This is a genomic window from Vibrio sp. Isolate32 (assembly GCF_022397955.1).
In the GTDB taxonomy this organism is placed as follows: Bacteria; Pseudomonadota; Gammaproteobacteria; order Enterobacterales; family Vibrionaceae; genus Vibrio.
Genome location: NZ_JAKEUQ010000028.1, coordinates 1 through 54,748 on the forward strand (window position 1 = coordinate 1; position 54,748 = coordinate 54,748).

Genomic DNA, 54,748 nt, shown 5'->3' on the forward strand with positions numbered 1-54,748 from the left:
ATACTGACTTCAAAACTAATATTCATTCGAAAATGAACATGTAATTCTAAAGCTATTACCCCTCTCTTCTTAAATAAATAGGAACAGAATGGTAATGAATTGACTGTGCCGATAATAAATTATCGATTGGTCACTCAGTTCATTGAAATCATTTTGATTCCGAAGAATCTGTTTTATCTAACGATAAAACGTTTTGATATTCATCAACGAGTGCCCACACAGATTGATAGGTTTAAATTGTTAAAGAGCGCTAGCGTTTTGTGATTAACATCTCAATCGCTAGGGGTGCGTACTATACTCGCACCGTTTTTAGAGTCAAGGGTTATTTTCAAACTCTTTTTCTCTACCGATTTCGCTGTGTGACTTTCGTCTCACTCCGTGTTAGTGAGGCGGCATTATAGAGAGATTGAGAAGGAGCACAAGGGCTTTTTCAAATAAAAGTTTTGTTCGCCTAAAAAGCCACCAGATCCGCATTTTTCGAATAAAAACTAAACATTTGAGACGTATCACAGCAATACATTGGAAAAATGAAAGGCATGAACGTAAGATTCATGTGTCTATTTTGTTAATGGTAGATGCGTCTATTTCGTTTATTAATATGTAGTATTCCGATATGAACTCAAAAAAATCGATGTTGTTAATTGTCGCACTGGCTGTATTAGGCGGCATTGTTTTCTATCAGGTAGATATATCGCCTGCAATTACCTTTATCCTTGGTGTCTTGGCTTCCGCTTTTGTTGTTAACTTTTCAAGCACCGACTCAAAATCAGATTCAGAACCTAAAGCTTCAACAAAAACGCTTTATGTGGGTAACCTTCCATACAAGGCGAACGAATCGCATGTTCGTGAATTATTCTCAGAACATGGTGAAGTGTTTGCAGTACGCTTAATGAAAGACAAGCGAACTGGTAAAAGAAGAGGCTTCGGATTTGTTGTTATGGCAAGTAATGATGTGAATCATGCAATCTCTGCCCTTAACGACAAAGATTACATGCAACGAACTTTAAAAGTACGTGTTGCGAATGATCCTAAGCATCCTGAAGCGGACGAATCTGAACAGAACTAAACCCTAACTGCTTCAACATACTATTTAGTGCACTTTCTTTCTTGGGAAGTGCACTACAAAAAACCTCTCTTACTCCCCCTTCTTCATGAGCACCTTCTAAACCCAACAAATCTTGGACTCGTTTCGCTATCGCTTTACCCGAATCCACCAATGCCACGCTTTCGCCTAATACTTGCTGAATCTCAGACTTTATCAGTGGGAAATGGGTACAGCCTAAAACAGCAACATCAATGGTATTAATCATCGGCTGAAGGATTTGCTTGAGCTCTTCTAAGTTGATTGACTCTCCTCTGAGCTTATCTTCGGCCATATCCACCAGCCTCGTCGAGCCAAGAAGTTCAACCCTCTTATTAATTGAGAAGTTTTTGATCAGTTCGTGCGTGTATTCACGGGTAATGGTCGCCGGAGTAGCAATCAGCCCCACCGCTTTATTTGCTAGCAAAGAAGCCGGCTTGATTGCCGGAACAACACCGACAATAGGGATAAGGTTATTAGCTCTGAGTGTAGGCAAGACAATCGTGCTCGCTGTATTACAAGCTATCACTACGATATCGATCGCGTGACTAGCCACAAAACTGGCGACTATGCTCTGAACTCTTCTAATAAGAACCTGCTGATCGAGCTCACCATATGGGTAAGCTTCATTATCGAATACATAGATATAGTTATGATTAGGCAATAGCTGACTTATCTCCTTATAGACAGATAGCCCACCCACCCCTGAATCAAAGACCAATATGTTTTTTTGTAGACTATCCGACACAACGATTACCTATATGTAGTTTCGCAGCAATAATACCCCCTCACTTAGTTTTCGCCAATCTTCACGCTATAGAATACAAGCTCGATAACGTTGATGTACAAAACGCTCACCCTGCTCAACATATTTTAGCTCTATATTAAGCTTTCCTTTAAAGCATGGTGCTGACGTGACTAATGTATGGAACTCACCATCTTCGCCACATGGATCGACATGATTTGGCAGACTGTCTATTAGTTCAGATGTGTATTGCTGCCCACAATAGCCACCATCTAATGCATCACTATCGACCGTGACAAGAAAGGTTTCGATTCCTCTGTCTATTATTTCACTCGCAAGTGCCTGACTACTCCCTCCCATTAGGGGAAACACACACTCCCAACCAGCTGGTTCTATATAACTTCTTCGGTAATCGGCAATGCCATTACAGAACATATCTCCAAACGCGACCGCATCGATTGATAAGCCAGAACCTTTAAGTGCCGAGACAATCGTACTTTGGTAAACCTCATTACTTGGGAAGACTTCCGGTAGCTCGATAGTGATAAGCGGCAAACCGATTAATTGCGCCTGCATGGCAACCACATCAATAGGAGTGACTTGGAAAGGGACTTCATCTCCAACATAGGTAGTATAGAGAGCAACAACTTCGTACTCGGTGCTTTCAAGTAGACGCTCTAACGTTAACGTAGAGTCTTTACCTGACGACCAACTTATGACGACTTTCTTTTTCATAGATATGCCCGATAAGAAAAAACCGCCCGGAGGCGGTTTAGGTGTTAGTTAGAATTGGTAAGCAACGCTGACGTAATAATTACGCTCTGGGGTTTTATAACCTTTGGCAGTTTCATACTCTTCGTCGAATAAGTTAGCAACTTTACCCGCAACGGTTACATCATTATCAAAGTGGTAAGACGTTGCAAAATCAAATAACGAGTACGCATCAAGCTCTGTTGTATTACCTAAATCATCATAACGCTTACCTTGATATAGGTAACTCAGATCGAATCTCCAGTTGCTCAACTCATAAGTAGTGTTCCATTTGCCACTATGTTTCGCTCTACGAGCAAGTTCGTTACCTGTAGATTTGTCTTCGGTATCAAGATAGTCGTACGATACTGAGTGATATAACGGTCCAGTATAAAAAGAGCCGACAACTTCGTACCCTTTAATTTCCGCTTCGCCTATATTCACTTGAGTAAGACCATTACTTGTAATCATCTTCTCTACATCACTCTTGTGTGCAGCGACTCGTAATTCAAGAACGTCAAAGCTACCTTCTAGTGCTACTTCTGCTGTTTTTGATTCTTCCGGCTGTAGATTGGGGTTACCTGAGTAACATCCCCATGAGCTACATTCTAAAGGCCAATACAGCTCATTAAATGTCGGAGCTTTAAATGCAGTACCATACATACCCACTAGACGAATAGACTCAGTAACACTGTACCCTGCACCTAATTGATACGTCGTAAAGTTTCCAAATGAACTGTTATCATCCCAACGCAGATTTGCTTCCGCAGACAATTTGCCTATCGATATATCACCACCAGCATAGAGTGCGGTGTTGTCACGACTATCTTTAGTCATTGATGTAGAGTCGTTCTTCACCTTGTCTCGGTACCAATCAACACCACCAATAACCGCTGCACTATCACTTAACTTGTACTGATTATTCCAAGACACAGAATTGCGATTCGTTGTTATAGCGCTCGGTGTTGTCCCTTGCCCTGAAGATTCAGCTTCATCTTGATTGCTTCCAAGGGTTATCACACTATTTAGGGAGTCACGCTTGTAATCTCCCACTAGACCTAACGCATATAGTTCGCTATCAGTTTCGTCAACGCCTCCCCACGGGTTATCAAACTCTACGTCATGCTTTTGATAATAACCATTCGCTTTCAACGTGAAATTTGGTGAGACGTAAAAACCACCATCGATAGTTAGGTATTGAGTGCTGTGACCATCTTTATCAGCATCAAGAGGATTGGTACTCGTAGGTTGGACATTATAACCCTCACTTTGCTGGTGTGTGGCTGCCACATTAATCCAACCACTATCGTTAGCAACTGACCCTGATGCGTTTACATCATATAGTCCAAAACTACCCACGCCCGCTTTAACAGTGGCTGTATTATCAGCACTTCGCGTAGTTATAATATTGACCACACCACTAACAGCATCAGAACCATATACTGCAGCACGAGCACCTCTTAAAACTTCAACTCTCTCCACACCATTCAACGGAATTGAGGCTAGATTAGCGTACCCTAACGTAGCACTACCAATTCGGATGCCATTTACTAAGATGAGAGTGTTTTTAGTAGAGCGACCACGTATATATAACTCTTGCCCCTGCGCAAGGCCGCCTTGATTCGTTACTTGAACCCCTGGCAATCGGCGTAACACTTCAGATAACGAAGTTACTTGTATAGCATCTATTTCTTGTTTTGTTATAACTTCAACTGGAGCAATTGTGTCACTGACTTGCTGCTCAAAACGGTTAGCCGTAACCACCATGGTTTCATCAGCAGATACTTGTTGGGCGTGTAAATTGGAGATAGGTGAAAGCAGCGATGCTACAGCAATCGCTAAAAGGGATTTGTTCATGTTGTGATCCTAAATCGCGTAAAGTCCTACCAAACCACATTTTATAGTTTGGCCGCTGGCAGGTATTCGGACTCAAGAGCACAACCTTATGGTTACCTTATATTCGACTTCCCACAAAAAGCTATTTGCAGTGTCTTATGAATACTCGTTCTCTTTTACCGCTGCGCGTCAGTTCTGGATTCACACCAGATTCCCTCTTCAGCCATCTATACATCTAAATGGCACCAGCTTGCCGAAGATAGTATTGACCTCTGAATCATTTGTCTAGTCTAAGATAGTTATAAGCTATAGTTTTCATGGCCTATTTATACTGATTGGCTCTCAACACTGGACAAGCGCCTGTGATTGAATAAAATCTGCGCTCTTGATTTAAAAGCACGACAGCAAAAGGCATAACAATGGCGAATTTAGATGTAAACCCACAACGCTACCAAGAACAACTGGCAGAAAAGACTGAGCGTCTGACTGAAATGTTCTCAGAATATAATGTGCCTGAGCTGGAAGTGTACGAATCTCCAGAACAACACTACCGCATGCGAGCTGAGTTCCGCGTGTGGCATGAAGGTGACGATATGTATTACGTCATGTTCAATCAAGAAACTAAAGAAAAATACCGCGTAGACCAGTTCCCTGCTGCTAGCCGTCTTATCAATGACTTAATGCCTTTGTTAGTTGATGCCATGAAGGACAACCACTCTCTACGCCACAAGCTATTCCAAGTAGACTTCCTATCTACGCTTAGCGGTGAGATTTTGGTGTCTCTGCTTTACCACCGTCAACTAGGTGAGCAATGGATTCAAGATGCTAAAGCGCTAAAACAACAATTGAACAATGAAGGTTTCAACCTAAACCTGATTGGTCGCGCTCGTAAGATGAAGATCGTACTAGACCGTGATTACGTTATTGAGAAGCTAGACGTAAATGGCGATAGCTACATCTACCAACAAGTAGAGAACAGCTTCACTCAACCAAACGGTAAAGTGGCTGAGAAAATGTTGGAGTGGGCCGTTGACTGTACTCAAGACAGCAAAGGCGATCTACTAGAGCTTTACTGTGGTAACGGTAACTTCTCATTAGCACTGGCACAAAACTTCGAGCGTGTATTAGCTACTGAGCTAGCGAAACCATCAGTTGAATCAGCGCAATACAACATTGCAGCCAACAAGATTGATAACGTTCAGATCATTCGTATGTCTGCGGAAGACTTTACGGTAGCGATGGAAGGTAAACGTGAGTTCCGCCGTCTGCAACAAGCGAACATCGATCTTAAGAGCTACAACTGCAACACTATCTTTGTTGATCCACCGCGCTCAGGTATGGATGTGGATACTTGTAAGATGGTGCAAGGCTACGATCGCATCATGTACATCTCTTGTAACCCAGAAACATTGAAAGAGAACCTAGAGATCCTCAGCGAAACACACGACATTACTCGTTTTGCTCTATTTGACCAGTTCCCTTACACGCACCATATGGAAGCAGGTGTATTCTTGGAGCGTAAAGCATAGAGTTCGTTTTCTAGGCCAAGTCTAAGTAAACAGCAGATACAAAAAACGAGCCCATTGGCTCGTTTTTTATTTGTAGATTGGTTTAAGCGGTTTTACCGATAAAGCCTAACTTCTTACCTACCCACGCTAAAAGCAGCATCGCGACAATAATCGCAAAGAAGTTTGAACCTGCATCAGGGTATTGTGCTTTCACGAAAGCCGAGTGACCAAATGCACCCACGAAGAAACAAGCCAAACCTACTAGTGGAATATCTTCAGATACTGGGTTAGTTAGGTATTCTTGGTAAAGCGCTTGTACCGCCAACACTAAAGCAATTAATGGGAAAATAGAGAAGCCCACTTCGCTCATCGTTACCCAAGATAACAGAGCATCACCACACACACCGGCAATAACAGCAAGTACCAGTGTCTTTCTTTCTGAACCACGGTTTACAGTATTATTTTCATTCGACATTATTCAATCCCACCTTTTAATCGGTTACGTTCACGTTCTTTACGATACCAAAAAGCCCCTTTGGCCATCATTCGCAATTGCATGATCAAGCGTTCAGCTAATTCATCTCGCTGACGTCGATCTAAATCTAATGCTTCTGCCCCCGAGTTGAAGACTAAAATGACCGAGGCTTCAGCTTGAGTGAAAGCTTCGTCCCTTGTCATGCCAGTCGTTATCAAATATTCGGTTAACTCAGCAGAGAAGTGCTGTATCTCACGAGCTACCGCTGCACGAAACTCAAATGAAGTTCCTGAGCGCTCTCGCAATAACAGTCTGAATACGTTAGGGCTGCTTTCAATGAATTCCATAAAGGTTTCAACCGATGTGCGAATCACACTGCCTTCTTTTACTATGCGTTGCCTAGCTTGACGCATTAACTGACGCAACAGTAAGCCACCTTCATCAACCATGGTTAAGCCAAGCTCATCCATGTCTTTGAAGTGACGATAAAAGGAAGTCGGCGCTATTCCTGCCTCACGAGCGACTTCTCTCAAGCTTAGATTGGAAAAACTACGATCGGCACTGAGTTGGCTAAATGCTGCATCGATTAAGCTGCGACGAGTTTTTTCTTTTTGCTGTGCGCGAATGCCCATTGGTTTCATACTTTATCAATTTCTTCTTTTACAGCCTAAACAGGCATGTCTAATACTCTGTTCAATATAACGCGAATCACTTATTTATATAAGATACTCCGGTTATATAAGACACCAAACACGCCTCTTTGTTCACGTACCGCAGTAAATACGTTCGCAGAAAAAATTTCAATATCCACACCGCCATTTGGAGACATACGACATACCAAATATTATTTTTTCGCTAGCACTGCGTGATCCCGCCGACTCTCTGATGTCCTTTTCATGTACGCAAGAACAGAATCAGTTAAAATCCCGCTACAGCAATGTTAATCAAATATAACAAGGAAGATATCTATGCCACACTCCAACCACTTTGATGTAATCGTAATTGGTAGTGGCCCCGGAGGCGAAGGGGCAGCGATGGGATTAACCAAAGCCGGGTTGAACGTTGCAATCATTGAAAAAGAGAGCAGCGTTGGTGGTGGTTGTACCCACTGGGGAACCATTCCTTCGAAAGCTCTGCGTCATGCTGTAAGCCGTATTATCGAATTCAATAATAACCCTCTATTCTGTCAGAACAACAAAAGCATTCACTCAACGTTTTCTAACATTTTAGGGCATGCAAAATCCGTTATCGATAAACAGACTCGACTGCGTCAAGGCTTCTACGATCGTAACCAATGTACACTAGTGTTTGGTACAGCTCGTTTCATTGATACCAAAACTATTTCTGTCATGCAGAGCGATGGTACGGAAGAGCATTACAGTGCCGACAAGTTTGTGATTGCGACAGGTTCTCGCCCTTATCAACCAGAGAACGTCGACTTTCTGCATGAGCGTATCTACGACAGCGACTCGATTCTTTCTCTTAAACATGACCCGCAACACATCATCATCTATGGTGCCGGTGTTATCGGTTGTGAGTACGCGTCTATCTTCCGTGGTTTGGGTGTAAAAACCGACCTTATTAATACTCGAGATCGTCTACTGTCATTCCTAGATAATGAAACCTCTGATGCGCTTTCTTACCACTTCTGGAACAGTGGCGTTGTGATTCGTAACGATGAAACCTTTGAGAAAATCGAAGGGACTGATGATGGCGTGATCATTCACCTAGAGTCAGGCAAAAAGATGCGTGCAGACTGCTTACTGTATGCCAATGGTCGAACTGGTAACACTGATAAACTGAACTTAGGTGCGGTTGGTCTAGAAGCTGACTCTCGTGGCCAGGTATCAGTGAATACCAATTACCAAACCAACGTTGACCATGTATACGCGGTCGGTGATGTAATTGGCTACCCTAGCCTAGCAAGTGCTGCTTATGACCAAGGTCGATTTGTTGCACAAGCGATTGTTAAAGGTGAAGCGGAAGGTCACTTGATTGAAGATATCCCAACGGGAATCTACACCATTCCTGAAATTAGCTCAGTCGGTAAAACCGAGCAAGAGCTGACGGCAGCGAAAGTTCCTTATGAAGTGGGACGCTCTTCATTCAAGCACCTAGCTCGCGCTCAAATTGCTGGTAAAGACATCGGTAGTTTAAAGATTCTGTTCCACCGTGAAACCAAAGAGATTTTAGGTATCCACGTATTTGGTGAGCGTGCCGCAGAAATCATTCATATCGGCCAAGCAATCATGGAGCAAAAAGGAAAAGCGAATACTATCGAGTACTTCGTTAATACCACCTTTAACTACCCTACAATGGCAGAGGCTTATCGTGTTGCCGCTCTTAACGGCCTTAACCGTTTGTTCTAAATAAATAACTAATAGAAGTATTTGACCACCTATAGGCCAAATACATAAACAGCAAGCCGCGAGCTTGCTGTTTTTATTTAAATAATTGAAAGATAAAGCAACTAGAGTAATTAGATCATGGTATTCTAAATGCTCTTTAGTCTGTACATCTTTTATATGTACCCGTTAGAACTAAGCGAGGAATTGTCCCTTCTTCCACTGAGAAACAAATAACACACCAAGACCAATACCACGCATTGCCATAAAGCTCAGCATCGCAAGCCACAGAGCATGATTTTCTAAACTGGACGCTAAGAAGAAAACCGCAAAGAAGCTGCAGGTCGCGACAAACATACTATTACGCATGTCCTTGCCTTTAGTTGCTCCAACAAAAATACCATCGAGTAAGAAGCACCACATTGAAACCAGTGGCATTGCGATCAACCAAGGCAGATACACCTCAGCTTGGCTTTTTACATCTGGGATGGTGGTGATCATATTAATTAGATTAGACCCAGCAATCGCAAACACTATGGTCAGAACCAAACAAATATTGAAGCTCCAGAAGAAGGTACCAATCAACGACTGATTTAATTCATCTTTATCTTTCGCTCCTATCGCCTTACCCACCATGGCTTCCATCGCATAGGCAAAGCCATCCATTCCGTAAGAGATGATCATCAAGAAACTCATCAATACCGCATTGGCTGCCACGACATCATCACCAAAGCTTGCCCCTTGGAAAGTCATGAAAGTGAACGTAGCTTGCAAGCACAAAGAGCGTAGGAAGATATCGCGATTCAGTTTTACGAAGCGACTTAAACCTTGGCTGGTTTTCTTAATCAAAGCCCAGGGTGACGGTAGTTGCCTCTTTAGCCAGATTCGATAAACGCAGATCAGTCCGAAAGTTAAACCTGCATAGTCAGCCAATACCGATGCTAGCGCAGCACCTTCCACCTGCCAACCGAAACCAATCACAAAAACAACGTCCAACACGATATTGGTGATGTTAGTGATAATCACCATCCACATCGGCGCTTTTGCATTCTGAGTTCCAAGTAGCCAACCCAAAATAACGAAATTCGTCAGTGCTGCCGGTGCACTCCATGCTCGAATGGAGAAATACTGTTGTCCATAATGCTTCACTTGATCACTGGCACTACTTAATGAAAAAACCAGGTCAGCCACTAAGCCATGTAACAGTAAGAAGACACCAGCAAACCCGAGAGCCATAGTCGCGCCCTGCACGAAGACCAAACCAAGCTGCTTGCCATCATTTGCACCGTACGATTGTGCGGCAAGGCCAGTTGTCGACATACGCAAGAAGCCAAGCAACCAAAAGGTCACACTGATCATGGTGCCACCTAACGCTACGCCTCCTAGATACCACGAATGATCTAAGTGGCCAATAACAGCAGCATCAACTAAACCCAGTAGTGGAACGGTAATATTAGATAGCACCATCGGGATCGCGAGCAACAGCACTTGTTTGTGCATTGCTTGATTAGATAGCGTTTGGAAAATGGTTTGGGGATTAAATAGCTTCACGATCACCTCTTTGATTAGAGGCGATAGTTTAACCTAGTTAGTGTGCTTTCACTATGTTGTGAAATTTTTGCTTATTACTGATATGGCTTCGAGTATATGTAAATAGTGCTGCTCTAGCGCTACCACTTCACCAGCACCAATTGCGGTGTTAAACGCTTTTTAACCTGGGATATTTTGCACAATAGTCGCTGCCATAGTTTCCAACGATTGCATTGTTGTTCCAATGGCGAAAATGCTTTAACCCACTGCGCCCATGGTAGCCAATTAAGAATACTGTCGACTGGGGAAGATAAGCCGTGTGCATAATCACCAGAACCGAGCTTTTTCCCTAAAGTACTTGAGCTCTTATCTCCCGCTAACACAACACACGCATGCGCATGAGTAAAGTAACGGCTCAGCGATTGAATAAAGTGCGCGGTTTGCTGCTCATTGCAATCCAGCAGTGCATGTTCACACACCACCATTACCGAAGCTTGCTCTGGAATATTGAGTTCATCCAACCATGTTAGGTCATCTACTGAACCACACTCCAAGCGGTAGCGTTCATTTTTGTGGAACAAGCGTTGTCGCCAAAGTAGATTCTCGGTTCCATCCAGCTCTACCCAGTGACAGCGACCATTGTCTAATCGGTAAAAACGGGTGTCGAGCCCTGCTCCTACGTTAATAATCCAAGCATCAGGATTGTGAGATAAAAATTGCTGAACTTGAGAGTCACAAAGTTGAGTCAATGTCGCGTAGAGAAGTTGTTGTTGGTCGAGTTCACCAGTAAGGCACTCAGGTGCTAGTTGGCAACGCTTACAAGCTTGAGCTGCAATAGGGTCATAGACTAGGCCATCATCGGCAAGGCTTTCTCGGCTGCGAAACCAAAGGTGTTGAACGAGGTTTGTCGGAACTTGAAGTTCTTGGTGTGTAGATGCTTGATCAGCGGAAACCTTTTGATCAGAGGAGCGCGGCTTAACTATAAGCGGCTTTATTTGAGGCTTGGTTTGGATTGGCATCATCATCTTCCTTGTATCTCGACAAAGAAGATGATAATGAATATCAATTACAATAACAAGTTATTGAGAATAAATATCAATAAGATATTTATACTGATTACATCCAGTCCGTGTTGCGAATGATACCAACAGCAAGACCTTCAATGGACAAGTGCTGAGATTCTAGATCGACACGGATTGGAGAAAACTCTTCGTTTTCAGCATGTAACAGCACTGTCGAACCTTTGCGTTCTAGGCGTTTTACCGTTACATCATCATCAACACGAGCAACCACAACCTGACCGTCGCGGACGTCTTGTGTTTTGTGAACAGCAAGCAGATCGCCATCCATAATACCGATGTCCTTCATACTTTCGCCATTTACACGAAGTAAGAAGTCAGCTTGAGGTTTGAACATGCCAGGGTCGACTTGGTAATGCATTTCTACATGTTCTTGAGCCAAAATAGGCTCACCTGCGGCAACCTGACCGATCAAAGGCAGACCTTGCTCTTCGTTCGCTGCATCTTCAAGCAAAATACGAATACCACGAGACGCACCCGGGATAATCTCAATCGCTTCTTTACGAGCAAGAGCTTTCAAATGTTCTTCTGCAGCATTTGCAGAACGGAAGCCTAATTCACGGGCAATTTCTGCGCGTGTCGGTGGCATACCGGAATCTTCAATCTTACCTTTGATAAGGTCAAAGACTTGTTGTTGGCGGGGCGTTAACGGCTTCATGATTCACCTGTCTTTTTATACAGTTGACTGTGAGTATATCCAGTAACTGGACAAAAGCAAAGCAATTGGTTGTTTTTAGTTCATTTTTCGCTAATTACAAAACCAAGATCTCGAACCACACATAAGCCGAAAGCGCTAAGCAGATGAAAACGGCTGCCGAACCGACATCTTTCGCCATTCCCGAAAGTTCATGATGTTCACTACCAATACGATCAACAACTGCTTCAATTGCAGTATTGATAAGCTCAACCACCATTACCAGCACGACCGATGACACCATTAAGATTCGCTCGACCTGGCTTACATCTAAGTAAAATGCTAACGGAATAAGAACCGTAGCCATAAAGACTTCTTGTCGAAATGCTGCCTCGTTTTTAAACGAACTTGTGATGCCTTGCCATGAAAAGCCTGCTGCTTTCACGATGCGTTTTAATCCGGTGTTTGATTTTTTGGTCATTTTTAACCCTATACTCAATCAGTCGATGAATGATTTTCCACAAACTTAACGGCAATATGACTATTTCCATTAAAAGGTTAGACCAGTTTCTGGTATTCTTGCATCGATTAAATTTACGCCTAGGCTTATCCCTATTTTACTTGAAGGATTTACCCTTTCTCATCATAGAAATAGAGATACGCTTAAGCACATTGAAATAACTATTGAGGCTGTGAACCTATATGTCTTCTGGACAATCTTTTTCACGTTCATTAATGAAATTACCTTTATCCGTATTGGTAAAAGGCACATCAATCCCTTCGAATCCAGTTGAAGATTTGCAGATTGATTTAGGCAAACCAATTGTATACGCCTTGCCGTTTCGCTCAAGCGTCGACCTGCTTACACTACAAAAGCATGCGCTAGAACTGGGATTACCGGATCCGCTAAGCAAGCTTGAAATAAGTGGTAAGTCACTGCCACGCTACGTTTTTATCTCTTCACGCAAAACTCTGTTGCAAGACGATGATTACGTACCAGCCTCTTCTATTGAAGTCTTCTCTGAGCTACTTGCATTACATGCAGACGACTCAGAGCTGGATGTGCAAGTTATCCCTGCAACCGTATTGTGGGGCCGTAAGCCTGGTAAAGAGAATAACCAGAAGCCTTACCTACAAGCAATGAACGGCCTAGAGAAATCAATCGCTGTTTTAATAGCTGGCCGCGACTGTCTAGTACGATTCAGCCCTGTGGTATCTCTGCGTTACATGGCGAATTCACACGGCACCGACAGCACTATCGCACACAAACTGGCACGCGTAGCTCGTATTCACTTCTCACGCCAAAAACTTGCAGCCTCTGGTCCTAACCTGCCAAGCCGTCAAGCATTGTTCGATCGCTTACTAAAATCAGAAGCGATCAAGAAGGCGATTGAAGACGAAGCGAAGTCAAAGAACATCTCCATCGAGAAAGCGAGCAAAGAAGCTCAAGACATCATGGATGAGATTGCAGCGAACTTCTCTTACTCACTGATCAAACGTGGCGAGAAGATTCTAGGTTGGTTGTGGAACAAGCTTTACCAAGGCCTACATATCAACAACGCTTCTACAGTTCGTAAGCTGGCACAAGATGGTCACGAAATTGTTTATGTCCCTTGTCACCGCAGCCATATGGACTACTTACTGTTGTCTTACGTGCTTTATCATGAAGGAATGGTGCCTCCGCATATCGCGGCGGGTATCAACCTGAACTTCTTCCCTGCCGGTCCTATTTTCCGTCATGGCGGTGCGTTCTTTATTCGTCGTAGCTTCAAAGGCAATAAGCTGTACTCAACGATCTTCCGTGAGTACCTAGCTGAGCTATTCGCTAAGGGTTACTCGGTAGAATACTTTAGTGAAGGTGGCCGTTCTCGTACGGGTCGTCTGCTACAAGCGAAAACCGGTATGCTAGCGATGACGATTCAGGCAATGTTGCGCGGCATGAACCGCCCAGTAACGTTAGTGCCTGTTTACATCGGCTACGAACACGTAATGGAAGTGGCGACTTACGCTAAAGAACTACGTGGTAAGCGTAAAGAGAAAGAAAACGCGAGCCTAGTGATTCGTACTATCCGTAAGCTACGTAACTTTGGTAAAGGCTACGTGAACTTCGGTGAGCCGATTCAGCTTAACCAATACCTGAATGAGCACTCTCCAGAGTGGACTAAAGACATCGATCCTATGGGAACCAGTAAACCACAATGGATGAACCCGGTGGTGAATGACTTGGCGACCAAGATGATGACACACATCAACGACGCGGTAGCGACCAACGCACTGACATTATGTGCAACCGCCCTGCTTGCATCACGTCAGCGTGCATTATCTCGTGATTCTTTGGTTTCTCAGATCAACTGCTACCTATCTCTACTTAACAATGTGCCTTACTCAGACACATTTACGGTACCGAAAGACAGCGCAGAAGAGTTGGTGAAACATGCAGAGTCTCTGAACAAGTTCTTGATTGAGTCAGACTCTATGGGTGACATTATTTCGCTAGACCGTCACCAATCGATTCTAATGACTTACTACCGCAACAACATCATTCACCTGTTTGCGCTGCCATCGTTAATTGCTCAGATGACTATTCGTCAGCACGGCCTAACGATCGATGCGATTCAACAGAATGTCGCGGCAATCTACCCGTTCTTGAAGAAAGAGCTATTCTTGAGCTACGACGAAGATCAGCTTGAAGGTGTGGTCTCGAACATCATCGATGAATTGGTTAGCCAGGGCATGCTAGTTGTGTCTGATAATCAAGTCACCATCAACCAATCGAACAGCCAAGCGCTCATGCTACTAGGTCGTACGATTTCAGAGACACTTCAGCGTTACTCGATTGCTCTAAACCTATTGGCAGAGAATCCGGAACTGGATAAATCTGACCTTGAGCAGAAAAGCCAAGACATTGCACAACGTCTTGGTCGCCTGCAAGGTATCAACGCACCTGAGTTCTTCGATAAAGGTGTATTTGCTTCGATGTTTGCTACGCTCAAACAGCAGCAATACCTGGATAACGACGGTAATTGCGACTTAGAGAAGACTCAGCAGTTCGCTAAGCTTCTTTACTCAATGCTTTACCCAGAAGTTCGCTTGACGATTCAAGAGAGCATCCACCAAGCAGAGTAATTTGTTGGCTCGCTAGCTTTAAGAGCTAAGCTGGAACAATCAAAAAAGGCACCCATTACCCATTGTGGGTGCCTTTTTATTTGTGCTCTTGTTATCAAACCACCTCTTAACAGAAAGTAATGAACAAGCCGATGGTGACGGCCATTCCTACATAGTTGTTATTGAGGAAGGCTTGAAAACATAAATCTCGATCGCGATGACGCATCAAATGTTGTTGATAAACAAACAAGCCGCCTGCTACCAACAGTGACCAGTAGAAAGTATCACCTAGGTGGTAATGCATGCCTAACGCAATCAACATCGCTAAAGTCACTAACTGCAGTGAGCCAACAATCAGCTTGTCGAAACGGCCAAACAAAATCGCGGTCGACTTGATACCAATCTTAAGATCATCGTCTCGGTCAACCATCGCATATTGAGTATCGTAAGCGATTGTCCACAGCGCATTAATCATGAAGATAAACCAAACGATACTTGGTAGCTCATTGGTTTGTGCAGCCCATGCCATTGGAATAGCCCAGCTAAACGCCAAACCAAGGAACAACTGTGGAAGGTGCGTAAAACGCTTCATGAAAGGATAAATAAACGCGAGACCAACCCCAATAAAAGAGAGCTTAATGGTCAGCGGATTCATAGTCAGTACTAGCAAGAATGAAATCACGGCTAGCACTAAAAAAAGGATAACGGCTTCTTTACTCGACACCAAACCAGACGGCAGTGGGCGCTGCTTAGTGCGCTTTACATGACCATCCACCTTACGGTCAGCAAAATCATTAATCACGCAGCCTGCTGAGCGCATTAGTACTACACCTAATACAAATACGACCAAGACATCAAAGTCTGGCATACCTTGTGCGGCGATAATCAACGACCATAAAGTAGGCCAAAGGAGTAACAGGGTACCAATCGGGCGATTCATTCGCGTTAATTGCCAATACGCCTTCGCTTTGGTGGCAAGCATTTACACACTCTCCTTAGAGTAAATGGGGGATGTTGGTAAAAACAGTTCAGCTACAAGCATCGGTTTATGGTTCATCCATAATCGAGAACGACGCGCGAGTAATCGCTCATCGCCTGCGATAACCCAACCGACTTGCAGCGCATCTCGCTCCACGTTCTCAGCACTGAAAACGGTCAATCCAAGCGGGACATTACCTTGTTGAGAAAGGTCAGAGTGTTGATGGTCTTCTAATGTGACTCGGGGGATCAAGGTTCGACCTAATACCCACGGTTCGTCATCACCCTTTAAAATCACTTTACGCAGTAAGCAATCAAACGATGATAAAAGATGTTCCTCGTCCTGTTGTAGCATTGAGCGTTCTACAACTTGATTATGAAGCAACTCAACAGACAGGTGCTGACAGCACTTACCCAACTTGCGGGAAAGAGAGCCTTGCTCCATCAGCCACTCTTTGGTAGTTTCATTAGGAAAATCAAATGTTTCTGTACTTTGCCAATCTACATTCATTAACGAATTAAGATACAGCGATATTGGCTGATTCATACTAGTATTCAATAGGTGACTTTACACGTACAATAAAGCTTCAACTTTCGAACAAAATAAAAGCGTTCTTCGAATTGTAAACGTATTTAGATTTAGACCGCTCATTGTAACAAGACTAATGCGTTTCGAATATCGCGAATAAACTAAAGAAAAGTCACAAATATGCACAAACGCTATGTAGCCCAAATATTTCTTGCGATTACTCTACTCTTTTCAGCATCAAGTTTCGCAGAAGAGGAATCGGAATCCAAACTAGCCTACTTCACGCTAGAACCAGACCTGACCACCAATTTTTACACTAAAGGTAAAAAACTGGGCTACATTCAAGTTCGTCTCGATATCATGGTGGCGAATAGCAAAGATTTAGCAACCATCGAGCATCACCAACCACTGATTCGTGATGCAGTGATTGAATTGCTTGGTAAACAAAACGAAGAAACGATTAAATCTCTGTCTGGCCGTGAAGATTTGAGAAAGACTTTGGTTGAACACCTCAACAAGATTCTGCTGCCTGAGACGGGCAAAACCCTAATCGCTGACTTACTGTTTACCAAATATCTTTATCAGTAATGATGTAAAAACGAATCCCAATAAAAAAGCGGCTCATCTGGCCGCTTTTTTGTATCTATCGATTCTCAGTGACTAACGCGCTAGCTTGTTGCCGATTTCGGCGCTTTCATTGAATCTACAAAGCCGATAATCACACCTGTAACCAAACCTGCTAAGTGAGCGGTATTAGCGATAGCCATAAACGGCTGCATATATCCAAGTACCAACCACACCAACATAAAGCCTACGATCTGTCTTGGAATACCCAAACCAAGTTGCGGTGCTTTTGCGCCAACCACCCATAGGTAACCGACCAAGGCATACACAACTCCAGACAGTCCACCGAAGTTCGCACCTTCAACCCAATACTGACCCGCGCCAGAAAGCGCAGAAGAGACAGCAAAGATCTGCAGTAACTTAAGACCACCTAACTTTTTCTCAATATCTCCGCCTAGTTGCCACCACCATAATATGTTGAATGCGATGTGCATAACTGAGAAATGTAAAACAGCATGACTGAGCCAGCGCCACAATTGCCATTGCTGCCCATCAACCGCTGGGAAATGTAAGGCGTTAAAAATCGCCTGCCCGAAACCTATCTGCTGTAGTGCAAAAATCACCACACACACCAACATGATGCTGAGTGTCACAGGGCCAGCCTTGGCTTTTATCATCCCCATGAAGCTCGGCGTGTGATAATGGAAGTGACTCTTTCTTGTCTCAGCCATATCCCAAGAGGCCGCTTGGTAGCGCTTATGATTGGGTTCCGACAAGAAGCGATTGAGCTCCGCTTCAGTTTCAACTTGAAACTGGCCATCAAGCAGCCAAAGAGCAAAGCGCCCTTCTCCCTCAGGTGACATCTGAATAGGGATCTGGCGAGAGGCCATGTAATCAATAAATGCTTGAGCAAGACGTGGATTGTCTAACACCATCAGTCTAATCATTGTTATTTCCTATTCATGCTATGAGAGATGTTTAAGCGATAAAGGTCATTAGCCAGCAATCACAGGAAGTTCAGCACGATGCCATGCTTCGAAGCCACCTTCAACACTATATACCTCTTCAAAGCCTTGGTTCACTAAATATTGTGCCGCACCTTGGCTACTAATGCCGTGGTAACACATTACCAAGATAGGTTGTTCAAACTCCACCTCATCCATAAACGAGACCATAGTGTCGTTTGTTAGGTGATAAGCGGTTTTTGAGTGAGCAACCGCGAAAGATTGCGGGTCGCGGATATCAACAAGTCGAGCTTGGCCTTGTTCAATAAGGGCCTGAGCACCTTGCACGTCGATATGTTTAAACTGGTCCATGACTTTCTCTTTTTATACTGATTTACTTTGCTGCCATTGTAACCTATCCCAAGGCTAACAATCACATCCACTTAATAAGGTTATCCACCAGCGATCACTTTTACACCATTTGTGGATAAATCTGTGAATTACGTGAATAAAGTGCCTTTGGGAAAATAGATCCACAACATGTAGTGATGATCCTGATCTAACTGTGGGTTAACTAAAACATATCCCCACTAAAAAAACACGCTCAAAGCCTTACTACACCCTGCTTTTAGACAGCTGACGAATAAACTTGTCACAGAGTTATCCACAAAATCATTTTGCAAATTACGATCGCAAAAGTTGAGAATTCGATCCAAAACAAAAGGCCGAGATCTCTCGATCTCGGCCTTTTCAAAATTCAGCTTTTATTTAGATACTGTTAGAAATCGCCAACGGCTTGTTTCAATTTCTTCATCGCATTCTTTTCTAACTGGCGAACACGTTCTGCAGAGATACTGTAAGTATCCGCTAAGTCTTGCAGTGTCGCTTTATTGTCATCTAACCAACGTGAGCGAACAATGTGTTGACTACGCTCATCTAGGCTTGCTAGTGCTAGGCCTAAACGATTATTGGTGTGAGACTCCCAGTTAGATGCTTCAACCGTTTCAGCAACGTCTGACGCTTTATCTTCTAGGTAGTAAACCGGAGCTGTGTAAGCAGAGCCGCCGTCATCGTCATCCATTGGTGCTTCAAACGTTGCGTCTTGCGCTGCCAAGCGAGATTCCATCTCACGAACTTCAGAAGGCTCAACGCCCAGTTCTCGAGCGACTGTCTCAACTTCACCGTTGTTAAACCAACCTAAACGCTTTTTAGATTTACGAAGGTTAAAGAACAGTTTGCGCTGTGCCTTAGTGGTCGCAATCTTAACGATACGCCAGTTACGCAGAACGTACTCATGAATCTCAGCTTTGATCCAGTGAACCGCGAAAGAAACCAATCGAACGCCAACCTCTGGGTTGAAGCGCTTAACGGCTTTCATTAGACCGATGTTACCTTCTTGAACGAGATCAGCCATAGGCAGCCCATAGCCAGAGTAACCTCTTGCAACGTGCACCACGAATCGTAGGTGTGAAAGGATCAAGCCTTTCGCAGCGTCGATCTCACCTTTGTAATGTAATCGATCTGCAAGTCGACGTTCCTCTTCAGGCGTCAGCATTGGGTAGCTGTTCGCTGAGCGGATATAGCTGTCTAAACTATCTTGTGTGACTAAAGCCATTTGATACGCTTGGTTTGCCATTCGGTTCCTCATCAATCTCTGATCTGGAGTAGTACATCTATTAAAACCCGACAATCTTGAACCTAAAATGAACAGGTTTCAAGAAGGGGGGAGTAATTATGCATAATCAATTCGTCTATACAAGGCAAAAACTGGTTAAGAAGTGCCTATTTTTCGTCTAAATATGACTCTATTCACCTAAACTGGTTCAATTTCTTTTAGGTGACGCTGTGCAGAAAGCTTCGCAGCCACACTACCCAGCAGGGTTCCAACGATCAAAAGCAGTAAAGATTCATCCCAGCTTAGGCCAATTAAACGGAAGTGGCTGTCGTAAAGCTGAGCCAAGTCATCCACCGCACTGTTCAGTAATACGGTAATTAATGCCGTCATTACCCACGCGCTAACCGAACCTAATACACCGAACCACATACCAGAATATAGATATGGTCGAAGAATGTAGCTATCGGTAGCACCAATCAGCTTCATGGTTTGAATCTCTTCTTTATGCGCCAACACATTAAATCGTAACGTGTTGCCGATAATCAAAAACACAGCGCCTAGCATCAATACCGTTAAGGTAATCACGATGACGGCGGCTAGCGCTTTAATCGCGTCTAATCTTGCTAACCAATCTTCGTCCAAACGAACATCAGTCACTAATTCTTGTTTTTTAACTTGGCCTGCCAGCTCTTTGATTTGAGCATCACTTTGTACGCTTGGTGTTATCACCAACACACCTGGCAGTGAATAGTCGTCGAGAATCGTTAGGGCATCATCAAAACCAGAATACTGGCTGAGGTCGGCAAGCCCTTGCTGCGGAGAGATGTACTCCACCAGGTCGACTTGATCCCAACTTTCGATTTCATCCTTAAGCACCATTACTCGTGGCTCAGGAATACCATCCTCTACATAAGCACTTATTTGTGACGGGCTAGTGACATCTTGCGCCACTTCACCCACATTTTTACCCAATAGGTACAAACAAGCTGGCATCGCCAACGCCATAGAGATCACTGCAAGGGTCAGTAAGTTACCTAACGGGCGCTGCCACATTTGCGAGAACGATGACTTGGCTTGTTTCCAGTGAACAACAAAGAAGCCGTCGCTTGAAACGCGGTTTGCTACTCGATTAGATTGAGGTTTCTTGATGCGCTTATTCGCGGCCATAGTCTTCAACCTCACTCAAAAATCCTTGGTTTAATTCAAGATGGCGGTACTGAGGGCGAGTGTTCACTAATCCGATATCGTGTGTCGCTAGGATGATCGTCACACCTGCGCGGTTGAACTCTTCAAACAATCGCAACACACGGTTAGATAATTCAGGGTCTAGGTTACCGGTGGGCTCATCTGCTAAAAGCAGAGTTGGACGGTTAACTACGGCGCGAGCAATACCTACACGTTGTTGTTCACCACCTGAAAGTTGGCTTGGCAAACAACGGGCCTTGTCTAGTAAACCGGTTTTGTCCAACGCAGCACTGACTCGGCGTTTTATTTCGTTTTCAGAAATAGATTCAATACGCATAGGCAGAGCAACGTTATCGAAGATAGAGCGATCCATCAGCAAGCGATGGTCTTGAAAGACAATCCCAATATTACGACGTAAAAACGGGATGTCCTTTGCTGGGATACGTGTGATGTCGTGATCGTTGAACCAGACACGTCCATCAGTTGGACGCTCTATCGCACAGATCAACTTCAGCAAGGTACTTTTACCAGCTCCAGAGTGCCCACCCAAAAAAGCCATCTCTCCACGTTTCAGGTGAAAGTCCACTTTTTGGAGCGCTTGTCTTCCACCTCGGTAGGCTTTACTCACTTGCTGAAATTTGATCACCGAAAATTCCTCTTACGATCACTAATATCAAATTTAAAAACGGTAGCAGATTAAGGATAAACCACTTTGCTACTCGCGTTACTCTTCGCGGCTAAATAGAGCTTCAATGAAGTCTTTAGACTCAAATGGACGCAGGTCATCAATACCTTCACCCACACCAATGTAACGGATTGGAATCTGGAACTGGTCAGCAATTGAGAAAATTACGCCACCTTTCGCCGTACCATCAAGTTTAGTTAGTGTAATACCCGTTACCGGTGCAACTTCGCTGAATAGTTTCGCTTGGCTGATAGCATTCTGCCCCGTACCTGCATCGAGCGTTAGCATGATTTCGTGTGGTGCAGAGTCATCAATCTTCTTCATTACACGAACAATCTTACGCAGCTCTTCCATCAAGTTGCTCTTGTTCTGCAAACGACCCGCTGTATCGGCAATCACCACATCAACACCACGTGCTTTCGCTGCTTCAATCGCATCGTAGATAACAGACGCACTGTCCGCTCCTGTGTGCTGAGCGATAACAGGCACATCATTACGCTGCCCCCAAACCTGAAGCTGTTCAACGGCAGCAGCACGGAAGGTATCACCCGCCGCTAGCATCACTTTCTTGCCTTCATTTTGGAATTGTTTCGCCAGTTTACCGATAGTAGTCGTCTTACCCACACCGTTCACACCAACCATTAAGATAACGTAAGGCGTTTTGGTGGTATCAACCACTAATGGCTGTTCCACTTGGCTTAGGATATCCGCCATCTCTTCTTTGAGCAGACCATAAAGTGCTTCGCCGTCTTTTAGGTCATTGCGAGATGCTTTTTCTGTCAGGTTTTCAATGATCTTAACGGTGGTATTCATACCCACGTCAGCAATCAGAAGTTGCTCTTCTAGCTCTTCAAACAGATCTTCATCGATTTGCTTGCCTTTGAACAAACCAAAGAAACCCGCACCGATGTTTGATTTAGTGCGGCTTAGGCTGCGCTTAAGGCGAGCAAAGAAGCTTTCTGTTGGCTTTTCTTGTACTTCTTCAACCTTAGCTTGCGGAGCTGCCACTTCTTCCTGCTCTGCTTCTGCTGCGACAGGTTGCTGTTCTTGTTGAGTCTCTTCAAGCACTTGCTCAGGTTCAACTGACTTGGGTTCAGTTGGCTTTGCTTCTTCAGTTTCAGGCGCGACCTGTTCAGCCTCAACTTGTGATTCAACTTCAGTTTGATCTTCAACGTTTTCTACGTTCGCTTCATTCTGAGTTTTTGGGCTTTGTTCTTCTTCACCAAAACCAAGCCACGATAATAATCCGCGCTTCTTTTTTTCCGTCATCAGAGGAGTTTCCTAGATCTACTAATTAGCTGTATTGACTTAATACACGTCGACTCTTTGCTATTGTTATACAATACAAGCTTGTACAAACGAATAGTAAAGAAAAATGACAAAGCAGTGATAAGTTTGCTTTTAGCTTGATACACTTTGTCATTGCAAATTTATTTAATACACGAACCCACTTAAATTGGGCTCGGTATAGTATCACTTTATTAGCGGTCAAAAAATCTATGGTAAGACGTCGCCAGCAAAACACATCACAAAAAAAGCCATCCGGAGGCTTTGTTCGAATTATTAGTGGCTCATGGAGAGGTAGAAAACTGCCCGTTCATGATTTAGAAGGATTACGCCCAACCATTGACCGAGTAAAAGAGACACTCTTTAACTGGGTGGCTCAAGATATCCCACATTCAACTTGCTTGGATGTATTTGCCGGTTCTGGCGGTCTAGGTTTTGAAGCAGCTTCTCGCCAAGCCAAAATGGTGACACTGCTCGAAATGAATCAAAAGGCGGCTAAACAGCTTTCTGATAACGCGAAAGAGCTCAAAGCAGACAACATTAATGTGGTAAATACTGACGCTATCTCTTTCCTTAAGAAACCGGGCACTCCTTACGATATGGTTTTCCTTGATCCACCATTTCGTAAAGGCTTACTGGCAGAAACAGTACAACTGCTTGAGAGTAACGGTTGGCTTGCAGACAATGCCATCATTTACGTCGAGACAGAGAAAGAACTGAAACTCGAAGCTATGCCAGAGAACTGGGAATTGCATCGCGACAAGACCACCGGACAGTCAAGCTACCGGCTGTTCAATCGAATCACTGAAGAATAGGAGTTATTGAATGAAGTTCTTGCTTCCACTAGCAAAAGCAGCCATCGCCTTTGTTTGGTTTATCTTAATCGTAAATATTTTCTACCCGTTCCCGGGTAATGCTGCGATTGCGCTTTATATCATGACAGCATTCTTGTTCTTCATGCACGGCCTGCAGATGCTGATTTTCATCGGTGCATTCGGTGATAAGATCGAGATGTCACGTTGGGAGAAGTGGTCAATATTGATTTTCGGTGTCTTCGCCTTACTCGATATCCGACGCAAACACATGATGTAATCAAGCTTAAGCTCAGATATAAAACGCTTAGCTACAGAAAACATCATGACAGAAACAGTAGAAACAAAAACGCCGCTTATTTGAGCGGCGTTTTTTTATTTACTGTGGTAACGACATTAAGCCATGTAGCCTTTCACACCATCTAAGAACATTTGCGTCGACAGCATAACCAGCAACAAGCCCATCAAGCGTTCGATGGCTTTAAGGCCCCTCTCACCCAGCACTCGCAGGAAGAAACCATTAAACATCAGAATAAAGAAAGTAGCCCCCCAAGCCAGCATCACCGCGCCTGAAAGCTCTAACATATTGTCAGGGTGCTGAGTCGACAACAGAATCAATGCCGCAATAACTGAAGGGCCAGCAATCATTGGGATCGCCATCGGCACAATAAACGGTTCTTCACCCGCCGCAAGGCCGGTAATACTGCCCGCACTTGGGAAGATCATCTTAATCGCAATGATGAACAGAATAATACCGCCAGAGATACTCAAGGTTTCAGGCTGCACGTGCAGGAAGTTCATGATGCTTTGACCAGCAAACAAGAACAACAGCAAGATAACCAGTGCAAACATCAGCTCACGAATCAGAACAATACGGCGGCGCTTCGGATCAATATGCTTAAGGATAGAGAGCACGATTGGCAGATTGCCAAGCGGGTCCATGATAAGAAACAGCATGGTAGCTGCAGATAAGATTTCCATAAGTTTGTCTCGAAAAGCGAAGGTGCGCGGAGTATAGCAGCCTCAACATTGATTTTCGAACGCAGTCATCAGCAGACTAACTTATGTCATTGCAGCACGTAAACGAGAACAAACAGGAAAGAATAGAAAGAGCGAATACCACAAATACATCCACTCTCAAATCACTCAAGATTAGTGATTACACACACGCTCACGATTAGTGCAAAGCTTGTCATCAATAACTACGACCTTTTCCATCTTCAAGAAAAACTTCAGCAATCCATCTAAATCCAGGCCGTTCAGCTTACAGGTATGAAAGCGCGCTTCTGCGCCATAAGTTTGAGCAAGCTCCTGCGTCAACTCTTCGCGAGTCAGTGGCTTTTCACTCAGTAGGTTTAAAACGTTGTGTGCATGAATTTCGGTAGTCATAACTCTATCTCATGTTTAATGAAGTAGATGTAGAGTACCTACTTTCATCTGAGCTGCCTTGATGTAGCTCAGAGTTAAGCTAGCTCTACCCTAAATGGTAAGGGAAGCAACAATGAGAGCGTGAGCCAGAAAGTAACTGCCCGTCACCCAAAAGTAGGCACCCTTAATTGGGCTACGATAGAAATTTAGCGCGTATGCTAATGCCGAAAGCAGCAACACGGCACAACCAGCAAAGCCCACCGCATGCGACAGTTGAGGATCAAGCAACCAGAGTTCACCAGAAGCCCATGCAAGCTGAATAAGCACAATACCCATGATAACCACAGGAAAGACGAGTTTGTCTAAGCGAGGCAGTAATAAGAAGAAAGCAACGACACAAGCCGCCAACAGCAGCGCGAACAACCACCAGACCATTTCTCCTGATAGCTGTAACCAAAATGCTTTGCTGTAACAGAGCTGAGCCAACAAGAAGCAAACAAAATGCAGAGAACGTTTTTGAGTAACAGTATGCAAGACATCTGCGATCGCAGAAACCGCCAACCCAGCAACGACCCAATAGGTAAAATCAGCAACGACAGATTGAGTTAAAGCAATGGTCGCTAATAATACAAAGGTAAAAACCTTATACGATAAGGCCTGACCGATATGTCCATGTTTCGTTCCTGCTATTGCTCCGATACCAGACAAGGAAACCGCCAACCAACTCCACATACCATTTGCCCTATTGCTTTAAATCGTCGCCAGTCTAGGCACACGAGTGTTGATGTAAAGCCTCAGCGCCTCAAAGTTGGATCTTGATTACGCTTCCACTAAAAAGAGTCTCTTTAGATTGAAGTCGTAACAATTACTACCGTGACAATGGCCATTCGTTTAAAACTAACGCGAATCATCATAAAACCCATTCAAACTGGCATTAGAGTCACCATACTTGAATTTTGGTCAATTCTAACCTATCAAACCCACCAAAACCGACCATATTCCGCCAAAAACCACACTTGAAAAATTAAAATAAGAACATTTAAAGCAAACAATAACAATAACTTAAAGAGATAAACTCAAGTTTAATAGGAAAATAAAAACACCAACCAACCCTAGACTTGTAAAGTAGCCAGTTTTCTTTTTTAAAGCCCAGTTTTGTCAGGTTATTTCAAGCCCCCGGTAAAAACCGCCACAAAAGCCAAGCCGAAAATTTAAAAAACCAACCAAAACAAACCTCACCACCACCAACCCCCATTAATACAGTTTAACAACCTTTAACAATATAAATCACACATAACAACCATTATAAAACAGCAACTTAAAACAAATAAGAACAAACATAAATCACAACGAACAAAATAAGAACACACCAAAACACACAGTTAAACAGAGCCAAACAAGCCAAAAACTAATAGTTTTCCACTACTTTTGGAGCTTTCGAAAGTAATTCTTGATCTAAACCTATAAGTGGGCTATTCTTTAAAATATAGCGAGAGACAACCAAATTTAGGAGTAGTGTTATGATTTCATCTTCGCAAAGACAAGGACTTGTAATGATCGCGGTAGTTGTAGGTCTAATGACACTACCGATGATGTACTAAGCAAGTTACAGATAAAAAAAGGGACGCCATGAGCGTCCCTTTTTTTGTTCAATTTTTTCACTTCGAAAACAGATGCAGTGTTAGCACATCCCAGTTCGCATAATAGAAACCTGCGGCAGCTAAAGTCATTGCTATCATCAGTAAGATCGCAACTCGCCAGATAAAACGACCACTACGTGGAGTCAGCTCCTTCTCACAGTCGTTACACATCATGATGAACTTATGTTGGTCTTCCAACTTAGCCTCATGTTCATTGACTACCTTGTTACGACACGTTGCGATATAACGCAGCTTGCTCACCATATCGTGCGGTAGCCTTTCTTCACAGCTTGTTACAAGCTCATGCAATCCTTCGCCTTCGGCATGATATTGAAGCCTCAATAATTTCTCTATATTGCGAGTTCTTGTCACCACTTTTTCAATATCGGTCATCTTGGCCCTCCCACTCCACACTATAATTCTAGTCGAGCATTTCCTTATTCTTGTACAAAATCACTGTTATTTACGAGAGAAAGAGACAATAAATAACAATGCGTTATCCCAAACTGGCCATTAAATGTGATATCTGCCGAAAAATAATCAGCTTGGCTTACAACAGTTCACGAATAACGGCTTTAAACACATATCCCTATTGCTTGAAAGACTAGAATAACCATCACGACTACATGGAGGTTATATGCCTAATTCACTCTTTTTTGCCATCTTTGCACTCGCAGGCCTTGCGGCCTGGGTATTTCTTGTTTTTTATCGAAAGCACATGCAAGGCGAGAACGCACCAGAAAAGAAAGTGAACGTCACGGTATTAGATAAACAATCCATCGACCTTCCTGATGCAGAGCCAGGTCAAGAAGACCAAGAGTATTGGATTTATGTTCAGCGCGGTGTGGTTGGTCCAAAACGTGAATTCCAAATCGGCATTCACTACTTCCACGCTCTTAACCCGGGTGACAAAGGAACCTTAATGTACCAAGGTGATAAGTTCTTACACTTTGCGTTGAAGCGCTAACCCTAGCGCTTCAACCCTTCCTCATCGACATTCAACAATAAACCAATATCGAAATGCCTTGGCGTATCGCTAAGGCAATAGCCAACGCGTTTTCTCTGACTTAGAAACTATCCAGCTCATCCACAGTGCACCCGCTCCGCTGATCACTATCCATAATGGAATAACCCAAGCAGGGTGACCTTGGTACCAACCAAACTCTTTCATTGGCCATAAGAAGATTGGGTGCAATAGGTAGATACCCAAACTGTGTTTACTGATGAAGCCAACCACTTGATTGCCTCTATCTGACAACCCTTCTCCAAAGTAGCGACACAGCATAAACACCATGCTCGCAGCTAATACAGTATTCAACGTTTTGTAAGACAACCAACGACCAACCGTGTACTCTTCCGCAGCTAAGCTCGCATCAACCACCGTATAAACGGTGGTCAACAGTGCCAACACGCCAAGTCCTGTACTCACGCTAACGGTAAACTTGTTGAGTGGGACCTTCTTATACAGAAGATAACCCAGTGGCAAGTAGCCAGTGTAAAGCCACAGCTCATGGCTCCAAGGACCATCGATTCTGAGTAAGAACAGTAACGACGTAAACAACCACACCGCAGTGAAGCTATAAACCGCCTTATCACCATACTTTCTCACCATGATCTGTAAGAACGGAATCACAAAATAGAGTGGAATGAAGTAGTAGAAGAAACCTAAGTGATAGTAGGTGTAGTGGTGATAGCTATTGAGCAGTAAATCCCAGCTGACATCGGCATCAAAGCCCATTGCCGACCAACCAGACAGGTAGGTATAGAAAAGCGACCAGACAATAAAAGGAATCAACACCTTACCCAAACGGCGCTTTAGATAATACTTGGCATCAAATGGACGCTGATCACTGAGCATCAGGGCGCCAGTTATCAATATAAAGACAGGCACCGCCCAACGGCTGAAACCATTGACTGTAATCGCCGTTAGCCACTCACCAAAAGGAATATTTCCTAGCTCGTTGCGATAAGGTGCCAAAACATGAATCGCGATAACCGCTACGGCCGCGACACATCGTGCTAAATCAAAGAAGAGAATTCGCTGCTTCATGTAAATGCCTGATTAATATTCAATCATTCTACTATAGCAATAAAAAAACTGACCGGAATAAATACCAAGTCAGCTTATTGTTAAAGGAAAAGCATATCGCGATTTATCGAATCCGCCGGAAGCTTATGCCGCTGAGGTTTGTGGCACCTTAGGCAAGCGCAACGAAATCACCGTTGTTATCGCTAGGAACGCGAACGAGACCCACAAACAGGCGGATAAGCCACCCATTTGGAACACCAAGCCAGATAGGATTGTGCCAATCAAGCGGCCCATTGCATTGGCCATGTAGTAGAAACCAACATCAAGCGATACACCATCGCCTTTTGCGTAACTGACAATCAGGTATGAGTGAAGCGATGAGTTGACCGCGAAGATGGCACCAAACACCATCAAGCCACCAATGATCACAAGTTCTGGTTGCCAAGCTATCTGCACCGCATAAGCGATACCCGCCGTTACCACAGCCAATGCGCCCGCCCATAATAGTGCGGCATGTCCATCTGGTACCTTACCTTGCGCTTTACCGGTAATCTTAGGCGCTATGCCTTGTACAAAGCCGTAAGCGATGGTCCAAGCTGCTAAAAAGCCACCAACCCAAGAGTGATCCCAACCAAATACACTGCCAAGATAAATTGGCAGAGCAATCACAAACCACACATCACGAGCACCAAACAAGAACATGCGAGCTGCAGATAGGATGTTGATAGATTCAGACTTAGAGAAGATCTGTTTGAACTTAGGCTTGGTTTTCGCTTTACCCATGTCCGCTTCTAAGCTCAACACACTGCCAACGAAGACCAATGCCAGCACTGCTGCCATCGAGAGCACGGCGTATTGGAAACCAATGGTTGAGAGTAATAAACCACCAATAAAGAAACCTGCTCCTTTAAGCGCATTCTTAGACCCAGTCAGAATCGCAATCCACTTATACAAGGCACCTTGCTGCTCATCTTGTACTAAGGTCTTGATTGAGCTCTTGGCACTCATCTTATTAAGATCTTTAGCAATACCTGACAGCGCCTGCGCCGCCATTACCCAAGGAATAGTCAACATGGCCGATGGCAGTGCCAGCATACCCAAGGCGAAGACTTGCATCCCCAAACCAATGTTCATGGTCTTATTAAGGCCAAGGCGCGCACCCAACCAACCACCGATTAGGTTCGTCACCACACCAAAAAATTCATAGAAAAGGAACAGTGAAGCGATCTCTAACGAGCTGTAGCCGAGGTCGTAAAAATACAGAACCACCAGCATACGAAGTGCACCATCGGTAATGGTGAAGTTCCAGTAGTTGAACGTCACCAACATGTATTGGCGAACGCTCTTACTTAGATTTGAAAACATAATGCTATCTCTGCAATCAAAACAAAAAGAGCTTTTGGATCACGATAAGCTTAACACTCCAGATACCAAAAGCTCCTTGTCTAACAACGATGGCTGTTAGCTATTCGCTACACCATGAATGTATTCAACTTGGATCGGTTTAGTAAAAGCACCTGGACGCAGTGCTTGAACTTCTTGAACAATCTTATCGAGATTCCAGCCTTTTTCTAACAGCAGGTGAGCCGCGAATAAACCGGTACGACCCGAGCCGCCCATGCAGTGCATTGCCACCTTAGCGCCACTGTCCACAATCTTATGTAGCTCAGAGCTTGCTGCTTGCCACTTCTGCGCAAAGTCAGCACCCGGTGCGCAATCGTCTTCGATTTCAATTTGGAACCACTGCATACCTAATGCACGGGTTTTCTCGCCAAGTGCTGCCACGTCTTTGCTTGCAAGCTCAGCATCATCAAGTGCAGTCACAATAGCTTCAACGCCTTGCTCTTTCAGTTGCGCCAGAGATGCATCAAGATCAGCGTCTTTAGTACCTGGGCATGGAGTCAAAATCAGCGCGCCTTGCTCAAGGTCTAGTTGCCACGTTGGATGTGTCATAGTGTAATCTCCAGATTCTACTATTTCTTAAATACGCAGGCTTATGCTAAACCAACGGTACGCACTAACTCAGCCGTACGTGTCGCGTAACCCATTTCGTTATCGTACCAAGCGTAGATCTTAACCATACGCTTACCTACCAGCATAGTTGATAGTGCATCTACGATTGTTGAACGTTGGTCTCCTTTGTAATCAATAGAAACCAATGGACGCTCTTCAAAGCCAAGAATGCCTTTTAATTCATTCTCAGACGCTTCTTTGAGCATTGCGTTAACTTCTTCTGCTGTGGTGTCTTGCTTCACTTCGAGGATGATGTCTGTAAGAGAAGCGTTCGCTAGTGGAACACGAACCGCGTGGCCGTTAATACGGTTTTCCAGCTCAGGGAAGATCTCAACAATCGCCTTAGCACTGCCCGTTGTTGTCGGGATAAGGCTCATGCCACATGCACGCGCACGGCGTAAGTCTTTATGGGGTGCATCAAGAATCGTTTGCGTGTTGGTTAGATCATGAATAGTGGTAAAAGCTGCATTCTCGATACCAAGCTTCTCGTTAATCACTTTAACCACTGGCGCGAGACAGTTAGTAGTACAAGACGCTGCGGTTACGACTTTGTGTACAGCAGGGTCGAAGATATTGTCGTTCACACCAACAACGATGTTCGCGATGCCTTCTTCTTTAACAGGTGCAGAAACCACAACGCGCTTCGCGCCTTGCTCTAGGTACTTGTTTAGGAAAGAAGTCTTACGGTGAACACCTGTCGCTTCAATCACAACATCACAACCAGACCAATCGATCGCGTCGATGTCGCGCTCTTTGGTGGTTTTGATGCGTTGACCGTTGATGATCATCTCATCACCTTCAACAGCAACTTCGTGGTCCCAACGACCTTGCACTGAATCGAACTCTAGAAGGTGTGCCAGCGTTGCTGTATCACCAGCTACATCGTTAATCTGTACAAACTCTAGCTCTTCCCAATCGAAAGCTGCGCGAAGTGCTAGACGGCCGATACGGCCAAAACCATTAATACCTACTTTAACTGTCATTTTAATGTCTCTCAGTTAGTGGTGAATCTAAAAAATATTCGATTAAACGCAACATTGAGGGCGTGAAGTCATCGCTTCTAGGCGCTCAATGTCTTGCTGGTATTCAGTTTTCAAACAGTTCGATGCGATAAGGTCATCAATTAACTTTAGCATCCAACCCGGTAAATCTTTGGACAAGCGGTAGAACACCCATTGCCCTTGACGAACATCAGTCAAAATGCGGTTTGAACGCAACTGCGCAAGGTGGCGTGAAACCTTTGGCTGACTTTCTTGTAATGCCTGAGTCAACTCACCTACAGAGAGGCACTCTTGGCGTACAATCATCATTAAGCAACGCACTCGCGTTTCATCAGACAGTAATTTAAAAAATTGGTGAGGAAGCATAGAGATATACTCATATGTGGATGTACACATATATTAGTCGTAAAAAAAAGCACGTCAAGACGTGCGTTTTAATTGTAATAAAAGTTTAACGCAGATAAATCAGAGCTGGTTGGTTACGTTATGACTCCAGCGTCGAGCTTCGGTGAGCTCCGTTTTAACCTGATCCACACTCAATCCTAAATGAGCACAGTGCTCATCCATCTGCTGCCAATCGGCATGTTCAAAGCTTTCTTCAAGGGCAAGCAAGATTCCATATGGCCCTTCTCTACGGAGCAGAGCCACCTTGATACTTTTACACAAAGGCAGTTGCTCGACTAAGTTCTCTAACGACAAATCAAGCAGTGCATCAAGCAACGAGAATAAGCCAATCATAAAGGCTTGATCGGCATGCCCTTCAAATGCCTGATAACGAGACATACGTTGGCAGAACTGAGCTCGCTGAAGCGATAAGCCATAAAGCTCTTTTGGCTTCTTGTCAGAAACATAAGACGCCACCGCCAACGAGACAAACATTTTCAACTTCTCTTGCCCCAGATAAACCAAAGCCTGACGAAACGAAGAGATAGTGACCTCAAGGCGAGGTGACATTGTATTCACAAAACGCAGTAGCTTATATGACAAGGCGACATCTTTCGCGACGATGCTCTCGACACGCTGAAAGTCAACATCCGGCTTGCACACTTCTTGAAACAGCTCCATGGCAATGACTTGCTCAGGGCTAATGTACTTACTCTTAATGACTTCCGGTTTACTGAAGAAGTAGCCTTGGAAAAACTTAAAGCCCGCCTCTTTGGCTTGCTGGAACTCCTGCTCGGTCTCAACACGTTCAGCAAGAAAGCTAAATTTCTTCCCTTGATGCGCCTTAACCAAATCACATGCCTCATCCAAGCCCATCTGCATAATATCGAGCTTAACAATATGCGTGTATTTGAGGAAACGTTCCCATTCAGGGATCGAAGTAAAATCATCTAAGGCGATCATATAGCCTGCTTGGTAAAGGTCCTTAACTGCTTCCAACAGTTCATCTGTCGGCTTACATGTTTCAAGGATCTCTACCACCACTTTATTCTTTGGCAAACTTAAAGGCAGGCGACGAATCAAACTTTGATAAGGGAAATTGATAAAGCAGCGTGACGATGAAATCGAAGGGTTGAGACCAACCGACAAGAAGTTCTCCACAATCAGACGATACGTTGCTCGATTAGACTCAATATGCGCTGGGTACGCATTCTTTTCTCCATCGCGAAATAACAACTCATAGCCGAGTGTATTCCTCTTGCGATTTAAGATAGGTTGTCGAGCAACGTATGTAGCGGTCATTTCTTGATAACTCTGATTGGTTTAAATATAACTCAGTCACTTAATCTAAGCTTTCGCGGCAGCTAGCAAAGCACCACAGCCCATGAACATACCACCAAATATTTTATTTATCTTACCCATTATGCGATCAGAGCGAATAAAACGTCCCATTTGTGACGCTAATGAGGTGTAACCCAACATAACAACGCTATCAATGAATACTGTCGTCACACCTAGCACTAATAACTGTGGTGATTGAGGTTGTGTAGGGTCAATGAACTGAGGAAACAGAGCCACCAAAAACACGATTGATTTCGGGTTAGTTAGGTTGATAAGCACAGCGTCTTTCAGCAGTTTGCCACTCGACAGAGTAGAGATCTCTTCAGATGCCACTAGGCTCGAGCTATCACGCCACTTTTGAATACCTAACCAAACTAAGTAAACCACACCAACCCATTTAATGATGGTGAACGCCAACGCAGACTTAGCAACGAGCGCACCGATACCCGCGCCCACCAGCATAATGTGGAACGCAAGACCAAGCTGTAAACCGACGATTGATGCCAATGACTTTCGAGTGCCATAGCTTAACCCATTACTGATTGAATTTACGGTACCCGAGCCCGGAGCCAAGCTAAACAAAATCGCTGTGACAACATAAGCAAGCCAAACATGAGTATCCATTTGCATTTCCTTACTAGTTCTTTAATCTAACAACATTAATAGCAATAAAGCTCTCACACGCATCAGTTCAGGTAATTTCCCATGGAAAACCACAGCGAAGCCGCCTTCCCTTACACTCAAGAACCTCAGTTCGATCATGCGATTAAACACCCGATCAACGCTCTTTGGCAACAACGAAAAGATGGGTATATAAGATCATCCGGTAAAAAGAAACTGTACTGGTGTAGCCTCACCTCAGAAAAGCACAGCAAGGCTATTGTTATTTCAAATGGCCGCATCGAATGCTGCCAAAAATACCAAGAACTCTTTTATGATTTCTATCAACAAGGCTATGACGTTTATTCATTTGACCATCAAGGTCAAGGCCAGTCTGAACGTATGGTAACAGACTCTGACATTGGTCACATTCATGAGTTTGATGATTATGTATCTGACGTGTCTGACGTCATTGCAAGTTTTGATCTCAGTAAGTATGCCAATCGCTATCTGCTTGCGCATTCTATGGGTAGCACTATAGCCATTCGCTACCTACAAACTCATCCAGAGCACCCGTTTGATAAGGTGACTCTGTGCGCTCCGATGTTTGGTATTAATACCGAATGGTACCTGAAACCCATCGCGATGATCGTTGGCCAAATGCTCACCGCTTTGCATGCCAAGCCTACTTACGCGCCGGGGCAACAAGCGTATTACTCGAAGCCTTTTGAAAACAATTTACTGAGCCACAGCAAGGTTCGTTATCAGTGGTTCCGCCGGCTTTACGAAGAGAACCCGTCACTGCAAGTCGGTGGTGCTAGCACTCGCTGGGTATGGAAAGGGTTAATGGCAGCCAAGCAGTCAATCCAACAGACTCGTCAAATCAAGATCCCTCTATTGCTGATTCAAGCTGGTGAAGAGAAGATTGTGAGTAACGATGCTCAGGTGAAGTTCATCAATAAGCTGAAGAGAACCAACCCAGCTTGCCAATTTAAGGTCATCGAAGGCTCAAGGCATGAAGTGTTGTTTGAGCAAGACAAATACCGCAATCAAACACTGGATGCCATTAATCAGTTCTTTGCTTAGCACTCACATCAACAGCACAAGAAGAAGCGAGCCATAAGATAGCGATTAAAGAGGAAGAGAAGTAAGTGAGCTTTGCCCTCTTTTCTTGCATGATTTTGGCATACAATTTCTGGGTCGAGATATTGTAGTAAAAACAATGCTAGCGTTGGCTAGTGTTGATATTGGTTAAGCACTTTGCAATGAGGGTTAAATGACTATTCCTGCACTTAAAGATTCCGTGAAAATCGTTGCCTCTGATTTAGATGGTACGCTTCTGGCTCCCAACCATCAGTTGAGCGATTTTACCAAGCTAACGCTTAAGAAGTTACACGAGCAAGGTTATACCTTTATCTTCGCAACGGGTCGCCATCACGTCGATGTAGCTGGGATTCGTCAAATCGCAGGGATTCCGGCGTACATGATCACGTCAAACGGTGCTCGCGTGCACGACCAGAATGATCAGCTAATGTATAGCCAAAACGTGCCTCAAGAGCTCGTTCAACCGGTTATTGATATTGTTCGCCAAGATCCAAACATCTTCATTCACATGTACCAAAATGAAGATTGGCTGCTCGATCGTGAAGATGAAATGCTAGCCAAGTTCCACAGTGAGTCTGGCTTCAGCTACAAGCGCTTTGAAGCAGACAGTGCGCCGAGCGACGGCATTGCTAAGGTTTTTTTCACTCACCCAGAACAAGACCACGAACACCTAGTTACGTTTGAGCAAAAGCTAAAAGAAGCATTTGGAGACAAGTTAAACGTTGCCTTCTCAACACCTTGGTGTCTGGAAGTGATGGCCGCTGAAGTATCTAAGGGTCATGCTTTAGACGCTGTCGCGAAATCTCTGAACCTAACGCTAGATAACTGTGTTGCCTTTGGTGATGGTATGAATGATGCTGAGATGCTGGCAATGGCAGGTAAAGGCATAATCATGGGCACATCACACGAGAAAGTGATGCAAGCACTGCCAGACAATGAAGTGATTGGCAGCAACGCTGATGATGCCGTTGCGCACTACTTAGAGAAACACCTACTCTAAACAACCCCATCATACAAAAAGGCAGCCAATGGATGCCTTTTTTGAATCTTACGCTAACGAGAACCGAGCACTTCTTTGCTTAAGATCGCCTGCCACTCTTGTTCCGTTACAGGCATGATCGATAAACGATTGCCGCGCTTCACCAAAGGCATTTCAGATAGTTCAGGCATGGCTTTAAGAGTCGCTAATGGGATCAAGCGTTCAGTCACTCGAACAAACTCGACATCAATCATTATCCAGCGCGGGTTATCGGGTGAAGATTTAGGGTCGTAGTAATCACTCTCGGGATCGAATTGAAAATAGTCTGGGTAGGCTTCTCTGGTTACTTTTGCGATCCCCGCTACGCCCACTTTTTTACATGATGAGTGGTATATCATCACCAGGTCGTCAAGCTTGACCTCATCACGCATCATGTTTCGAGCTTGATAGTTACGAACTCCCTCCCAACAAGAGGTTTTTTGTACTCTCAGCGTCTGAATAGAAAAAGTGTCGGGTTCTGTTTTAAATAACCAATATGCCATAATAAATCCAATTAACGGTTGCTCCGAGGAAGATATAACATGAAGGTAATGAAAAACCCAGTGACATGGCTAGCTGCATTCGCACTACAAGGCTGTGTAACCGCACCAGAAACACCACAACAACCTGAAGTTCCACCAGCAACCTTAGATGAACCTCTGAGCGTTCAGCCACAAAGCTTCATAATGCGTGGTCAAGTTGTCGTAGGCCATGAAAGCCGTACGTTCACCCCTTGTGGTAGCCAACAACAATACTGGCTAGATATGTCTCCGGAGCTAGCACTAGAGGCACAAGGGCTAGCAGCCAGACCTTATCAAGCTCTATATGGCGAACTGATTGGTCACCTTACTGTACCGAGCCAAACCGGCTACAACGCTGATTTCACAGCACGTTTCGTGGTTGATCAAGTCAATATCTTAACGGCAGAAAATCCTGAACGCTGCGACCAACCGCTACGCTCCACACGAGTCTTTGGTAATGAGCCATTCTGGTCAGCCACCTTTGATAAAGATCTGCTGACTTATACCAAGATGGGCGAAGCACCTCAGGTTCTCAACATCGAATCAAGCCGCACCACGCCAAGCAGTCGTGATTACCAACTAGAAGGTAAAGCAACGCAAGGCGAGCTCAATCTGAAAAAAGAGAACTGCAGTGACGGCATGAGTGACTCTATCTACGGCTGGGAAGCGAAACTCAACCTCAATGACAGCAACTACACAGGCTGTGCTACGGTTTCAAATCAAGATCCTACGTTGAGCTGGATCGGTACCTACTTCGCTAGCTCAACTCAGAACTCAGGGTTCTCTATTAACCTTGAGCTCAATGATGATCACAGCGCAGTGACAACCTACTCATACAGCAACGGGGATCCTTCTATTGTTGAGCAAGGCTTCTGGCAGCAACTCAACCAAAACCAGATTCAGGTTGTGATGACTCGCCACCAACAACAATACCTGATATCCGAGCGTATCTTCACACTCGATAGCGGTAAGCTGATCGCAGAGAAAGAAAAGGTCGGCAATATCGTCTACCCGATTGCCAACGGCGGTCTAGTACTATTCGAAGCAAAGCTTGTACAAGCACAAACCAACATGGTTGATCTAACGGCAAAGCAAGTGCACTCCAGTGATCAATTTAATCCAAAAGTAGACCAAGCGATCCGCGAGTATTTTAAGATCAACAATAGCTCGCCTGATGATACTAAATATCGCTGGCTGACCTACGATATCAACGGTGACGGTAAAGAAGAGTTGTTCGCTCAACTCGATTGGTGTGGTTCAGGTGGCTGTACACTGCTGATTTTCGAGAACCATCAGGACAAGTGGCGCTTCAATAGCCGAGTAACACTGGTAAAAGGCGACATACGCGTGGGTAAGTCTCAAAGTCACGGGTGGCACGATCTGATCTTCAATGTCAGCGGCGGTGGCGCAATAGCAGCCAAACACGCACTCTCATATACGGGTGTCAGCTATCCACTCAACCCAAGTGTTGCACCGGTAGCCGATGATGCTGATATCAGCGATGTGGTTTTGTTTGCTAACAACATCTCACCAGTACAAAGCGGAGTTAAGCTATAACCATGAGTGATCAGCAAGCTTGCAGTGGGTGTGGTTTCACTCATCAATGTATTTGTCATCGAATACCGAATACTGAAAGCCAAATCCAGTTAGTGCTACTCACTCACGAGAATGAACTAACACGAGACACCAATACCGGAAAGCTACTGCAACAGTCACTCAAGCAGTGTCAGTCTTTTATTTGGCAGCGCAAGACGCCTCCAGTCGAACTACTGGCTTTGCTTGAAGATGAAACACATCAGCCTTTGCTGTTGTTTCCAAGTAATGAAAGCATTGAATGCCAGCAAGCGGTTTCGGATAGAGCGAGTGAACGAATGCCGTTATTAATCATCTTGGATGGTACGTGGCAAGAAGCGAAAAAGATGCTCAACAAAAGTCCTTGGCTACAAACGATCCCTCAAGTGCACCTCGATGTGACCAATGAATCTTCCTATACCTTACGCCGCAATCAAGTCAGCGGACACCTGTGTACCTGTGAGGTTGGCATCGAGCTACTTAAGGCATTAGATGAAGCTAAAGCAGCAAAGCAAATAGAAGATTACTATCAGCACTATCTAAAAGTGTTCCAAGCTGACAAAAGTGGACACGCTCTCAGATAGAGTAATGCGGAGTGCTTAAGCACTAAAATAAAAAAGGGCGAGCCACTAGCTCACCCTTTTCACATCTCGCTTTGATGCATTGGACAGAATAGTGTTTCACGTGAAACATCAGACATTTGCCACTCATCAGAACAGCCGTTTAGGCTCTCCGAAGTAATAACCTTGCAGGTAGTCGACACCCATGTCTTCTGCAATTCGGCAGATTTGCTCATTATGAACAAATTCAGCGACCGTTTTGGCATTAAACACTTGGCACAAACGCACCAGCTGAGAAGTAATGTTTCTCTGCTTCTGGTCTTTATCGATATTACCAATCAAGCTGCCATCAAGCTTAATTATCTGCGGTTCAAGTTTAATGATCTCATCGATATTGGAGTAACCAGAACCAAAGTCGTCAACGATGATTCTTGCACCTAACGAACGGAAGTGGTCACACACCTCAATCATACGGCCATAATCTCGAATTTGCTCAGACTCAAGCACCTCAAGCCCCAATCGAGTAGGATCGTTCATGCCGCTAATGGCTGTCTCAAGTACCTCTAGAGTCTTATCACTTAAAAGGTCTTGCGGAGAAAGGTTGATCGAGAATGGGCTCTGTTTATCAGCCATATAACCGATAGTGTTCTTAATCATATGGCGACTAAGACGCGTGTAAAGGTGCGTATCAGCAATGATAGGTAAGAACTTTCCTGGTGGCACAATGGTACCGTCCGATTCCATGATTCTAACCAAACACTCTTGGCTAATTATTTCGTGCGTACCCGCCTCCACAATAGGCTGTGAGTAAGTGATGATGTTCTGATCTAAGATCGCACGGCTCACACAACTCAACCAAACGAGTTGCTCTTTGCGGTCCTCTTCGCTCACCTGAATGTCTTTTGCATTGGTGATGTGGGTATTGTTACGCACCCCATAGCGTCGCGCTTCGATTGCTTTCAATAAGATTTCGTCACCGCTGTCGGTTAAAAAATCACAACGACTAGCAAAGCCGCCACACAGAGAAACTGACAAGTAATCGATATCAGCCAAATCATATGGCTCAAAATTAATGTGTTCGATATCATCTGCGAACTCAACGAAACCTTCTTTGATTTTCGCACAACTAACACTGGCATTAAAAATAATCGCCCACTCTCCAACCCCAATACTGAATAGCTCAATCTTCACGCGTGGCTCTTTCACGACACGAATCTGCAATCGCTCAATAAAGTGATTAGACAGATCAAGCAGCAACTGGTCACCCACTTGATAACCATATTTTTCGTTAACTTGATGGAAATTCGTGAGCTTTAACGTGAGTAAGTGTTCACTAAATAGAATCGTATTGAGACGCTCCTTCAGTGCGATACGGTTCGGTAAACCAGTACGTGAATCAATACGATAACTCTCGGTTAAGCGATGCGCTTGTTGATGGAGTTTCTTTTCCATCTGAGTGTTCATGCTATCAAGATCAGCGACTGCATTTCTGACAAGGTTAAGCAATGGCGACACTGTTGATCCACACTGAAAGTCTTCACAATGAAACTCTTTAATCTCGTCAGACTCACGCATAGCGATATAAGTCAGGCTATGATGCAGTATTTCTTGGCGGTCTTCATTGCGGTATAGCTCCCCCATACAGTAGACACCACACGTGTTCACTATCCCTTCAAATGGCTTGAGCTCAAGTTTACTGTCGATAAACTCAAGTCGAGATACACAGTTATAGATGATCACCGATTCAGGCTGATGCATGGCTAGCATCTCGGCACCATGGCGCACCTTTTCAGCAGTCAATGAGGGGTGATTATAGCAAAACTGCGCTTCTTCACCGACATGCCAAGGGCTATCAAACTCGATACTGCCATCATCATTAATACGTAGAGGCGTGGAGATACCCCTCTTTCTGCCAAGTTCTCGATAAAGTGGAAAGCTCATCAGCTGGCTAAAAGGAAGATCTTTGCCATCCGCAAGGTAATGTTTGAAGACTTCAATAGCAGGCTTGTCATTCAACGCGTATAAGCGATGTCCGACTGCGTGTGTGACTCGTAGCTTCATACCAATTGGGTTCCACTCAGAGTACGCGTCCGACCACACCTTCAGTCTTGGGTTAGTCAGAGCCACCGCAACACAGGCGTGCTGGTAGGTTTGCTCGTTATACATAACCCAACGGCCAAATTCATTCTCATGACATAGTCCACCAGCAATCGGCAAGGCGTAAGGCAAATTTTCAAAAGCGCTATAGATAGGATAATCACGCCCTTCAACCTGATCACACAAGCTGATAACCGTTTTGGTGTCTTCGGTAAGGCGCAGTTGAAAAGCGAGATCTTGGCTGTCTTGATTTGGATTGCCAGTAAACGGCTGAACCGCAGAGGTTAGATGGGTTTCGTTAAACTCACTGATGATGACTAAAGTACATGTACTCTCAAGACAGTTGTCACAGATAACATGACGAGCACTCTGACCGATTAGCGTCGCATTGTTTAAGCGATTGAGGGCAACACTCGCGATTTGACGAGCCAGTTCTGAAGATTGAGCTGAGAAGATTTGAATAAGGTACTGTTTGTTGTCACACCATTCTCGCTGATCAAATTGAGCTCTAAATAACGCCTCAGTATTTGCGAGAAATGTAAATGTTTGCATGCCAACCCTTGTTCAAAATCGAGTGAAGTAACAACCCGCAACCACTGCTATGACTGAAATGAATCGCTAAAAAGTAGTCGCCAATTATCCTAACCTAATCAGGCTTTTATAGGCGACTAATGTAACAATTCACTATCATAAATGCGACACAATAAGCCTACCTAGCCATTAAATTAGTCGCATAAGATCGCTAAGTTGGTCTATTTCAACATCAGGAAGCAGGCTCGCCTTCGGGGAGTGGTATAAATTGGAACCAATGTCATTAAACCAGCATGCTTGGAAGCCATTTTGCTTGGCTCCGTAGACATCCGTTTTGAGGTGATCACCAACATGAAGAATATTCTCAGCATTACAATCTAGGTGCTGCTGAGCTTTTTCAAACATATCTGGGTAAGGTTTAGCTCTGCCATCAGGGCCGGCTTTAAGGATTAACTGAAAATACAGCCCTAAGCCAATTTTGTGCGGGTCGACATTGCCATTAGTAATTGCAACTAGAGGAATACGTTGGCTAAGCTCAGTCATCACTCGATGTGTTTCGTCAGGCACATCGACTTGATTACGCAACCACAAGGCATGCTCAATGCCTTCTCGAGCCGCTTGCTCTGCTTGCTGCTGAGAATAACCCAATTGCAGCAAACCACTCTTAATCTGAGTTTCACGCCACACGGTGACATCATGTTTCAATACTGGGTTTTCAGATGCGACTTGCTGCTTAATGCCCTGCCACTCTTCGAGCGATAAAGAAGCCGACACTGGGTGCTTTTGATAAAGCCACTGTGCCATCTCCTTCTCAACCTTCATGATCACAGGCCAGTTGTCATACAGGGTGTCATCTAAATCAAAGGTCATGGCTTTGATGGGCTTTAACCCTCGATAAATTCGCATAGTAAACCCTTTAATCTAATCTTTGTTCTTCTTACGCGCTCTCGGATGAGCCTGATCATAAGCTTGCGCTAAGTGTTGGAAATCCAAGTGAGTGTACACTTGGGTGGTCGAGATGTTTTCATGCCCCAGCAATTCTTGAACAGCGCGTAGGTTTTGGCTCGATTCAAGCATATGCGTCGCAAAGGAGTGGCGCAGTTTGTGCGGGCTGATGTGGCTCGCCACAGATTGCTTCTTGCCCCACTCTTCCATACGTTTTTGCACACTGCGGTGTGAGATGCGCGTTCCCAGCTTGGAAACAAACAGCGCGTCCTCTCCCGGAGAAGCCAATTCACCGCGGACTCGCAGCCACTTATCGACCCACTCTTTCGCTAAACCAGAAAAAGGCGCTTTGCGTTCTTTGTCGCCTTTCCCAATCACTCGGATTTCGCCTTGTCGATCCAACACATCCTTCAGGTTGATGCCGACCAGTTCTGCCAGTCGTAATCCAGCACCATACATTACCTCCATCATCGCTCGGTCACGAATCGACAGTGGATCGTCTTCATTCACATCAAGCAGTTGACCCACTTCATCCACATCGAGGTTTTTCGGCAACGGGCGCTGCTTACGAGGTGCAGAAACCCCTTTTGCAGGATTGGCGGTCATTTCGCCACGCAACACAAGGAAATCAAAGAAGCTGCGCAGTGAAGATAAACGCGTTGCAATACTGCTCGCCTTCATTCCCTCACGCATGCCTTTACTGGCAAGTTGTCTTACCCACGCTGCATCGACTTGTCCCCAGTCTTTCAATCCTAGCGTGACTAAATGACTGGCCATGGTTTCAAGTTGTTGTTTGTAATTACGTTGGGTGTGTAGGCTGAGTCCCTTCTCGCTTCTGAGATACTCATAGAAGCGAGAAAGTGGCTTTTGAAGGCTGTTAGGAAGAGGTATTTTGGGCTCTATGCTCATTATTTATCTGCCAAGGTAAGGTGTCCGCCAAATGAGCGACAACAAGTGCTAAATGGCGTAAAAAGAGCGTATCCATATGGGGTTGGAAATGTCCGCCATCTTCACTAGAAAAGGCGAGTAAACCCAATGGTGACTGCTTAGCAAGCGGTAGTACTACATAAGAGCCTAGCTCTGGAACTGGATAATCACCAAACAAATTGTGTCTGTCGGCTTTTCTCAAGCGCCCAAGATAAGCATCTTTGCCATTGAAATGGTTAAGCGAAAACTTAGAGTAACCCTCAGCACTTAAATGATAAAAACCCGATTGTGATAGAATTCGAACATGAGCCTTAAGCCCAAGGTCTAACGCTTTTTGCTCAACGGCTTTTATCACCTGCATGAAGTCACTGCATTTCAGTACTTGCGCTTGCAGGTCCATGAACTCGTAGAAGGTTTTATCGTTATTCGCTGCCAGAGACATCAAGCCGGTGATCTCTTCTTCTAGCTCTTCAATTCTCTGGCGTTGACGTTTAAGCTGAATCTCGACCAGAGAAACAGCGCCCTGCTCAACGTTATTAATAGCAAGGCGATCCACCAAATCTTTTCGGTCTTGGAAAAAATCTGGGTTATCACGTAAATATTCCGCGACCACTTCTGCGGTGAGTGCGTCGGCTTCAACGTTAGACAAAACCTATCCTTTATTTTTTATGTATCTATCTGTTATGTATCGTTATCAGCAAGAAAGCTGGCCATCAAACACATGCGTCGCTGGGCCCGTCATATACAGAGGTTTCCCCGGGCCTTGCCAGCTAATGTGTAAGTCACCGCCTGGTAGGCTCACCTTCACATTCTCAGCCAGTAAGCCTTGAGTAATACCAACCGCAACAGCGCCACAGGCACCGCTACCACAAGCCTGAGTTTCACCCGCTCCGCGTTCGTAAACACGCAAACGCACTTCTTCACGGTTAACCACCTGCATAAAGCCAGCATTAACGCGCTCAGGGAAACGCTCATGTGATTCAAGCAGCGGGCCTAAGGTATTCACATCTGCCGTATCGACATCATCAACCACGGTCACCACATGTGGATTACCCATACTGACCGCGCCACAGAATAAAGTGTGTGCATCGGTTCTTAGGATGTAGGTCTTTTCAGGTTGTTTAGCTTTAAATGGGATCTTGCTTGGTTCGAACTCTGGAATGCCCATGTTCACGGTGATCAGGTTATTCTCTTCAATCTTGAGAACCATTTTGCCTTTCTTGGTACTGACGTTGATGCTGTACTTATTCGTTAGGCCTTTCATTCGAACGAATCGTGCAAAACAACGAGCACCATTACCACACTGTTCCACTTCACTGCCATCCGCATTAAATATGCGGTAATGGAAATCAGTTTCTGGATCATAGGGAGCCTCAACCACAAGTAGTTGGTCAAAGCCCACACCAGTGTGACGATCCGCCAAACGACGGATCAAATCTGGAGAAAAGAAAATATTTTGAGTAATGCAGTCCACGACCATGAAATCATTGCCCAAACCATGCATTTTAGAAAAGTGGAAGTGCATAACGCTTTAAATTACTCCGGAAGAATGTTTTCAAGTTCCCACAAGCTCGTGAGCTCTTCGCGCTGACGAACTAGATGAGTTTTGTAGCCATCAACCATCACTTCAGCCGCACGCGAACGAGTGTTGTAGTTAGATGACATTACAAAGCCATAAGCACCAGCAGAGCGAACCGCAAGCAAATCGCCCTCTTCAAGCACCAAGTCGCGGTCTTTACCTAAGAAGTCACCTGTTTCACAGATAGGGCCAACCAAATCGTACGTTACCGCTTCGCCTTGGCGAGGGTTGACTGGGACAATATCTTGCCACGCTTGGTAAAGCGCTGGACGCATCAGATCGTTCATTGCTGCATCGATAATGGCAAAGTTCTTGTGCTCTGTTGGCTTGAGGAACTCAACTTTCGTTAATAATACACCAGCGTTAGCAGCAATCGCTCTTCCAGGCTCGAAAATCAGCTCTAGATCAGAATGATTGTCTAGGCGAGCCAATAGCGCTTTCGCGTAATCTGAAGGCTGTGGTGGCAGTTCATCACGATAAACCACGCCCAAACCACCACCAACATCAAGGTGCTTAATGTTAATACCATCAGCACGCAGTTGGTCGATCAGGGCAAGTAAACGGTCAGTCGCATCAATGAAAGGTTCGATGTCAGTCAATTGAGAACCGATGTGGCAATCAATACCGTGGATAGACAAGTGTTCTAGTGTTTGTGCAAAAGCGTAAACAGCAGGAGCACGGTCGAAGGCAATACCAAATTTGTTATCACGCAGACCCGTCGAAATATAAGGGTGAGTATTCGCATCAACATCTGGGTTGATACGCAGTGAAATCGGCGCCTTAACACCAAGCTCACCAGCCACTTTGTTCAGTCGCTCTAGCTCTGGCTCAGACTCTACGTTGAAACACTTAATGTTCAACTCAAGCGCACGTTTCATTTCAGCAGCTGTTTTGCCGACACCAGAGAACACAACTTTCGCTGGATCGCCACCTGCTGCTACTACACGCTCTAGCTCACCACCAGAAACGATATCAAAGCCAGAACCTAATCGTGCCAGAGTATTCAATACGCCAAGGTTCGAGTTCGCTTTAACGGCATAACACACCAAGTGTGGATGCTCACCAACCGATGAATCGAATGCATTCCAGTGGCGTTCTAATGTAGCGCGAGAATATACATACAGCGGCGTACCATATTGCTCCGCGAGTTGTGAAAGTGCGACGTCCTCAGCCCAAAGCTGGCCATCTTCCTGATAATTGAAGTAATCCAAAGTTCTTATCCCTTATAAATAACGATTTCTGCGTGTTTCACTTATTATGATTGTTCAGTCTGCTGAACTTCATCAGGATCGTATAACGGACCCGTTTGACCACAACCAGAAAGTCCAATAACGGACAGCATAAACAGAGCGGTAATTAATTTTTTCATTTTGCATATCGTGATTATTAACTCAATGCCCCCTATAATCGCACCACACTCAGGAAAAGCAATAGGATAGAAAGGATGAACGAGACTGAATTTCATCAACTAGTCGATATACAGATGCAAAACATCGAAGAAGCTATCGACGATTCAGAGGCAGATATTGATTACGAAGTGACTGGTAACGTGATGACGCTAGAGTTTGAGAACCGCAGCCAAATCATTATTAACCGCCAAGAACCAATGAAAGAAATCTGGTTAGCGTCTAAATCTGGAGGCTTTCACTTCAAACTAATCGACGACAAGTGGACATGTTCTAAGACGGGCATGGAGCTATTTGAGATGGTTAAAAAAGAATGCGTGAAGCACGCAGGTGAAGAGATCGATTGGGTCTAATCATTTGTAAGCAAAACTAAAAAGGAGTGAATCAATCACTCCTTTTTTAATATCAATCAGTCTAAATAAACTAGATGTTAACTATCTTTGAGCTCCGAGAAGCTAACGTAGCATCGTTACGATAAGGCACAACATAAGAGTTGCCCTCTTCTGGGTGAACGATTTGGTAGTACTGAGGCAAGTTAAAGTTGATCAATTTAGATGACATCTTCGATTCATCTTTTACCGATGTGTAGAAGGTGTTCACACTTGCGATCATCTCATCTTTTTCACCACTGTACTGGTGATAGGCTTCAACCTGGTTCGACTCGTCCAATACATAAATATTGAAACCTTTGTCGGTATCTTCAAAGAAGAACTGAATTAAGCCCTCACTCGCAAAGCCGTCCACCACTTCTGGCAGTTGATACTCTTGCTCTTTATCGAGCATCAGCAAAGGTGAACCCTTCAACTTATTGGTTGAGATACTACAATAGAAATCGACCGAATTTTCCAACTTCTGTACCGACACACCGCGACGCTCAAAGAACAGACCAAACATTTTATTGGCTAAGCGAATAGCCTTAAAGCGGCGGCGCTTCTCGGGTTCAATTGGTTTCAATCGTAAGTCGATACACTCAGCAAGCAGTTGATACACCATGTTACGCATGACACCACGTAAATTTTTGCTGTAACAGAATACATCGACCGACTCTGGCGGCAACGCATCTTGGTGCATTTTGCCAAGAACCGTCTTAAGTGCGTCTAGCATTGCTGTATCACCTTGGAAATGAAGCGTACGAACCTCATGCCAAGAGTTACGATAAACCAGATCAACACTTCCGACTAAGCTCTTACCTTCTTCACCAAAGCTGAAGATATCTGCATTCTTGAGATCCACTTTTAATGCACGACCACTTAATTCAGAAGTCGGGTCATTTTCAAAGTTGATGAACATCGCCAGCTGGCTAATCTCACATGGGCTAGCCAGGGCCTGCATACTCGGGCGGCGCTTACGCAGAGAGAAGGTATTACGAAGGTCACTCACCATTTGATAGAACTTATCGATATCAATATGGGCATCACGAACCACAGAGTGCAGACGTGTCGACTCAGTAATCAAACCATTAAAGAACGACCAAGCCACCAACTTACTTAAATACTCATGATGCTCAAGCGAACGTTGACCAAGAATACGGTGCGCGATCAACGGCTGCTTGTACAAGTACCAACCCGCTTTATTGGATTGTCCTTGGCAAACTTCAATAAAGCTCAAGTCTGGCTCATGAAGATCGGGAGAAATTTGCGGATTCAGCAGCGTGACTTTACCCGGCAATACCTCAAACGCAGCATAAAGCTTACGTGCCAAGATACTGATATCTTGTGGGCTGATTGCCGAAGTAATGTCGTTACGACGTGCAAATTGAATCAGATTACGATAGCTCAGCATCAAGGCATCAAGTAACGCATGGTGCACCACTTTCACCTGCTCAACCTTCCAGTTACGGCGATTGTCGAGCTCGGCAATGGTTTCTTGCCCCCAATTCCAAGATTTAGTCATCTCAGTTAGGGCTTCACGACGCCACGCAACAGAACCAATGCCAGCTTCACGCGACAATTTCTCGTGGGTCTTAAGGTAGAAACAGCGCCTCACCAAGTCCAAGCGAGTGTGGTCGTTGATACGTTCTAGATAGCGCGTTACCTTCTCTAGCATCAGATAGTAGCTATCCATACCATACAGATCAGGTTCATCCGCGAAGAAGCGACGCTTAGTATCAATACTCAGTAGTTGAGTGTTGGGGTATTCCCATGAATAAGCTTCTAGCAAGATCGCCTTTAACACCGATTTATACGGTGAGTCGATACTTTTGTAGAGCTGCCACAGGTTAGAACCGAAGTACTCTTCAGCAGGGATACGATTTAGCTTGCCGAAATCAATCCACTGCGAACAATCAAGGTAGCCATCTTGGCACAAGCCCTGAACATATTCGTCATAGCACTCTTCCATTTCTGGCGGAATGATCTGCCACAACAGGCGTTGTCCAGCTAAACGAACGGCAGAACGGTAGAACTCATCAAGTAACAGCAAGTGCTGAGAAGAGCCACAGTTATCACCGGTCATCTCTTCAGAATGATTTGAACGGAAACGCTCTTCATCCATTAAAAAGAAGTTAGCTTCAACACCTAAGCTCTCAGCCCAGTCGGTAATCAAAAGACATTTATTGGTTAGGCTATCGCGCGCTGGGCCATCCATATCCGAAGATACACACACCCAGATATCGAGGTCACTTGAAGTACTTTGACCAATAGAAGAGGTACTGCCCATGGTGTACAAACCAAGAATTGCGGGCTCAGCAGCCTCGGTGAGTTTTCCACCCAGCGTTAATTCGGTATCAGAGACAAATTGCTTTTGGAATTCATTAAGTGTGAAGCTACGAATTCCAAAAGGAACTTGTTGGTCATAATAACCAGGCATCATCGGGTGATTGAAATGAAGCAATGCGGGAATAAGATTGAATACTCGTTGACCTTGCACATTCATCAACGCCAACGCACGATCAATGCGCTGCTGATTTAGATTGTCTAATCGTTGAATCAAAGTTTGAGTGTAAGCCTGCAAGGTAAGTCCTTGGTTTGAGGTTAAGTGCAGTTCTGTTTAGTTACCGAACGAAAGCAGCAACAAAACGTGATCAATCTAACACTTTCACCCTTAATGGTAAAGCAAAGGAACCCTTCATACTGGTCAATTCCTTAATGACAGAAAGTTAAACTCACGACGCCGTAGTGTCCTCTTTATTGACTACTTCTAATAATAGCCCATATTTCAAATGAGATACCAATCACACTATTTTAGTGAACTCATGAAAATCCTTCAGCTCTCAAAGTATCGAATGATCAAACAGTAAGAATTTTCGCCTCACAATGGTAGGATTAGACTATTACAGAACCTATATCGGAAACACCATGACAAATTCAGCCCCCATCCGTATCGCGACCAGAAAAAGCCCTCTTGCCCTTTGGCAGGCATACTTTGTAAGGGATGCGCTTCAAGCTACTCACCCTGGTTTAGAGGTTGAGTTGGTAACTATGGTGACCAAAGGTGACATCATCCTAGACACTCCGCTAGCTAAAGTGGGTGGTAAAGGTCTATTCGTTAAGGAACTTGAAGTAGCGATGCTAGAAGGTCGAGCAGACCTAGCTGTTCACTCAATGAAAGATGTACCTGTCAACTTCCCTGAAGGTCTAGGCCTGGTAACTATCTGTGAACGTGAAGATCCTCGTGATGCTTTCGTCTCAAATACTTACAACAATATCAACGAACTACCACAAGGCGCAGTCGTGGGTACATGTAGCCTGCGTCGCCAATGTCAGCTACTGGAATACCGCCCAGACTTAATCATCAAAGAACTGCGCGGCAACGTAGGTACTCGTCTAGGTAAACTCGATGATGGTCAATACGATGCCATCGTCCTAGCGGCAGCTGGCCTTAAGCGACTAAAGCTAGAAGAGCGTATACGTAGCTTCATCGAACCAGAACAGTCTCTACCTGCTGTTGGCCAAGGCGCAGTTGGTATTGAGTGCCGTCTTGATGATGAACGATTGATTAAACTTCTTGAGCCTCTAAACGATGAAGATACTGCTGACCGTGTATTGTGCGAGCGCTCAATGAACCTAACATTAGAAGGTGGTTGTCAGGTACCTATCGGTAGTTACTCTCTATTAGACGGCGACAACATCTGGCTACGTGCATTAGTTGGTGAACCGGACGGCTCTAAAATGGTTCGTGGTGAGATCTCTGGTCCTCGTAAGGAGGCTGAAGCTCTTGGCGTTACTCTGGCAAATGAATTGCTAGATAATGGTGCACGAGAAATCTTAACCAAGCTCTACGCTGACCAAGAATAATTATGACCGTGTTGGTAACTCGTCCCGGTTCAGAGGGACAATCGCTTTGCCAACAACTAGCGGATGAAGGGGTTCAAGCAATCCATCATCCGCTGATTCGTATCGTTGATAATCCAAACTCTGTGGGTTTAAGCACCCAGCTTAATAACAGCGATATCATTATTGCAGTTAGTCACCACGCAGTAATCGCGGCTCAAAACATCCTTTCTAAAACTTCGTCAATTTGGCCTACTTCGCCACTTTATCTTGGCGTTGGTCAAAAAACTGCGCATGTTTTAAGCAAAGCTTGTAAACAAAAAGTAAACTATCCTAAAGTTAGTGATAGTGAACATCTTCTTAAACTTGCTGAACTTAATGGCGTAGAAAATAAATCCATTTTGATACTACGTGGGAATGGTGGGAGAGAGCTAATTAGGGATTCTTTGCTCAACCTTGGTGCACAAGTATCTTATTGTGAGACATACCGTAGAGAATATATTCCCATTAGCGACCACAATACCTATCAAACATGGATAAACAAAAAAACGTCCAAAGTTGTCATAACTAGTCAGGAACAATTGGAGTACCTCTACTCAATTACCCCTGATGAGTATTTGACTTGGCTTTCAAAAAGACACCTATTTGTCCCAAGTCAGCGCATAGTAGAACGAGCACTACAACTCGGCTTCTCGAACGTGACCAATACTCACAGTGCTACGAATCAAATATTACTGGCTGCTCTCCAGCCCTAGCTAGAAACAGGAAATAAGCATGACAAGCAAAAAAAATAATGAGCATATTGAACCTGAACAGAACCAAGATACTCAGCCAGTAGCGACCAAAGACGAAACAGCTGAATTAAAAGAAACAGAACCAAAGCTTAATGCTCCTGCATCGAATAAGACTCACAATGAGCAGCTTCAAGCCGATCACAAAGAACAAATTGAAAAAGCAGAGAAACAAGGCAAGCGCGGTGTGAAATTTGGCGCTATCGCTATCGCAATTTCTATTATTTTCAGCGGCGGTATAGCCTTCCAAATGCAGAAAAAGAGTGCTGAATATTCAGATCAAATCGCAGCACTTCAAGCCCAGCTGCAAAATACTCAATCAGCAGTAAATAAAGACCTACAAGCCATCAAGCAAGAGACTATTCAAGAAGCATCACATGCGGTAGAGAAAACTCAGGTTGTACAATCTCAACAACAAAAGAGCATTCAAAGCCTACAGTTAGCGGTAGCTGATGTGAAAGGTCGTCGTCCGAATGACTGGCTGCTTGCAGAAGCCGATTACCTAGTAAAACTAGCTGGCCGTAAACTATTCCTTGAGCATGATGCTGTTAGCGCAACCAAACTAATGGAAAGTGCCGATCAGCGTATCGCTGCACTCAACGATCCAAGCCTAGTTTCTCTACGTCAGTCTATGACAAATGACATCACTAAGCTTCGTACTATTACTCTGATCGACCGCGATGGCTTAGTCCTGCGCATCACAAGTCTTCAGCAACAAGTCGATAAACTACCTCTGGCGAATGCGATTCTTCCTGAGGCTGAAGTCGTCGAGAAAAAAGCCGTATCTCAAGACATCAATGATTGGCAAAGCAACCTGATGACGTCGATGAAAGACTTCTCCGAAAACTTCATCACTTTCCGTAGCCGAGATGGCGAGGTTACCCCTCTACTATCACCAGAACAGCACTTCTACCTGCGTGAAAACATCAAAGGTAAGCTGGAAACCGCAATTCGTGCAGTCTACAAAGAGCAAGGTGAAGTTTATAGCTCAGCTCTAAAGACAGCTAACGAGTGGTCTAAGTCGTACCTAAACCAAGATGACAATTCAGTTATCGAGTTTGAGAAGGCTATCAAACAGCTAAGCGAACAAAACATCATCGTTAAATACCCTGTGAAACTTGAGTCTCAGAACCAGTTGTCTGATGTGATTCGTGAACGTCTACGCCGTGAGGTGACGGTAATGACCTCGGAGGAGAAATAATGATTCGTTTAGTCTTTCTTTTCCTCGTTCTGGGTGCTGGTCTATTTGTCGGCACTCAGTTTTCAGGTCAACAAGGTTATGTACTCATCTCAATTGCCAATAAGACAATTGAGATGAGTGTGACCACACTGGCGATCTTTGTGATTGCACTTTTAGCGGCACTATTCGGCCTAGAATACCTCTTTAAAAAGCTGATTTACGCAAGTTCAACAACTTGGAATTGGTTCAGTGTTCGTAAACTAAAGCGTTCTCGTCGCTACACCAATGAAGGCATCATCAAACTTCTTGAAGGTGATTGGAAAGGTGCAGAGAAGAAAGTCACACGTTGGGCTAACCACCACGACATGCCTCTGCTTTGTTACCTAGTGGCTTCTCAAGCAGCGCATGAGCAAGGTAACAATGCTGAACGCGATAAATACATCGAACTGGCTAGCCAACAAGATGATTCGCTGCTAGCAGTAGAGCTAACAAAAGCGAAACAGCAAATCAGTGAGTCAAACTATGAAGCTGCTTTCGATACGCTTTCTAGCTTAAAAGGTTCACATCCAAACAACACTGCGGTCCTAGGCTTACTAAAAGCGACCTACATGCAGCTTAAGTTGTGGCAACCATTGCTGGAACTAACGCCAAAGCTCGCTAAGAACAAGCTTCTAACTGCTGAGGAACAAAGTGAATTAGAACAGAAGGCACAATGTGGTTTGCTTCACGATGTAGCACAACAACAAGGCAGCGAAGGCTTAATCAGCCACTGGAACAAGCTTCCAAGAAAACAAAAGCAAAGCCCACACCTTGTCTCTTGTTTCGTAAAACAACTGATCGCACGCAAAGCCGATGCAGAAGCTTTCACTGTTATCAAAGAGAACATTGCTAAAATGGGTTCGAACGAGCTCTACATGCTACTTCCAGAGCTAAACCTTGCTGATCACCATCCAGTGGTTGTTATGCTAGAGCGCGCTATCAGTAAAGATAGCAATAATGCAGAAGCACACAGTGCATTGGCTCAGTTCTATCTGAGAGAACAGAAGTGGGCAGAAGCACAAAATCACTTCGAGAAGGCTCTGGCACTTCGCTCAAATGTATCAGATTACGGATACCTATCAGATGCACTAGAGAAGCAGAACTTAACCAAAGCAGCCCACGAGGTTTCTCGTAAGGCACTCGCTCTGGTTCAACCAGCTTAAATCTCTCTGTATAAATAAGAAGCCGATGCCCAGCATCGGCTTTTTTGTATCTATAAATTCCCTCTCAGTAAGCCCACCTCCAACAACCTCTCATCTCACTTAATTAAGATTAAACAGCATCAAAAGATAACACTTCAATGAGGCCCCTCAATATCACATAGTGAAGCTTTAGTGCCAACTCTAATAAGAGCATCAAAATAAGACACAAACACTTTAGGCACGATTAGAGGGAGTAGATATACACAAAAGACTGCCAGCCATATCTTCCATTTTAGGATAGATCGTATAGCGTCCAACCTCATAGCCTATTTGTTACCAGAAACGACAAAGACAAAGTAACTGTTAAGGCCAAAGCCTTCTAATCAAGATAAATTCAGGCGTCATTGAGGAGAAGCGCATTACAAAACTGATTACCAAGACGATAAGATCCTAGTCTTAAGGATTAGGCTTATGTTCAATTGTGTAATGAACAGGGAAGCGGGCTGAGCCTTTGCCGAATGCTTTCGACTGCAGCACTAGACATACAGTAAAGGCGCGCTATTTCTAGCGATGCTTCTTCATCAAAGTCGTAATGCTTAGGTTGTAAGCTAAGGAAGATTATTAGACAAAGAATAAATGACCAGTACCTAGAAACGACGAAAGCCTAGTCGCAAGACTAGGCTTTCTAAGGGTGTAATGTAGTTGAGTTATCATTCTAGCTATTTACCAATCGGTTACTGAATATAGCCTGATACAACATACATTTTTGATAGATGTAAAAAAGCCCTGCTATTTCTAGCAGGGCTTTTCTATATAAGTGGCGGAGTGGACGGGACTCGAACCCGCGACCCCCGGCGTGACAGGCCGGTATTCTAACCAACTGAACTACCACTCCGCAGTGGACTACTTGTCGTCGCTGACAAGTCGTTCATTACACTTTTTGTCTTCACTTTTGAAAAGTGAAAATAAATTTGAAGCCTGGCGATGTCCTACTCTCACATGGGGAAGCCCCACACTACCATCGGCGCTATTGTGTTTCACTTCTGAGTTCGGCATGGAATC

54 protein-coding genes, 1 tRNA gene and 1 riboswitch are annotated in these 54,748 nt (G+C 44.4%); of the genes, 17 read left to right on the plus strand and 38 right to left on the minus strand.

Going from position 1 to position 54,748, the window contains the following annotated elements; translation table 11 throughout:
* The first annotated feature begins 613 nt into the window (after positions 1 to 613).
* Complete coding sequence (locus L1D11_RS18280; RefSeq protein WP_239831876.1) at positions 614 to 1,066, plus strand: RNA-binding protein; 453 nt, start codon at positions 614 to 616, stop codon at positions 1,064 to 1,066.
* Here L1D11_RS18280 and murI read toward each other — a convergent pair.
* The 3 genes from murI to L1D11_RS18295 are packed head-to-tail and all read right to left on the minus strand — an operon-like array spanning position 1,029 to position 4,433.
* Positions 1,029 to 1,835 carry a glutamate racemase gene (murI, locus tag L1D11_RS18285; protein ID WP_239831919.1) on the minus strand — a complete coding sequence of 269 codons (807 nt, stop codon included), beginning with the start codon at positions 1,833 to 1,835 and terminating at the stop codon, positions 1,029 to 1,031. The two genes, L1D11_RS18280 and murI, sit on opposite strands and share 38 nt — an antisense overlap.
* Positions 1,836 to 1,895: 60 nt before the next feature.
* Positions 1,896 to 2,561: an adenine nucleotide alpha hydrolase gene (locus L1D11_RS18290; protein ID WP_239831877.1), complete on the minus strand. Its 666-nt coding sequence runs from the start codon at positions 2,559 to 2,561 to the stop codon at positions 1,896 to 1,898.
* 48 nt (positions 2,562 to 2,609) lie between these two features.
* Positions 2,610 to 4,433: a TonB-dependent receptor gene (locus L1D11_RS18295; RefSeq protein WP_239831878.1), complete on the minus strand. Its 1,824-nt coding sequence runs from the start codon at positions 4,431 to 4,433 to the stop codon at positions 2,610 to 2,612.
* Between the two features lie 39 nt (positions 4,434 to 4,472).
* A riboswitch (cobalamin riboswitch) is annotated at positions 4,473 to 4,677 on the minus strand.
* A 154-nt stretch (positions 4,678 to 4,831) separates the two neighbouring features.
* Between L1D11_RS18295 and trmA the strand changes: the two genes are divergently transcribed.
* A complete protein-coding gene (gene trmA / locus L1D11_RS18300; RefSeq protein WP_239831879.1) occupies positions 4,832 to 5,941 on the plus strand; it encodes a tRNA (uridine(54)-C5)-methyltransferase TrmA in 1,110 nt (369 codons plus the stop codon).
* A gap of 82 nt (positions 5,942 to 6,023) precedes the next feature.
* Here trmA and L1D11_RS18305 read toward each other — a convergent pair whose 3' ends face one another.
* Together L1D11_RS18305 and fabR are read right to left on the minus strand one after the other, a co-directional pair.
* Positions 6,024 to 6,395 (minus strand): YijD family membrane protein, encoded by a 372-nt coding sequence (locus L1D11_RS18305; protein ID WP_086713438.1) that lies wholly within the window; start codon positions 6,393 to 6,395, stop codon positions 6,024 to 6,026.
* The gene (gene fabR, locus L1D11_RS18310; RefSeq protein ID WP_010438693.1) at positions 6,395 to 7,036 is read right to left on the minus strand and encodes an HTH-type transcriptional repressor FabR; all 642 of its coding nucleotides are present in this window, start codon (positions 7,034 to 7,036) and stop codon (positions 6,395 to 6,397) included. The genes L1D11_RS18305 and fabR overlap by 1 nt, the downstream gene beginning before the upstream one ends.
* A gap of 327 nt (positions 7,037 to 7,363) precedes the next feature.
* On the opposite strand from fabR, the gene sthA reads away from it, so the two are divergent.
* On the plus strand, positions 7,364 to 8,764 hold the full coding sequence (gene sthA / locus L1D11_RS18315; protein ID WP_239831880.1) for a Si-specific NAD(P)(+) transhydrogenase: 1,401 nt from the start codon (positions 7,364 to 7,366) through the stop codon (positions 8,762 to 8,764).
* A 171-nt stretch (positions 8,765 to 8,935) separates the two neighbouring features.
* On the opposite strand, the gene dinF is transcribed toward sthA, so the two are convergent.
* From dinF to L1D11_RS18335, 4 genes are all read right to left on the minus strand, one after another.
* Positions 8,936 to 10,291, minus strand: coding sequence for an MATE family efflux transporter DinF (gene dinF / locus L1D11_RS18320; RefSeq protein ID WP_239831881.1), 1,356 nt, complete (start codon positions 10,289 to 10,291; stop codon positions 8,936 to 8,938).
* A 119-nt stretch (positions 10,292 to 10,410) separates the two neighbouring features.
* On the minus strand, positions 10,411 to 11,289 hold the full coding sequence (locus L1D11_RS18325; RefSeq protein ID WP_239831882.1) for a class I SAM-dependent methyltransferase: 879 nt from the start codon (positions 11,287 to 11,289) through the stop codon (positions 10,411 to 10,413).
* 97 nt (positions 11,290 to 11,386) lie between these two features.
* Complete coding sequence (gene lexA / locus L1D11_RS18330) at positions 11,387 to 12,007, minus strand: transcriptional repressor LexA (protein ID WP_004740541.1); 621 nt, start codon at positions 12,005 to 12,007, stop codon at positions 11,387 to 11,389.
* 94 nt (positions 12,008 to 12,101) lie between these two features.
* Entirely contained in the window at positions 12,102 to 12,464 is a 363-nt protein-coding gene (locus L1D11_RS18335) for a diacylglycerol kinase (protein ID WP_239831883.1), read from the minus strand.
* 221 nt (positions 12,465 to 12,685) lie between these two features.
* On the opposite strand from L1D11_RS18335, the gene plsB reads away from it, so the two are divergent.
* Positions 12,686 to 15,109, plus strand: coding sequence for a glycerol-3-phosphate 1-O-acyltransferase PlsB (gene plsB, locus L1D11_RS18340; RefSeq protein WP_239831884.1), 2,424 nt, complete (start codon positions 12,686 to 12,688; stop codon positions 15,107 to 15,109).
* Between the two features lie 106 nt (positions 15,110 to 15,215).
* Here plsB and ubiA read toward each other — a convergent pair whose 3' ends face one another.
* Together ubiA and L1D11_RS18350 are read right to left on the minus strand one after the other, a co-directional pair.
* Positions 15,216 to 16,070 carry a 4-hydroxybenzoate octaprenyltransferase gene (ubiA, locus tag L1D11_RS18345; RefSeq protein WP_239831885.1) on the minus strand — a complete coding sequence of 285 codons (855 nt, stop codon included), beginning with the start codon at positions 16,068 to 16,070 and terminating at the stop codon, positions 15,216 to 15,218.
* Entirely contained in the window at positions 16,071 to 16,613 is a 543-nt protein-coding gene (locus L1D11_RS18350; protein WP_164091128.1) for a chorismate lyase, read from the minus strand. It lies immediately after the preceding gene.
* A 162-nt stretch (positions 16,614 to 16,775) separates the two neighbouring features.
* Between L1D11_RS18350 and L1D11_RS18355 the strand changes: the two genes are divergently transcribed.
* A complete protein-coding gene (locus tag L1D11_RS18355; RefSeq protein WP_239831886.1) occupies positions 16,776 to 17,183 on the plus strand; it encodes a flagellar basal body-associated protein FliL in 408 nt (135 codons plus the stop codon).
* A gap of 80 nt (positions 17,184 to 17,263) precedes the next feature.
* Here L1D11_RS18355 and glpG read toward each other — a convergent pair whose 3' ends face one another.
* The 6 genes from glpG to ftsY form a co-directional block, all read right to left on the minus strand.
* A complete protein-coding gene (gene glpG, locus L1D11_RS18360; protein WP_239831887.1) occupies positions 17,264 to 18,106 on the minus strand; it encodes a rhomboid family intramembrane serine protease GlpG in 843 nt (280 codons plus the stop codon).
* A 48-nt stretch (positions 18,107 to 18,154) separates the two neighbouring features.
* Entirely contained in the window at positions 18,155 to 18,475 is a 321-nt protein-coding gene (glpE, locus tag L1D11_RS18365) for a thiosulfate sulfurtransferase GlpE (protein WP_239831888.1), read from the minus strand.
* Between the two features lie 406 nt (positions 18,476 to 18,881).
* Positions 18,882 to 19,739, minus strand: a complete 858-nt coding sequence (gene rpoH, locus L1D11_RS18370; protein WP_239831889.1) for an RNA polymerase sigma factor RpoH — start codon at positions 19,737 to 19,739, stop codon at positions 18,882 to 18,884.
* A 177-nt stretch (positions 19,740 to 19,916) separates the two neighbouring features.
* A complete protein-coding gene (ftsX, locus tag L1D11_RS18375; RefSeq protein ID WP_239831890.1) occupies positions 19,917 to 20,885 on the minus strand; it encodes a permease-like cell division protein FtsX in 969 nt (322 codons plus the stop codon).
* Positions 20,872 to 21,549: a cell division ATP-binding protein FtsE gene (gene ftsE, locus L1D11_RS18380; RefSeq protein ID WP_004736585.1), complete on the minus strand. Its 678-nt coding sequence runs from the start codon at positions 21,547 to 21,549 to the stop codon at positions 20,872 to 20,874. The genes ftsX and ftsE overlap by 14 nt, the downstream gene beginning before the upstream one ends.
* A gap of 78 nt (positions 21,550 to 21,627) precedes the next feature.
* Positions 21,628 to 22,857, minus strand: a complete 1,230-nt coding sequence (gene ftsY, locus L1D11_RS18385) for a signal recognition particle-docking protein FtsY (RefSeq protein WP_239831891.1) — start codon at positions 22,855 to 22,857, stop codon at positions 21,628 to 21,630.
* A gap of 230 nt (positions 22,858 to 23,087) precedes the next feature.
* Between ftsY and rsmD the strand changes: the two genes are divergently transcribed.
* On the plus strand, positions 23,088 to 23,690 hold the full coding sequence (gene rsmD, locus L1D11_RS18390; protein WP_017061036.1) for a 16S rRNA (guanine(966)-N(2))-methyltransferase RsmD: 603 nt from the start codon (positions 23,088 to 23,090) through the stop codon (positions 23,688 to 23,690).
* Positions 23,691 to 23,700: 10 nt separating this feature from the next.
* Entirely contained in the window at positions 23,701 to 23,967 is a 267-nt protein-coding gene (locus L1D11_RS18395) for a DUF1145 domain-containing protein (protein ID WP_016784000.1), read from the plus strand.
* Between the two features lie 116 nt (positions 23,968 to 24,083).
* Here the strand turns inward: L1D11_RS18395 and L1D11_RS18400 are convergent, their stop codons facing one another.
* The 4 genes from L1D11_RS18400 to L1D11_RS18415 all read right to left on the minus strand — a co-directional run bounded on the left by L1D11_RS18400 (position 24,084) and on the right by L1D11_RS18415 (position 27,088).
* Positions 24,084 to 24,668, minus strand: a complete 585-nt coding sequence (locus L1D11_RS18400; protein ID WP_239831892.1) for a YhgN family NAAT transporter — start codon at positions 24,666 to 24,668, stop codon at positions 24,084 to 24,086.
* Between the two features lie 171 nt (positions 24,669 to 24,839).
* On the minus strand, positions 24,840 to 25,076 hold the full coding sequence (locus L1D11_RS18405; protein ID WP_017061034.1) for a YecH family metal-binding protein: 237 nt from the start codon (positions 25,074 to 25,076) through the stop codon (positions 24,840 to 24,842).
* A gap of 90 nt (positions 25,077 to 25,166) precedes the next feature.
* The gene (locus L1D11_RS18410) at positions 25,167 to 25,787 is read right to left on the minus strand and encodes a lysoplasmalogenase (RefSeq protein WP_146489784.1); all 621 of its coding nucleotides are present in this window, start codon (positions 25,785 to 25,787) and stop codon (positions 25,167 to 25,169) included.
* A gap of 926 nt (positions 25,788 to 26,713) precedes the next feature.
* On the minus strand, positions 26,714 to 27,088 hold the full coding sequence (locus L1D11_RS18415; protein WP_239831893.1) for a DUF4145 domain-containing protein: 375 nt from the start codon (positions 27,086 to 27,088) through the stop codon (positions 26,714 to 26,716).
* A gap of 244 nt (positions 27,089 to 27,332) precedes the next feature.
* Here L1D11_RS18415 and L1D11_RS18420 point away from each other — a divergent pair, with 244 nt between their 5' ends.
* Positions 27,333 to 27,662, plus strand: coding sequence for a DUF2500 domain-containing protein (locus tag L1D11_RS18420; RefSeq protein WP_239831894.1), 330 nt, complete (start codon positions 27,333 to 27,335; stop codon positions 27,660 to 27,662).
* A gap of 69 nt (positions 27,663 to 27,731) precedes the next feature.
* On the opposite strand, the gene L1D11_RS18425 is transcribed toward L1D11_RS18420, so the two are convergent.
* From L1D11_RS18425 to rhtB, 7 genes are all read right to left on the minus strand, one after another.
* Positions 27,732 to 28,745: an acyltransferase gene (locus L1D11_RS18425; RefSeq protein WP_239831895.1), complete on the minus strand. Its 1,014-nt coding sequence runs from the start codon at positions 28,743 to 28,745 to the stop codon at positions 27,732 to 27,734.
* Between the two features lie 123 nt (positions 28,746 to 28,868).
* A complete protein-coding gene (arsJ, locus tag L1D11_RS18430) occupies positions 28,869 to 30,089 on the minus strand; it encodes an organoarsenical effux MFS transporter ArsJ (protein ID WP_239831896.1) in 1,221 nt (406 codons plus the stop codon).
* A 96-nt stretch (positions 30,090 to 30,185) separates the two neighbouring features.
* Entirely contained in the window at positions 30,186 to 30,677 is a 492-nt protein-coding gene (locus tag L1D11_RS18435) for a cyclin-dependent kinase inhibitor 3 family protein (protein ID WP_239831897.1), read from the minus strand.
* Positions 30,678 to 30,718: 41 nt separating this feature from the next.
* Entirely contained in the window at positions 30,719 to 31,720 is a 1,002-nt protein-coding gene (locus L1D11_RS18440) for an ArsJ-associated glyceraldehyde-3-phosphate dehydrogenase (protein WP_239831898.1), read from the minus strand.
* Between the two features lie 42 nt (positions 31,721 to 31,762).
* Entirely contained in the window at positions 31,763 to 32,104 is a 342-nt protein-coding gene (locus L1D11_RS18445) for a metalloregulator ArsR/SmtB family transcription factor (protein WP_239831920.1), read from the minus strand.
* Between the two features lie 99 nt (positions 32,105 to 32,203).
* A complete protein-coding gene (locus tag L1D11_RS18450; RefSeq protein ID WP_239831899.1) occupies positions 32,204 to 33,424 on the minus strand; it encodes an EAL and HDOD domain-containing protein in 1,221 nt (406 codons plus the stop codon).
* 45 nt (positions 33,425 to 33,469) lie between these two features.
* Positions 33,470 to 34,087, minus strand: coding sequence for a homoserine/homoserine lactone efflux protein (gene rhtB / locus L1D11_RS18455; RefSeq protein WP_239831900.1), 618 nt, complete (start codon positions 34,085 to 34,087; stop codon positions 33,470 to 33,472).
* Between the two features lie 81 nt (positions 34,088 to 34,168).
* On the opposite strand from rhtB, the gene L1D11_RS18460 reads away from it, so the two are divergent.
* Positions 34,169 to 35,149 (plus strand): alpha/beta fold hydrolase, encoded by a 981-nt coding sequence (locus L1D11_RS18460; RefSeq protein ID WP_239831901.1) that lies wholly within the window; start codon positions 34,169 to 34,171, stop codon positions 35,147 to 35,149.
* 190 nt (positions 35,150 to 35,339) lie between these two features.
* The gene (locus L1D11_RS18465) at positions 35,340 to 36,167 is read left to right on the plus strand and encodes a Cof-type HAD-IIB family hydrolase (protein ID WP_239831902.1); all 828 of its coding nucleotides are present in this window, start codon (positions 35,340 to 35,342) and stop codon (positions 36,165 to 36,167) included.
* A 53-nt stretch (positions 36,168 to 36,220) separates the two neighbouring features.
* Here the strand turns inward: L1D11_RS18465 and L1D11_RS18470 are convergent, their stop codons facing one another.
* Positions 36,221 to 36,688, minus strand: a complete 468-nt coding sequence (locus tag L1D11_RS18470) for an EVE domain-containing protein (protein ID WP_239831903.1) — start codon at positions 36,686 to 36,688, stop codon at positions 36,221 to 36,223.
* 39 nt (positions 36,689 to 36,727) lie between these two features.
* Here L1D11_RS18470 and L1D11_RS18475 point away from each other — a divergent pair, with 39 nt between their 5' ends.
* Complete coding sequence (locus L1D11_RS18475; RefSeq protein WP_239831904.1) at positions 36,728 to 38,263, plus strand: hypothetical protein; 1,536 nt, start codon at positions 36,728 to 36,730, stop codon at positions 38,261 to 38,263.
* Between the two features lie 2 nt (positions 38,264 to 38,265).
* Entirely contained in the window at positions 38,266 to 38,862 is a 597-nt protein-coding gene (locus tag L1D11_RS18480) for a DTW domain-containing protein (RefSeq protein WP_239831905.1), read from the plus strand.
* A gap of 126 nt (positions 38,863 to 38,988) precedes the next feature.
* Here the strand turns inward: L1D11_RS18480 and L1D11_RS18485 are convergent, their stop codons facing one another.
* The 7 genes from L1D11_RS18485 to L1D11_RS18515 form a co-directional block, all read right to left on the minus strand.
* Complete coding sequence (locus L1D11_RS18485; RefSeq protein WP_239831906.1) at positions 38,989 to 41,487, minus strand: EAL domain-containing protein; 2,499 nt, start codon at positions 41,485 to 41,487, stop codon at positions 38,989 to 38,991.
* Between the two features lie 168 nt (positions 41,488 to 41,655).
* Entirely contained in the window at positions 41,656 to 42,372 is a 717-nt protein-coding gene (yigB, locus tag L1D11_RS18490; RefSeq protein ID WP_239831907.1) for a 5-amino-6-(5-phospho-D-ribitylamino)uracil phosphatase YigB, read from the minus strand.
* 15 nt (positions 42,373 to 42,387) lie between these two features.
* On the minus strand, positions 42,388 to 43,320 hold the full coding sequence (gene xerC, locus L1D11_RS18495; RefSeq protein ID WP_239831908.1) for a tyrosine recombinase XerC: 933 nt from the start codon (positions 43,318 to 43,320) through the stop codon (positions 42,388 to 42,390).
* A complete protein-coding gene (locus L1D11_RS18500) occupies positions 43,289 to 43,987 on the minus strand; it encodes a DUF484 family protein (RefSeq protein WP_239831909.1) in 699 nt (232 codons plus the stop codon). The genes xerC and L1D11_RS18500 overlap by 32 nt, the downstream gene beginning before the upstream one ends.
* A 45-nt stretch (positions 43,988 to 44,032) precedes the next feature.
* On the minus strand, positions 44,033 to 44,863 hold the full coding sequence (dapF, locus tag L1D11_RS18505) for a diaminopimelate epimerase (RefSeq protein WP_239831910.1): 831 nt from the start codon (positions 44,861 to 44,863) through the stop codon (positions 44,033 to 44,035).
* Between the two features lie 11 nt (positions 44,864 to 44,874).
* The gene (lysA, locus tag L1D11_RS18510; RefSeq protein WP_239831911.1) at positions 44,875 to 46,128 is read right to left on the minus strand and encodes a diaminopimelate decarboxylase; all 1,254 of its coding nucleotides are present in this window, start codon (positions 46,126 to 46,128) and stop codon (positions 44,875 to 44,877) included.
* A 44-nt stretch (positions 46,129 to 46,172) separates the two neighbouring features.
* Positions 46,173 to 46,382: a lipoprotein gene (locus tag L1D11_RS18515; RefSeq protein ID WP_239831912.1), complete on the minus strand. Its 210-nt coding sequence runs from the start codon at positions 46,380 to 46,382 to the stop codon at positions 46,173 to 46,175.
* On the opposite strand from L1D11_RS18515, the gene cyaY reads away from it, so the two are divergent.
* A complete protein-coding gene (cyaY, locus tag L1D11_RS18520; RefSeq protein WP_239831913.1) occupies positions 46,362 to 46,676 on the plus strand; it encodes an iron donor protein CyaY in 315 nt (104 codons plus the stop codon). The genes L1D11_RS18515 and cyaY overlap by 21 nt on opposite strands.
* Positions 46,677 to 46,746: 70 nt before the next feature.
* Here the strand turns inward: cyaY and L1D11_RS18525 are convergent, their stop codons facing one another.
* Positions 46,747 to 49,275, minus strand: coding sequence for a class I adenylate cyclase (locus L1D11_RS18525; protein ID WP_239831914.1), 2,529 nt, complete (start codon positions 49,273 to 49,275; stop codon positions 46,747 to 46,749).
* A gap of 344 nt (positions 49,276 to 49,619) precedes the next feature.
* Between L1D11_RS18525 and hemC the strand changes: the two genes are divergently transcribed.
* From hemC to L1D11_RS18545, 4 genes are read left to right on the plus strand one after another with little or no spacing between them, the layout of a single operon-like run.
* A complete protein-coding gene (gene hemC, locus L1D11_RS18530) occupies positions 49,620 to 50,558 on the plus strand; it encodes a hydroxymethylbilane synthase (protein ID WP_239831915.1) in 939 nt (312 codons plus the stop codon).
* A 2-nt stretch (positions 50,559 to 50,560) separates the two neighbouring features.
* Positions 50,561 to 51,289, plus strand: a complete 729-nt coding sequence (locus tag L1D11_RS18535; RefSeq protein WP_239831916.1) for a uroporphyrinogen-III synthase — start codon at positions 50,561 to 50,563, stop codon at positions 51,287 to 51,289.
* A 19-nt stretch (positions 51,290 to 51,308) separates the two neighbouring features.
* A complete protein-coding gene (locus tag L1D11_RS18540) occupies positions 51,309 to 52,526 on the plus strand; it encodes a uroporphyrinogen-III C-methyltransferase (protein WP_239831917.1) in 1,218 nt (405 codons plus the stop codon).
* Complete coding sequence (locus tag L1D11_RS18545) at positions 52,526 to 53,707, plus strand: heme biosynthesis HemY N-terminal domain-containing protein (protein WP_239831918.1); 1,182 nt, start codon at positions 52,526 to 52,528, stop codon at positions 53,705 to 53,707. The genes L1D11_RS18540 and L1D11_RS18545 overlap by 1 nt, the downstream gene beginning before the upstream one ends.
* 797 nt (positions 53,708 to 54,504) lie before the next feature.
* On the opposite strand, the gene L1D11_RS18550 is transcribed toward L1D11_RS18545, so the two are convergent.
* Positions 54,505 to 54,581 (minus strand) — tRNA-Asp (locus L1D11_RS18550).
* Between the last annotated feature and the right edge of the window lie 167 nt (positions 54,582 to 54,748).

What these genes read in the sequence shown, in the direction of transcription:
- L1D11_RS18305 (WP_086713438.1), bottom strand. Translation starts at nt 6,395, where the DNA reads ATGTCGAATGAAAATAATACTGTAAACCGTGGTTCAGAAAGAAAGACA.
- L1D11_RS18325 (WP_239831882.1), bottom strand. Translation starts at nt 11,289, where the DNA reads ATGCCAATCCAAACCAAGCCTCAAATAAAGCCGCTTATAGTTAAGCCG.
- fabR (WP_010438693.1), bottom strand. Translation starts at nt 7,036, where the DNA reads ATGAAACCAATGGGCATTCGCGCACAGCAAAAAGAAAAAACTCGTCGC.
- L1D11_RS18540 (WP_239831917.1), top strand. Translation starts at nt 51,309, where the DNA reads ATGACAAGCAAAAAAAATAATGAGCATATTGAACCTGAACAGAACCAA.
- L1D11_RS18545 (WP_239831918.1), top strand. Translation starts at nt 52,526, where the DNA reads ATGATTCGTTTAGTCTTTCTTTTCCTCGTTCTGGGTGCTGGTCTATTT.
- hemC (WP_239831915.1), top strand. Translation starts at nt 49,620, where the DNA reads ATGACAAATTCAGCCCCCATCCGTATCGCGACCAGAAAAAGCCCTCTT.
- L1D11_RS18480 (WP_239831905.1), top strand. Translation starts at nt 38,266, where the DNA reads ATGAGTGATCAGCAAGCTTGCAGTGGGTGTGGTTTCACTCATCAATGT.
- L1D11_RS18350 (WP_164091128.1), bottom strand. Translation starts at nt 16,613, where the DNA reads ATGAATCAGCCAATATCGCTGTATCTTAATTCGTTAATGAATGTAGAT.
- lexA (WP_004740541.1), bottom strand. Translation starts at nt 12,007, where the DNA reads ATGAAGCCGTTAACGCCCCGCCAACAACAAGTCTTTGACCTTATCAAA.
- L1D11_RS18410 (WP_146489784.1), bottom strand. Translation starts at nt 25,787, where the DNA reads ATGTGGAGTTGGTTGGCGGTTTCCTTGTCTGGTATCGGAGCAATAGCA.
- L1D11_RS18535 (WP_239831916.1), top strand. Translation starts at nt 50,561, where the DNA reads ATGACCGTGTTGGTAACTCGTCCCGGTTCAGAGGGACAATCGCTTTGC.
- L1D11_RS18435 (WP_239831897.1), bottom strand. Translation starts at nt 30,677, where the DNA reads ATGACACATCCAACGTGGCAACTAGACCTTGAGCAAGGCGCGCTGATT.
- L1D11_RS18415 (WP_239831893.1), bottom strand. Translation starts at nt 27,088, where the DNA reads ATGACCGATATTGAAAAAGTGGTGACAAGAACTCGCAATATAGAGAAA.
- L1D11_RS18450 (WP_239831899.1), bottom strand. Translation starts at nt 33,424, where the DNA reads ATGACCGCTACATACGTTGCTCGACAACCTATCTTAAATCGCAAGAGG.
- trmA (WP_239831879.1), top strand. Translation starts at nt 4,832, where the DNA reads ATGGCGAATTTAGATGTAAACCCACAACGCTACCAAGAACAACTGGCA.
- L1D11_RS18440 (WP_239831898.1), bottom strand. Translation starts at nt 31,720, where the DNA reads ATGACAGTTAAAGTAGGTATTAATGGTTTTGGCCGTATCGGCCGTCTA.
- rpoH (WP_239831889.1), bottom strand. Translation starts at nt 19,739, where the DNA reads ATGGCAAACCAAGCGTATCAAATGGCTTTAGTCACACAAGATAGTTTA.
- L1D11_RS18355 (WP_239831886.1), top strand. Translation starts at nt 16,776, where the DNA reads ATGCACAAACGCTATGTAGCCCAAATATTTCTTGCGATTACTCTACTC.
- dapF (WP_239831910.1), bottom strand. Translation starts at nt 44,863, where the DNA reads ATGCACTTCCACTTTTCTAAAATGCATGGTTTGGGCAATGATTTCATG.
- L1D11_RS18335 (WP_239831883.1), bottom strand. Translation starts at nt 12,464, where the DNA reads ATGACCAAAAAATCAAACACCGGATTAAAACGCATCGTGAAAGCAGCA.
- L1D11_RS18445 (WP_239831920.1), bottom strand. Translation starts at nt 32,104, where the DNA reads ATGCTTCCTCACCAATTTTTTAAATTACTGTCTGATGAAACGCGAGTG.
- L1D11_RS18475 (WP_239831904.1), top strand. Translation starts at nt 36,728, where the DNA reads ATGAAGGTAATGAAAAACCCAGTGACATGGCTAGCTGCATTCGCACTA.
- L1D11_RS18460 (WP_239831901.1), top strand. Translation starts at nt 34,169, where the DNA reads ATGGAAAACCACAGCGAAGCCGCCTTCCCTTACACTCAAGAACCTCAG.
- arsJ (WP_239831896.1), bottom strand. Translation starts at nt 30,089, where the DNA reads ATGTTTTCAAATCTAAGTAAGAGCGTTCGCCAATACATGTTGGTGACG.
- xerC (WP_239831908.1), bottom strand. Translation starts at nt 43,320, where the DNA reads ATGAGCATAGAGCCCAAAATACCTCTTCCTAACAGCCTTCAAAAGCCA.
- L1D11_RS18400 (WP_239831892.1), bottom strand. Translation starts at nt 24,668, where the DNA reads ATGGAAATCTTATCTGCAGCTACCATGCTGTTTCTTATCATGGACCCG.
- rsmD (WP_017061036.1), top strand. Translation starts at nt 23,088, where the DNA reads ATGGTAAGACGTCGCCAGCAAAACACATCACAAAAAAAGCCATCCGGA.
- L1D11_RS18485 (WP_239831906.1), bottom strand. Translation starts at nt 41,487, where the DNA reads ATGCAAACATTTACATTTCTCGCAAATACTGAGGCGTTATTTAGAGCT.
- L1D11_RS18405 (WP_017061034.1), bottom strand. Translation starts at nt 25,076, where the DNA reads ATGACTACCGAAATTCATGCACACAACGTTTTAAACCTACTGAGTGAA.
- glpE (WP_239831888.1), bottom strand. Translation starts at nt 18,475, where the DNA reads ATGGACCAGTTTAAACATATCGACGTGCAAGGTGCTCAGGCCCTTATT.
- yigB (WP_239831907.1), bottom strand. Translation starts at nt 42,372, where the DNA reads ATGCGAATTTATCGAGGGTTAAAGCCCATCAAAGCCATGACCTTTGAT.
- ftsY (WP_239831891.1), bottom strand. Translation starts at nt 22,857, where the DNA reads ATGACGGAAAAAAAGAAGCGCGGATTATTATCGTGGCTTGGTTTTGGT.
- plsB (WP_239831884.1), top strand. Translation starts at nt 12,686, where the DNA reads ATGTCTTCTGGACAATCTTTTTCACGTTCATTAATGAAATTACCTTTA.
- ubiA (WP_239831885.1), bottom strand. Translation starts at nt 16,070, where the DNA reads ATGCTTGCCACCAAAGCGAAGGCGTATTGGCAATTAACGCGAATGAAT.
- L1D11_RS18290 (WP_239831877.1), bottom strand. Translation starts at nt 2,561, where the DNA reads ATGAAAAAGAAAGTCGTCATAAGTTGGTCGTCAGGTAAAGACTCTACG.
- L1D11_RS18395 (WP_016784000.1), top strand. Translation starts at nt 23,701, where the DNA reads ATGAAGTTCTTGCTTCCACTAGCAAAAGCAGCCATCGCCTTTGTTTGG.
- L1D11_RS18420 (WP_239831894.1), top strand. Translation starts at nt 27,333, where the DNA reads ATGCCTAATTCACTCTTTTTTGCCATCTTTGCACTCGCAGGCCTTGCG.
- L1D11_RS18470 (WP_239831903.1), bottom strand. Translation starts at nt 36,688, where the DNA reads ATGGCATATTGGTTATTTAAAACAGAACCCGACACTTTTTCTATTCAG.
- rhtB (WP_239831900.1), bottom strand. Translation starts at nt 34,087, where the DNA reads ATGGATACTCATGTTTGGCTTGCTTATGTTGTCACAGCGATTTTGTTT.
- L1D11_RS18465 (WP_239831902.1), top strand. Translation starts at nt 35,340, where the DNA reads ATGACTATTCCTGCACTTAAAGATTCCGTGAAAATCGTTGCCTCTGAT.
- glpG (WP_239831887.1), bottom strand. Translation starts at nt 18,106, where the DNA reads ATGATTAGACTGATGGTGTTAGACAATCCACGTCTTGCTCAAGCATTT.
- L1D11_RS18295 (WP_239831878.1), bottom strand. Translation starts at nt 4,433, where the DNA reads ATGAACAAATCCCTTTTAGCGATTGCTGTAGCATCGCTGCTTTCACCT.
- L1D11_RS18515 (WP_239831912.1), bottom strand. Translation starts at nt 46,382, where the DNA reads ATGAAATTCAGTCTCGTTCATCCTTTCTATCCTATTGCTTTTCCTGAG.
- L1D11_RS18425 (WP_239831895.1), bottom strand. Translation starts at nt 28,745, where the DNA reads ATGAAGCAGCGAATTCTCTTCTTTGATTTAGCACGATGTGTCGCGGCC.
- ftsX (WP_239831890.1), bottom strand. Translation starts at nt 20,885, where the DNA reads ATGGCCGCGAATAAGCGCATCAAGAAACCTCAATCTAATCGAGTAGCA.
- cyaY (WP_239831913.1), top strand. Translation starts at nt 46,362, where the DNA reads ATGAACGAGACTGAATTTCATCAACTAGTCGATATACAGATGCAAAAC.
- L1D11_RS18280 (WP_239831876.1), top strand. Translation starts at nt 614, where the DNA reads ATGAACTCAAAAAAATCGATGTTGTTAATTGTCGCACTGGCTGTATTA.
- sthA (WP_239831880.1), top strand. Translation starts at nt 7,364, where the DNA reads ATGCCACACTCCAACCACTTTGATGTAATCGTAATTGGTAGTGGCCCC.